General features: G+C 44.4%; 58 protein-coding genes and 6 pseudogenes (1 of these 64 cut by a window edge). 34 read left to right on the top strand and 30 right to left on the bottom strand.

Going from position 1 to position 57115, the window contains the following annotated elements:
• The 11 genes from B5P39_RS21750 to B5P39_RS21700 all read left to right on the top strand — a co-directional run.
• A protein-coding gene (locus B5P39_RS21750) for an amidohydrolase family protein (protein ID WP_086904465.1) crosses the window boundary here: on the top strand, positions 1-2903 show its 3' portion. Its footprint begins 172 nt before the window's first position; the window shows 2903 of its 3075 coding nt (coding positions 173-3075); the start codon falls outside the window, past its left edge; its stop codon occupies positions 2901-2903.
• Positions 2903-4192: an amidohydrolase gene (locus B5P39_RS21745; protein ID WP_086904466.1), complete on the top strand. Its 1290-nt coding sequence runs from the start codon at positions 2903-2905 to the stop codon at positions 4190-4192. The genes B5P39_RS21750 and B5P39_RS21745 overlap by 1 nt, the downstream gene beginning before the upstream one ends.
• A gap of 77 nt (positions 4193-4269) precedes the next feature.
• Positions 4270-4650, top strand: a complete 381-nt coding sequence (gene rcsF / locus B5P39_RS21740) for an Rcs stress response system protein RcsF (protein ID WP_037420516.1) — start codon at positions 4270-4272, stop codon at positions 4648-4650.
• A gap of 98 nt (positions 4651-4748) precedes the next feature.
• Positions 4749-5483, top strand: a complete 735-nt coding sequence (gene tsaA / locus B5P39_RS21735; RefSeq protein WP_086904467.1) for a tRNA (N6-threonylcarbamoyladenosine(37)-N6)-methyltransferase TrmO — start codon at positions 4749-4751, stop codon at positions 5481-5483.
• On the top strand, positions 5484-6113 hold the full coding sequence (locus B5P39_RS21730) for an acyltransferase (protein ID WP_088212889.1): 630 nt from the start codon (positions 5484-5486) through the stop codon (positions 6111-6113).
• A gap of 170 nt (positions 6114-6283) precedes the next feature.
• Positions 6284-7996 carry a proline--tRNA ligase gene (locus B5P39_RS21725; RefSeq protein WP_011622129.1) on the top strand — a complete coding sequence of 571 codons (1713 nt, stop codon included), beginning with the start codon at positions 6284-6286 and terminating at the stop codon, positions 7994-7996.
• Between the two features lie 264 nt (positions 7997-8260).
• Positions 8261-9385 (top strand): patatin-like phospholipase family protein, encoded by a 1125-nt coding sequence (locus tag B5P39_RS21720; RefSeq protein WP_086904469.1) that lies wholly within the window; start codon positions 8261-8263, stop codon positions 9383-9385.
• A 271-nt stretch (positions 9386-9656) separates the two neighbouring features.
• A complete protein-coding gene (locus B5P39_RS21715) occupies positions 9657-9893 on the top strand; it encodes a hypothetical protein (RefSeq protein WP_086904470.1) in 237 nt (78 codons plus the stop codon).
• Between the two features lie 147 nt (positions 9894-10040).
• Entirely contained in the window at positions 10041-10751 is a 711-nt protein-coding gene (locus tag B5P39_RS21710) for a YjbF family lipoprotein (RefSeq protein ID WP_086904471.1), read from the top strand.
• A gap of 10 nt (positions 10752-10761) precedes the next feature.
• A complete protein-coding gene (locus B5P39_RS21705) occupies positions 10762-11547 on the top strand; it encodes a capsule biosynthesis GfcC family protein (protein WP_086904472.1) in 786 nt (261 codons plus the stop codon).
• Positions 11547-13916: a YjbH domain-containing protein gene (locus B5P39_RS21700; RefSeq protein WP_086904473.1), complete on the top strand. Its 2370-nt coding sequence runs from the start codon at positions 11547-11549 to the stop codon at positions 13914-13916. The genes B5P39_RS21705 and B5P39_RS21700 overlap by 1 nt, the downstream gene beginning before the upstream one ends.
• 118 nt (positions 13917-14034) lie before the next feature.
• Here B5P39_RS21700 and B5P39_RS21695 read toward each other — a convergent pair whose 3' ends face one another.
• From B5P39_RS21695 to B5P39_RS21680, 4 genes are all read right to left on the bottom strand, one after another.
• Positions 14035-15129 carry an NADH:flavin oxidoreductase/NADH oxidase gene (locus B5P39_RS21695; RefSeq protein ID WP_086904474.1) on the bottom strand — a complete coding sequence of 365 codons (1095 nt, stop codon included), beginning with the start codon at positions 15127-15129 and terminating at the stop codon, positions 14035-14037.
• Between the two features lie 11 nt (positions 15130-15140).
• Positions 15141-15704, bottom strand: coding sequence for a dTDP-4-dehydrorhamnose 3,5-epimerase (gene rfbC / locus B5P39_RS21690; RefSeq protein WP_086904475.1), 564 nt, complete (start codon positions 15702-15704; stop codon positions 15141-15143).
• Entirely contained in the window at positions 15691-16581 is an 891-nt protein-coding gene (gene rfbA / locus B5P39_RS21685; protein ID WP_086904476.1) for a glucose-1-phosphate thymidylyltransferase RfbA, read from the bottom strand. Before rfbA ends, rfbC begins: the two co-directional genes overlap by 14 nt.
• 323 nt (positions 16582-16904) lie before the next feature.
• Positions 16905-18266 (bottom strand): sensor histidine kinase, encoded by a 1362-nt coding sequence (locus tag B5P39_RS21680; protein ID WP_086904477.1) that lies wholly within the window; start codon positions 18264-18266, stop codon positions 16905-16907.
• A 417-nt stretch (positions 18267-18683) separates the two neighbouring features.
• On the opposite strand from B5P39_RS21680, the gene B5P39_RS21675 reads away from it, so the two are divergent.
• The 4 genes from B5P39_RS21675 to B5P39_RS21660 all read left to right on the top strand — a co-directional run bounded on the left by B5P39_RS21675 (position 18684) and on the right by B5P39_RS21660 (position 21093).
• Entirely contained in the window at positions 18684-19127 is a 444-nt protein-coding gene (locus B5P39_RS21675; RefSeq protein ID WP_086904478.1) for a copper resistance protein NlpE, read from the top strand.
• Between the two features lie 275 nt (positions 19128-19402).
• Entirely contained in the window at positions 19403-20170 is a 768-nt protein-coding gene (locus B5P39_RS21670) for a HutD/Ves family protein (protein WP_086904479.1), read from the top strand.
• 106 nt (positions 20171-20276) lie between these two features.
• The gene (locus B5P39_RS21665) at positions 20277-20699 is read left to right on the top strand and encodes a type II toxin-antitoxin system antitoxin (protein ID WP_069455294.1); all 423 of its coding nucleotides are present in this window, start codon (positions 20277-20279) and stop codon (positions 20697-20699) included.
• Entirely contained in the window at positions 20692-21093 is a 402-nt protein-coding gene (locus tag B5P39_RS21660; RefSeq protein WP_069455295.1) for a type II toxin-antitoxin system toxin, read from the top strand. Before B5P39_RS21665 ends, B5P39_RS21660 begins: the two co-directional genes overlap by 8 nt.
• 193 nt (positions 21094-21286) lie before the next feature.
• Here the strand turns inward: B5P39_RS21660 and rfbB are convergent, their stop codons facing one another.
• Entirely contained in the window at positions 21287-22318 is a 1032-nt protein-coding gene (gene rfbB, locus B5P39_RS21655; protein WP_088212888.1) for a dTDP-glucose 4,6-dehydratase, read from the bottom strand.
• A 557-nt stretch (positions 22319-22875) separates the two neighbouring features.
• Here rfbB and B5P39_RS21650 point away from each other — a divergent pair.
• A pseudogene (locus B5P39_RS21650) lies at positions 22876-24437 on the top strand (IS3 family transposase).
• A gap of 312 nt (positions 24438-24749) precedes the next feature.
• On the opposite strand, the gene B5P39_RS21640 reads toward B5P39_RS21650, so the two are convergent.
• The 3 genes from B5P39_RS21640 to B5P39_RS25065 all read right to left on the bottom strand — a co-directional run bounded on the left by B5P39_RS21640 (position 24750) and on the right by B5P39_RS25065 (position 27657).
• Entirely contained in the window at positions 24750-26159 is a 1410-nt protein-coding gene (locus B5P39_RS21640) for an ammonia-forming cytochrome c nitrite reductase subunit c552 (protein WP_086904809.1), read from the bottom strand.
• On the bottom strand, positions 26143-27354 hold the full coding sequence (locus tag B5P39_RS21635; protein ID WP_086904808.1) for an NnrS family protein: 1212 nt from the start codon (positions 27352-27354) through the stop codon (positions 26143-26145). The genes B5P39_RS21640 and B5P39_RS21635 overlap by 17 nt, the downstream gene beginning before the upstream one ends.
• 168 nt (positions 27355-27522) lie before the next feature.
• The gene (locus B5P39_RS25065; protein WP_014610879.1) at positions 27523-27657 is read right to left on the bottom strand and encodes a hypothetical protein; all 135 of its coding nucleotides are present in this window, start codon (positions 27655-27657) and stop codon (positions 27523-27525) included.
• Positions 27658-28456: 799 nt separating this feature from the next.
• Between B5P39_RS25065 and B5P39_RS21625 the strand changes: the two are divergent.
• From B5P39_RS21625 to B5P39_RS24785, 10 genes and pseudogenes are all read left to right on the top strand, one after another.
• Positions 28457-29373: pseudogene (locus tag B5P39_RS21625) on the top strand (IS5 family transposase).
• A gap of 62 nt (positions 29374-29435) precedes the next feature.
• Positions 29436-30068, top strand: a complete 633-nt coding sequence (locus B5P39_RS21620; RefSeq protein WP_086904934.1) for a hypothetical protein — start codon at positions 29436-29438, stop codon at positions 30066-30068.
• Between the two features lie 327 nt (positions 30069-30395).
• Entirely contained in the window at positions 30396-30770 is a 375-nt protein-coding gene (locus B5P39_RS21615) for a hypothetical protein (protein WP_086904933.1), read from the top strand.
• Positions 30771-31439: 669 nt separating this feature from the next.
• Complete coding sequence (locus B5P39_RS21610; protein ID WP_086904845.1) at positions 31440-31811, top strand: hypothetical protein; 372 nt, start codon at positions 31440-31442, stop codon at positions 31809-31811.
• Positions 31811-33421 (top strand): site-specific integrase, encoded by a 1611-nt coding sequence (locus tag B5P39_RS21605; RefSeq protein ID WP_086904844.1) that lies wholly within the window; start codon positions 31811-31813, stop codon positions 33419-33421. Before B5P39_RS21610 ends, B5P39_RS21605 begins: the two co-directional genes overlap by 1 nt.
• A complete protein-coding gene (locus B5P39_RS21600) occupies positions 33414-36362 on the top strand; it encodes a hypothetical protein (RefSeq protein WP_086904843.1) in 2949 nt (982 codons plus the stop codon). Before B5P39_RS21605 ends, B5P39_RS21600 begins: the two co-directional genes overlap by 8 nt.
• A 7-nt stretch (positions 36363-36369) precedes the next feature.
• A complete protein-coding gene (locus B5P39_RS21595) occupies positions 36370-37884 on the top strand; it encodes a hypothetical protein (protein WP_088212886.1) in 1515 nt (504 codons plus the stop codon).
• A gap of 403 nt (positions 37885-38287) precedes the next feature.
• The gene (locus tag B5P39_RS21590) at positions 38288-39454 is read left to right on the top strand and encodes a tyrosine-type recombinase/integrase (protein WP_069453175.1); all 1167 of its coding nucleotides are present in this window, start codon (positions 38288-38290) and stop codon (positions 39452-39454) included.
• Positions 39455-39527: 73 nt separating this feature from the next.
• Positions 39528-40259, top strand: a complete 732-nt coding sequence (locus tag B5P39_RS21585) for a zeta toxin family protein (RefSeq protein WP_088212885.1) — start codon at positions 39528-39530, stop codon at positions 40257-40259.
• 21 nt (positions 40260-40280) lie between these two features.
• Positions 40281-40445, top strand: coding sequence for a hypothetical protein (locus B5P39_RS24785; RefSeq protein WP_014610884.1), 165 nt, complete (start codon positions 40281-40283; stop codon positions 40443-40445).
• Between the two features lie 77 nt (positions 40446-40522).
• Here the strand turns inward: B5P39_RS24785 and B5P39_RS21580 are convergent, their stop codons facing one another.
• Together B5P39_RS21580 and B5P39_RS21575 are read right to left on the bottom strand one after the other, a co-directional pair.
• Positions 40523-40699, bottom strand: a complete 177-nt coding sequence (locus B5P39_RS21580) for a tyrosine-type recombinase/integrase (protein ID WP_197721152.1) — start codon at positions 40697-40699, stop codon at positions 40523-40525.
• 71 nt (positions 40700-40770) lie between these two features.
• Positions 40771-41322: pseudogene (locus tag B5P39_RS21575) on the bottom strand (dTDP-glucose 4,6-dehydratase); the annotation flags it as partial.
• A gap of 355 nt (positions 41323-41677) precedes the next feature.
• Between B5P39_RS21575 and B5P39_RS21565 the strand changes: the two are divergent.
• Together B5P39_RS21565 and B5P39_RS21560 are read left to right on the top strand one after the other, a co-directional pair.
• Positions 41678-41932, top strand: coding sequence for a type II toxin-antitoxin system HicA family toxin (locus B5P39_RS21565; RefSeq protein WP_014610888.1), 255 nt, complete (start codon positions 41678-41680; stop codon positions 41930-41932).
• Entirely contained in the window at positions 41929-42270 is a 342-nt protein-coding gene (locus B5P39_RS21560) for a type II toxin-antitoxin system HicB family antitoxin (protein ID WP_014610889.1), read from the top strand. Before B5P39_RS21565 ends, B5P39_RS21560 begins: the two co-directional genes overlap by 4 nt.
• Before the next feature lie 163 nt (positions 42271-42433).
• Here B5P39_RS21560 and B5P39_RS21555 read toward each other — a convergent pair whose 3' ends face one another.
• The 5 genes from B5P39_RS21555 to B5P39_RS25205 form a co-directional block, all read right to left on the bottom strand.
• Positions 42434-42814 (bottom strand): helix-turn-helix transcriptional regulator, encoded by a 381-nt coding sequence (locus B5P39_RS21555; protein ID WP_086904820.1) that lies wholly within the window; start codon positions 42812-42814, stop codon positions 42434-42436.
• Complete coding sequence (locus tag B5P39_RS21550) at positions 42811-44178, bottom strand: type II toxin-antitoxin system HipA family toxin (RefSeq protein WP_088212883.1); 1368 nt, start codon at positions 44176-44178, stop codon at positions 42811-42813. The genes B5P39_RS21555 and B5P39_RS21550 overlap by 4 nt, the downstream gene beginning before the upstream one ends.
• A 354-nt stretch (positions 44179-44532) precedes the next feature.
• Positions 44533-44850, bottom strand: coding sequence for a CcdB family protein (locus B5P39_RS21545; protein ID WP_014610892.1), 318 nt, complete (start codon positions 44848-44850; stop codon positions 44533-44535).
• A complete protein-coding gene (locus B5P39_RS21540; RefSeq protein WP_014610893.1) occupies positions 44850-45095 on the bottom strand; it encodes a type II toxin-antitoxin system CcdA family antitoxin in 246 nt (81 codons plus the stop codon). The genes B5P39_RS21545 and B5P39_RS21540 overlap by 1 nt, the downstream gene beginning before the upstream one ends.
• A 580-nt stretch (positions 45096-45675) precedes the next feature.
• Positions 45676-45858: a nucleotidyl transferase AbiEii/AbiGii toxin family protein gene (locus B5P39_RS25205; protein ID WP_041412043.1), complete on the bottom strand. Its 183-nt coding sequence runs from the start codon at positions 45856-45858 to the stop codon at positions 45676-45678.
• On the opposite strand from B5P39_RS25205, the gene B5P39_RS25200 reads away from it, so the two are divergent.
• A complete protein-coding gene (locus B5P39_RS25200; RefSeq protein ID WP_205403036.1) occupies positions 45845-46066 on the top strand; it encodes an AbiEi antitoxin N-terminal domain-containing protein in 222 nt (73 codons plus the stop codon). The genes B5P39_RS25205 and B5P39_RS25200 overlap by 14 nt on opposite strands.
• 65 nt (positions 46067-46131) lie before the next feature.
• Here the strand turns inward: B5P39_RS25200 and B5P39_RS21525 are convergent, their stop codons facing one another.
• Positions 46132-47382, bottom strand: a complete 1251-nt coding sequence (locus B5P39_RS21525; RefSeq protein WP_088212882.1) for a type II toxin-antitoxin system HipA family toxin — start codon at positions 47380-47382, stop codon at positions 46132-46134.
• A complete protein-coding gene (locus B5P39_RS21520) occupies positions 47379-47684 on the bottom strand; it encodes a helix-turn-helix domain-containing protein (protein WP_004249763.1) in 306 nt (101 codons plus the stop codon). Before B5P39_RS21520 ends, B5P39_RS21525 begins: the two co-directional genes overlap by 4 nt.
• A gap of 222 nt (positions 47685-47906) precedes the next feature.
• On the opposite strand from B5P39_RS21520, the pseudogene B5P39_RS21515 reads away from it, so the two are divergent.
• Positions 47907-48134, top strand: a pseudogene (locus tag B5P39_RS21515) (transposase); the annotation flags it as partial.
• A 40-nt stretch (positions 48135-48174) separates the two neighbouring features.
• Here B5P39_RS21515 and B5P39_RS21510 read toward each other — a convergent pair.
• From B5P39_RS21510 to B5P39_RS21490, 5 genes and pseudogenes are all read right to left on the bottom strand, one after another.
• Positions 48175-48512: pseudogene (locus B5P39_RS21510) on the bottom strand (helix-turn-helix domain-containing protein); the annotation flags it as partial.
• 129 nt (positions 48513-48641) lie between these two features.
• Positions 48642-48971: a type II toxin-antitoxin system PemK/MazF family toxin gene (locus B5P39_RS21505; protein WP_014610905.1), complete on the bottom strand. Its 330-nt coding sequence runs from the start codon at positions 48969-48971 to the stop codon at positions 48642-48644.
• Positions 48971-49261, bottom strand: a complete 291-nt coding sequence (locus tag B5P39_RS21500; protein WP_232015277.1) for an AbrB/MazE/SpoVT family DNA-binding domain-containing protein — start codon at positions 49259-49261, stop codon at positions 48971-48973. The genes B5P39_RS21505 and B5P39_RS21500 overlap by 1 nt, the downstream gene beginning before the upstream one ends.
• A 235-nt stretch (positions 49262-49496) precedes the next feature.
• The gene (locus B5P39_RS21495; RefSeq protein WP_086904817.1) at positions 49497-49796 is read right to left on the bottom strand and encodes a type II toxin-antitoxin system RelE/ParE family toxin; all 300 of its coding nucleotides are present in this window, start codon (positions 49794-49796) and stop codon (positions 49497-49499) included.
• Positions 49789-50031 (bottom strand): type II toxin-antitoxin system ParD family antitoxin, encoded by a 243-nt coding sequence (locus B5P39_RS21490; RefSeq protein ID WP_014610908.1) that lies wholly within the window; start codon positions 50029-50031, stop codon positions 49789-49791. Before B5P39_RS21490 ends, B5P39_RS21495 begins: the two co-directional genes overlap by 8 nt.
• 154 nt (positions 50032-50185) lie before the next feature.
• On the opposite strand from B5P39_RS21490, the gene B5P39_RS21485 reads away from it, so the two are divergent.
• Entirely contained in the window at positions 50186-50749 is a 564-nt protein-coding gene (locus B5P39_RS21485) for a phage integrase central domain-containing protein (protein WP_254915836.1), read from the top strand.
• Here B5P39_RS21485 and B5P39_RS21480 read toward each other — a convergent pair.
• The 5 genes and pseudogenes from B5P39_RS21480 to tnpC form a co-directional block, all read right to left on the bottom strand.
• Positions 50742-51110 (bottom strand): helix-turn-helix domain-containing protein, encoded by a 369-nt coding sequence (locus B5P39_RS21480; protein ID WP_014610936.1) that lies wholly within the window; start codon positions 51108-51110, stop codon positions 50742-50744. The two genes, B5P39_RS21485 and B5P39_RS21480, sit on opposite strands and share 8 nt — an antisense overlap.
• 10 nt (positions 51111-51120) lie before the next feature.
• Positions 51121-51420 carry a type II toxin-antitoxin system HigB family toxin gene (locus B5P39_RS21475; RefSeq protein ID WP_014610937.1) on the bottom strand — a complete coding sequence of 100 codons (300 nt, stop codon included), beginning with the start codon at positions 51418-51420 and terminating at the stop codon, positions 51121-51123.
• A 313-nt stretch (positions 51421-51733) separates the two neighbouring features.
• Positions 51734-52018 (bottom strand): type II toxin-antitoxin system RelE/ParE family toxin, encoded by a 285-nt coding sequence (locus tag B5P39_RS21470; RefSeq protein WP_069453194.1) that lies wholly within the window; start codon positions 52016-52018, stop codon positions 51734-51736.
• Positions 52008-52247 (bottom strand): type II toxin-antitoxin system RelB family antitoxin, encoded by a 240-nt coding sequence (gene relB / locus B5P39_RS21465; RefSeq protein ID WP_069453195.1) that lies wholly within the window; start codon positions 52245-52247, stop codon positions 52008-52010. Before relB ends, B5P39_RS21470 begins: the two co-directional genes overlap by 11 nt.
• A gap of 115 nt (positions 52248-52362) precedes the next feature.
• Positions 52363-52983, bottom strand: a pseudogene (tnpC, locus tag B5P39_RS21460) (IS66 family transposase); the annotation flags it as partial.
• A 111-nt stretch (positions 52984-53094) separates the two neighbouring features.
• Between tnpC and B5P39_RS21455 the strand changes: the two are divergent.
• From B5P39_RS21455 to B5P39_RS21445, 3 genes are all read left to right on the top strand, one after another.
• The gene (locus B5P39_RS21455; RefSeq protein WP_086904668.1) at positions 53095-53388 is read left to right on the top strand and encodes an antitoxin of toxin-antitoxin stability system; all 294 of its coding nucleotides are present in this window, start codon (positions 53095-53097) and stop codon (positions 53386-53388) included.
• A gap of 11 nt (positions 53389-53399) precedes the next feature.
• The gene (locus B5P39_RS21450; protein WP_088212880.1) at positions 53400-53816 is read left to right on the top strand and encodes a type II toxin-antitoxin system YafO family toxin; all 417 of its coding nucleotides are present in this window, start codon (positions 53400-53402) and stop codon (positions 53814-53816) included.
• A 467-nt stretch (positions 53817-54283) separates the two neighbouring features.
• Entirely contained in the window at positions 54284-54490 is a 207-nt protein-coding gene (locus tag B5P39_RS21445; RefSeq protein WP_014610942.1) for a hypothetical protein, read from the top strand.
• A 119-nt stretch (positions 54491-54609) separates the two neighbouring features.
• On the opposite strand, the gene B5P39_RS21440 is transcribed toward B5P39_RS21445, so the two are convergent.
• The 3 genes from B5P39_RS21440 to B5P39_RS21430 all read right to left on the bottom strand — a co-directional run bounded on the left by B5P39_RS21440 (position 54610) and on the right by B5P39_RS21430 (position 56631).
• Positions 54610-55818: a J domain-containing protein gene (locus tag B5P39_RS21440; RefSeq protein ID WP_088212879.1), complete on the bottom strand. Its 1209-nt coding sequence runs from the start codon at positions 55816-55818 to the stop codon at positions 54610-54612.
• A gap of 203 nt (positions 55819-56021) precedes the next feature.
• Positions 56022-56369, bottom strand: a complete 348-nt coding sequence (locus B5P39_RS21435; RefSeq protein ID WP_055647497.1) for a type II toxin-antitoxin system RelE/ParE family toxin — start codon at positions 56367-56369, stop codon at positions 56022-56024.
• A gap of 1 nt (position 56370) precedes the next feature.
• Positions 56371-56631 (bottom strand): type II toxin-antitoxin system Phd/YefM family antitoxin, encoded by a 261-nt coding sequence (locus B5P39_RS21430; RefSeq protein WP_055647496.1) that lies wholly within the window; start codon positions 56629-56631, stop codon positions 56371-56373.
• Positions 56632-57115 lie beyond the last annotated feature (484 nt).

The following is a 57115-nucleotide window of genomic DNA, read 5'->3' as shown; positions in this document are numbered from 1 at the left end:
TTGAAAACAATCGGATCAAAGCCATTATTGAAAAAGGGGATATCCCAGAAGCGGCATTAAAGGTTGATCTCAGTGGTTATACTATCTATCCCGGTTTTATCGATCCCTTTACCGATTATGGTATCGAGTTTGAATATCCCAAATTGGGGCTGACTCGTCCGGTATATGATATTAAACGTATCGGCGGTAATGCAGAAAATGGCGCAATTCACGCTGAAAAAGAATGGTTTAATTACGTTTACCCAAATAAAGAACGCGCACGCGATTGGATCAATAACGGCTTTACCAGCGTACAAAGCAGTAAACTCGACGGTATTTTCCGCGGTACGGGTGTTAGCCTTTCATTAGCGAATAAAACCGCCAACGAGGTGATTTATCGTGCACGCAGTCAACCTTTTATGGCCTTCGATAAAGGCACATCTGAACAAGACTACCCCAATTCTCTGATGGGCAGTATTGCACTTATCCGACAAACCTTTGCCGATGCTAACTGGTATAACCAAAATAAGCACAAATCGGTTAATAGTTCAGCAAATGCTCAAATTGAATTTAATATCGCCTTCGAACGCTTAGATAACTTAGCCGAGAAACAAATCGTCTTTGAAACAAAAAATCTCAACGATTTGCTGCGCGCCGCGAACCTGCTCAAAGAACATCAGCAGCCCGCCAACTTACTCGCAAGTGGTCAAGAATATGCGCGCATCAATGAATTAAAGGCCCTGAATTATCCTCTGATCCTGCCGCTCAACTATCCGCAGGCACCGGATGTGGGTACCGATGATGCCGACCGTGAAGTCTCCCTTGCAGAACTCAGACAATGGGAACGCGCCCCCACAAACCCAGCTGCAGTGGCCAATGCGGGCATCCCTTTTGCCTTTACCCAATTTGGCATTAAGACCGAGGCATTTTGGCCTCGCCTACGTCAAGCCATCGCCCAGGGACTGAGTGAGGACAATGCCCTCGCCGCGCTGACAACTCAAGCCGCCGAGATGGCGGGTACGGCCGAGTTCGCCGGTAAACTTGCTGCCGGCTATATGGCTGACTTTGTGATTACTAAGGGCAATATCTTTAAAGATGGCCAGATTTACAGTGTCTGGCTGCAGGGCGAAGAACAGTCCATTCGCTCACTCCCACAGGCCAAACTCTTAGGCGATTATCAGCTCACGCTGAATAATCTCACCTTAGATCTAAGCCTTGAAGAAACGGGCAAAGCGGGCAAAACCGCCTTCAAAGGTCAACTGAGTAGTGGTGAGAAGAGCATTACACTCACCAATCTTGAGCTTGAAGACGACGGCCGCGTGAGCTTTAACGCCGATTTAAGCGATGCGGGCATACATGGCATCAGCCGTTTTACCCTCTGGCTCGCTAAAGATGGTATTCAAGGCCGCATGGTGGACGCCCATAGTCGCAGTATTAATGTGGCGGGTATTGCTATCGCGTCGAGTCCAAAGACGGAACAAGAAGGCACACCTAAAACCGATTCCGCACCAACCTTAGTCAGTCAACTCACCTACCCTAACGTCGCCTATGGTTTGAGCGAGGCGCCAAAAGCCGAAAAACTCCATATTAAAAATGCCACCCTGTGGACCTCGGATAAACAGGGCATTTTGGAACATGCGGATCTGTTAATGGCCAATGGCCGAATTGAAAAAATCGGTCAGCAACTCAGCACGCCTTCGGGTTATCAAGTTCTCGATGCCACGGGTAAACATTTAACTGCGGGTATCGTTGATGAGCATTCCCATATTGCTATCAATGGTGGCACGAATGAAGGTACAGATGCAGTCACCTCTGAGGTGCGGATTGGCGATGTGATCAATCCCGAAGATATCTCCATCTACCGAGCACTTGCGGGCGGCGTCACCAGCGCACAATTACTCCATGGCAGCGCTAACCCAATTGGTGGTCAATCCCAGTTAATCAAGATGAAATGGGGTGAGAGTGCTGAGCAGCTTAAATTTGCTAACGCCCCTGCCAGTATCAAATTCGCCCTTGGCGAAAACGTCAAACAGAGTAACTGGGGCGAGAAATTTGTTCAGCGCTTCCCGCAGACTCGCATGGGCGTAAAAGCCTTATTTGAAGAAACCTTCGATGCCGCAATCGCCTATGAGAAAGCGCTGAAGGACTACGATGACTTACGCAGCAGTGAGAAGAAGAAAACCATTGCGCCGCGCCCAAGCTATCGCCTACAGGCAGTAGCCGAAGTGTTAAAGCAGCAGCGCGATGTGCATATCCACTCCTATGTGCAGTCAGAAATCTTAATGTTCCTGCGATTAGCCGAAGCCTATCACTTTAAGGTGCAAACCTTTACCCACGTGCTCGAAGGTTACAAGGTTGCCAGTGAACTTGCCGCCCATGGCGCAAGCGCCTCGACCTTTGCCGATTGGTGGGCCTATAAGTTCGAAGTCTATGATGCAATTCCACAAAACGCCTGCCTGATGCAAAAACAGGGCGTGCTTACCAGCATCAACTCTGACGACTACGAAATGCAGCGCAGACTTAACCAAGAAGCGGCTAAGTCAATGATGTATTGCGATATGTCTAAAGAAGATGCCTGGAATATGGTGACCATCAACCCGGCGAAACAGCTCAGAGTCGATGAGTATGTTGGTTCACTCACCCCAGGCAAAATGGCTGATATCGTGCTTTGGAACGCCGAGCCGCTGTCGATTTACGCCAAAGTGACCCAGGCCTGGGTCGAAGGCAAACGCTATTTCGATCGCGACCAAGACCAGCTTGCTCAGCAGCAGGTCGTCGCAGAGCGCGCCGCCCTTATCCAAAAAATTCTCAGTAGTGATGATAGCGCCAAGGCGGGTGAGAAAGTCACTCCGCTTAAGGAACCTCAATGGCACTGCGATACCCATTATCAGGCTTGGGGCCAACATCACCAGGGAGCAAAATAATGAAGCACTTACCCACTAGCTTGCTGCTGTCGACACTGGCTATCACGCTGTCAGCGCAGGCACATAATCTCGTCCCTGCGGCCAAGCAAACCCAGAGCGTGTTGATTAAAAATGCCACCGTGCATACCGTCAGCCAAGGGACATTAACCAATACCGATGTGTTAATTGAGCAAGGTAAAATCAGCGCCATCGGGCCACAGCTAAACGTCAACGGCGCTGATGGCCAAGCGCAGGTAATCGATGCCTCGGGCAAACATTTATACCCTGGCCTTATCGCGCTCGATACCAGTCTCGGTCTAGTAGAAATCGAGATGGTGCGCCCAACCGTCGATAATGCAGAAGTCGGAGATTTTAACCCGCAAATTAGCGCAGCAACGGCTTACAACCCGGATTCAGAGCTGCTGCCAACCATTCGCTACAATGGCATCACCCATGCACAAATCGTCCCCAGTGGCGACGGACTCGCGGGCCAATCTGTTGTCGTGGATCTCGATGCTTGGACGATTGAGGACGCCCTGCAACCAAGCGAAGGCCAATTCCATGTTTACTGGCCCCAAATCAAGCGTATGCCGGAAGATGAAAAGGAAAAAGCTAAGGCCATTGAGAAAAATCAGCAGGCCATAGATACACTGACCACAGCCTTTGAGGATGGCTATCGCTACTTTTTAAGCCATAAGGCAAAGGATTCGGCCAAGACAACCAATTTACGTTGGCAGGCCATGCTGCCCCTGTACCAAGGTAAGGCCACGCTATTTGCCCATGCGGACAGTGTCAGCCAAATTGAGCAAGTCATTGCGCTGACTAAAAAATATCAATTTAAATTGGTGATTGTCGGTGGCTATGATGCATGGCGATTAGCGTCAAGCTTAAGGGAAGTGAATGCCAGTGTGATTTACCCGCACACCCTAAGCCTACCTAAACGCACAGATGAACCGGTAGATTTACCGTTTAAAATCCCTTCGTTGCTAGCAAATGCCGGCATTCCCTATGCCCTTGGTTTTTCATCGGATTGGAACAGTCGTAACCTACCCTATGCCGCAGGTTACAGCGCAGCTTATGGCGTTAGGGCAGAGCAAGCGTTGAAATCTGTCACGTTAGATGCTGCAAAGCTGTTAGGGATTAACGATTTAGGCGCTATCGAAGTAGGCTATCAGGGCAGCGTTGTGCTGAGTGACGGAGATATCCTCGACCCCATGAGTAACAAAATTGATGCGATCTGGATTGAAGGAAGACAAATAGATCTGAATAATCGCCACCAGCAGCTTTATCAAAAGTATCTTAAGCGATAGAATTTACTGAGATAAATCGCACAGCACCGCGCAGTCCATGGGACTGCGCTTCTTTACCCTTAATCTCAGGTCAAACCATGAAAATCATCCTCTCAAGTGCATTAGTGCTCCTGCTTAGCGCCTGTGCCAGCGACTACAGTTTTAATAGCAATTTAGACGGTGAGGCGATTAGTGACTACTTCAAGGCGGGCGATGTTACGCTATTTGAAGGTGATAGTTTGCCTAAAGGCCACTACGAGTTGAAAGGCTTAGTGCAAGGAGAATCTTGCCAAGCGGATGTAAATGGCGTGCCAGCATCCTTAAGCGAAGCGAGAACCGAAGCCCGCCGCGCTGCGGCTGATAAAGGTGCTAATGGTATCATCATCAAACAATGCGTGATGATGGAAGAAGCTGCGCAAGGCTGTATCAGCCGCGCGTTATGTGTCGGTCAAGCGATTAAAATGGCCACCGCCGACTAGTTCATCGCGTGTATTATACTGCACGCCATTCTTGTTGTACTTTACAACCTAAGCCATCTGAGTTTGGGTTGTTGCTCCTTCCTTTAGGTGTTTTTTGCATGACATTTACCAACCAAATTACCGCTGTGGCCACCTGCCGTACCCCCTACAAACAAAAATTTGGCATTCCAAGGCAACCTGGTTTGGTGGAAGCACGCGGTTATGTTGAGCTGGAAGGCCATATCAATCATCTCGACGCCGTGCGTGGCATCGAGCAATATTCCCACCTTTGGCTGCTGTTTTGTTTCCATGAAAATCTCGCCCAAGGGTGGAAAACGACCGTACGCCCCCCCCGCTTAGGCGGCAATGAAAAACTCGGCGTATTCGCGACTCGCTCGACTTTTCGTCCGAATGGCATAGGCCAATCCGTGGTCAAACTCCATGGGGTGGTGCAACGTAAAGGTAAAGTATGCCTTGAGATTTCGGGCATGGATCTTGTCGATGGCACGCCAATCATCGATATTAAGCCCTATATTCCGTTCTCAGATTCGATTGAAGGTGCCGTCGGCGGTATCGCGCAAGAAGCGCCAAAACTTATCAGCGTAGTGTTTTCCGAGCTCGCCGCAACCCAGATTGATGCCTACAGTAAACAGGACGCCTATACTGATTTAGCCGTGCTCATCCACGGCGTGCTGGGGCAAGACCCTCGCCCCGCCTATAAAAAAGCCAAGGATGACCCCAAATTATATCAAGTGGCTTTGTATGATTTAGACATCTTTTGGCGGATGGCGGTCGATGAGGATGAGCAGGAATACATTCAGGTACTAGAACTCAAACCGGGGAAATGTGGCTAAATGCAGACGCCAATCACAACGGCCTTGCCTGATTATCAAAGCCAACATAAAAAGCGTCTGTCTTGGATGCCCTGGCTGTATTTTTCGCTCAAAGAAAAACACTTAGTCTGGGCCAAACCTTGGCAGGATGAAGTGCAGGCCAACCTTTGCGCGCTCGAAACCGTGACCATTGGCGAAAACTGTTTTATTGCGCCCGAGGCACAGTTATTTGCCGAGCCCAATCGCGATATCACAATCGGTAATCGCTGCATGATTGCCGCTGAATGCTTTTTGCACGGCCCTATCACGCTCGGTGATGAAGTCGCTATCAATCACGGCTGCTCCTTCGATGGCGGCCGAGTGGGCATTCAAATTGGCTCCCAAACCCGCATTGCTAACCATGTCACTATTTATGCGTTTAATCATGGCATGGCGCCCGATACGCCCATTTATCAACAAGCCTCAAACTCTAAAGGCATAGTGATAGGTAAAGATGTGTGGATTGGCGCACAGGCAGGGATAGTCGATGGTGTCACCATTGGCGACCATGCCGTAATTGGCATGGGCTGTATTGTCACTAAAGATGTTCCCGCATGGGCCATCATCGCGGGCAACCCCGCCCGGGTGATTGGTGATAGGCGGGATAAATAACCCACTTAGCTTTATCTGTATGCATCGCCCGGTGTGGCGACGCGGCACACTTTGTAAAATGAAAACGGCCATTTGTCTGCAGCTGATTGAATTTAACCTCAATCCATAGGTGACATCATCGAAGCAGGTGATAAAATGGCGCCCATTCAACTCAAATTTGGACATCGGTAATGCGCGTTAGCAAATACCTACTTTCTACTCAAAAAGAAACACCTGCGAATGCAGAAGTCATCAGCCATCAATTAATGCTACGTGCGGGCATGATCCGCCGTAACGCTTCAGGTCTATACAGCTATCTGCCCACGGGCCTGCGTGTATTGCGTAAAGTCGAAGCCATTGTTCGTGAAGAAATGAACAAAGCGGGCGCGATTGAAATCCTAATGCCTATGGTGCAACCGGCTGATTTATGGGTAGAAACAGGTCGTTGGGACAAATTTGGTCCTGAGCTGCTGCGTTTTAAAGACCGCCATAACCGTGACTTCGTGCTGGGGCCAACCCACGAAGAAGTGATCACCGACTTAATCCGTAAAGAAGTTAGCTCTTACAAGCAATTACCGCTGAATCTTTACCAAATCCAGACCAAATTCCGCGACGAAGTGCGCCCACGCTTTGGCGTAATGCGTTCGCGCGAGTTCCTGATGAAAGATGCGTATTCTTTCCATCTGGACGTGGATACCATGAATGAAACCTATGAAGCCATGTATCAAGCCTATAGCAACATTCTGTCACGCATGGGCTTGGCCTTCCGCCCAGTTTTAGCGGACACAGGTTCTATCGGTGGCAGCATGTCACACGAGTTCCACGTATTGGCGCAAAGCGGTGAAGACTTAATCGCCTACTCTACTGGCAGCGACTATGCCGCTAACATCGAGAAAGCCGAATCGCCAATGCCAACCGAAGCGCGTGGCGCGGCGACTGAAGAATTACGTTTAGTCGATACCCCAAATGCGAAAACTATTGCAGAGTTAGTTGAGCAATTCGGTTTAGATATCACTAAGACAGTGAAAACCTTGATTGTGAAAGGTGCGACGGAAGAAGCGCCACTGGTAGCGCTGATTGTACGCGGCGACCACGAGCTGAACGAAATCAAGGCTGACAAGTTAGATTTAGTGGCATCACCATTAGAATTTGCCCCAGAAGCCCTGATCCGTGATGCCATTGGCGCAGGTCCTGGCTCATTAGGCCCTGTCGGCCTGAACATGCCTATCATCATCGACCACAGTGTTAGCGTGATGAGCGACTTCGCCGCTGGCGCAAACCAAGATGATAAACACTACTTTGGCATCAACTGGGAACGCGATCTACCACTGGCACAAGCAGCCGATATCCGGAACGTGGTTGAAGGCGAGCCAACACCCGATGGTTTAGGTACTTACGCTATGGCGCGTGGTATCGAAGTGGGTCATATCTTCCAACTCGGTACTAACTATTCTAAATCGATGAATGCGACTGTTCTCGATGAGAACGGTAAATCACAAGTGCTGCTGATGGGTTGTTACGGTGTTGGCGTGAGCCGTATCGTGGCGGCTGCCATTGAGCAAAACTTCGATGATCGCGGCATTGTATGGCCAGAAGCCATTGCCCCATTCAGTGTAGGCATTCTGCCAATGAATATGCACAAGTCACACCGCGTGACCGATATCGCCGAGCAGTTATACAAAGACTTAAGTGCTGCGGGTATCGATGTGCTACTGGATGACCGTAAAGAGCGCCCAGGCGTCATGTTCGCCGATATGGAACTGATTGGTATTCCACACACTGTGGTGATCGGCGATCGCAATATCGACGCTGGCGTATTTGAATACAAAAACCGCCGCACCGGTGAAAAGCAAGATGTGCCATTCGACCAAATCGTCGATTTTTTAAAGAATCTGCAAGCTTAAGCGAAGGCTTACTGCGCCTGACTTACTGCACCGACCCAGTCCGTTTGAGCAGATGCTTAAATAAGATTCTCGCAATATAAATGCAAACGCACTTGAGTCTCCCTCAAGTGCGTTTTTTATTTCCTGCCCCAAAAACAAATTACCTTCTACGAGCCTACTCAAGACAAAATAAAGAAATGTCATTGAGATAACTGCTCAGACTTGCTTTTTTAGATAAGGCATTGCTTTAATAAAATCATAATAACAAGTCGTTGAGTCATAAGATTGCCAACATCAACAGCATTAGTTCTCGGTGGCGGTGGCGCTCGAGCCGCCTATCAAGTGGGAGTGTTAAAAGCACTGGTCCAGCTTTATCCGCGCAACCATGGCGTGCCATTCAAAATCATTTGTGGCACCTCTGCGGGCGCGATTAACGGCACCTCCATTGCCACCCACGCCTCCTGCTTTCATTTAGGTGTCAAAAAACTCGAATGGGTTTGGCGCCATTTTGAAACCAGAAAGGTATATCGCGCCTCCATCCCCGGCGTGTTAAGTCATTTAGCCAAGATGGCACTCAAAGGCCTGCAGGATGATAAGGTGAATACCGACGCGGGTAGCCTGCTCGATAACGAGCCTTTACGGCATTTACTGAATGAACTCATCGATTTTAAGAGAATCGATCGCAATATCCGCAACGGCGCATTAACAGCGCTCAGTGTCGATACCTCTTGCTATAACAACTCGCGCTCGGTGACGTTTTTTCAAGCCTCGCGGGATATTGAAAACTGGACTCGCGCCAGACGCAGCGGTGAGCGGCGGATGTTAAATACCGAACATCTTTTGGCAAGCTCGGCGATTCCCATGGTGTTTCCGTCAATTAAACTTAACCAAGCTTATTATGGTGACGGCTCAGTCCACCAACTCGCGCCACTTTCAAGCCCAATCCATTTAGGCGCCAATAAGCTATTAGTAATCAACCTAGACAGTCCCCATAAGCATTTTCCGATGGAGCTAGAATATCATCCGAAGACAGCGACCATTGCGGGTCATCTGCTGGATACTATCTTTTCCGATACCTTAAATAGCGATCTTGAGCGCTTGGAGCGGATTAACCATACACTGTCGCTTATTCCCGAAGAGAGCCGTACTCAACTGTCATTACATCCCATACAAACCTTAGTGATAAAACCCAGTGAAGACTTAAGTAAAATCGCCGCCCGTTTCTATGATGATATGCCTTGGGCAATTAAGACCTTACTGGGATTTATTGGTATCGACAGGCAGTCTGACTCGAGTATTGTGTCCTATCTCTTGTTCGAAAAGTCCTACACCAGTGCCTTGATCGAATTAGGCTATAAAGATGGCATGGCTCAAATGGACGAGATAATAGCGTTTTTTAATCTGACATGAGGATAGCTTAAGACTTGTTACAAACGGCCAAATAAATCGATTTGAAGCACCACCTTCTGCGTGGTATAAAATAGGAGTCGCCAAAGAGTTATCCCGTGAATGTGGCAAACCCATTCTAAATTAAGGATTATTTGAAGGCGAACCGGCAGCAAATCAGTCTAAAGTTTGAATAGCGAAACAGATTTAACATTGATCATTTATGTTGAATCACCTATCATGCTGTACTAGATTAGCTAAAAATTAGGTTAATTTTTTCTAAAAGGGAATCACGATGAAAAAAACTTCATTAGCACTTATTGCTGCTATTTCAATGTTAGGTTCAGTTGCTCACGCAGAAGAGACTGGCAAAGCTTCTGGCGGTAGTACCGCTGGTGCTACTGGTAGTATCACTGCTGGCGCAATTGCTGCTGGTGCTGTTATCACTGGCGTAGTTGTAGCTTCTAATGGCTCAGACGGTAATCCAATCACTAGCACTGGTACTAACACTACCACAGGTACTGGTAACTAAGCCTTTAATCGGATATTTAAACAACCGCCTAATGGCGGTTGTTTTTTTTCATGTATTGAAAGGCAATTGCCAACTCCTAATGACTTGAAATCACCTCTACATGTCTTTACATTGACAACCAATTATTATTTAAAGTAAGCAATCCGGATGCGTATATACACAAAATTATTTCCGCTAATAGCGCTATCAGCTTTTCTTATAGGTGTTTCAGGCTGCAGCCAACGAATTAGTGCGCTAAACGATACGATTAAGCTCGCCTTTATTGGTGATGATGATGTCACTCTCAATGCTGAACAAATAAAAGCCAACCCCTATGCTAGTGTCTATGTAAAAATAGAAGATACCCCTCAGGCATTTGTGGTATTAGCCTTTGCAGAACCTAAAACTAGTCTATCTCCAGTAAAAATGGAACCTGAAGCACTAGAGCTCAAATGGTTATCTGCGGATAAAGGCATGTTAGTCACAGTAAATGGCCGCTTAGTAAAAACTCATAACCTTATTGCTGGTAACTTAGCTGCAGTTGAAAGTCTCGAACCGGATCCTCTGCTATTGGGGTTACATCTTAGTTCGACGCCAAAAACTTGGACTCGAACGATAGACTGGCAACCCGGTTATCATTATGGCTATGAAGTGACATCAACATTTAATCTAGTCGCTCAAGAAAGTATTCTAATCAACGAAACTCCTACTCAAGCTTTACACTTTAATGAAAGAGTATCTGTAGAAGCACTCAATATTGAATACCAAAATGAATTTTGGCTAAATCCTCAAACTGGCAAAGTCATTAAAAGTCATCAGAAAATAGCACCGAATCTGCCATTTATTGATATCACCTTATTGAAGCCTTTCGCAATATAGTGGAGCCAGCATGAAATCCTATATATCCTCTTTAGCTCTACTGCTTAGTGCATTCTCTTTACCTACAGTCCAAGCTAACACCCAACTTTATGTCAGCACATCAGCTGCTAATGTACCGCAGCTACAAATAACCTATCCTGCAGCAATCCGCGTTGGACAAGCTGTGCAAGATGGTTTGACCCAGCTCCCCTTGTATAACCAAACTACAAGAAACGAAGCGATACCGATTTACTGGTTAGGGGCGGCTTTACTCGATATACAAAGTACCGCGGCATTAGAAACCACTCGTCAGCAAATATTGCAACAGTTGGCCAATATGGGGCAGCAAGCAGATAATAGCCAGTATATTGCTAAGCTTTCCAAATTTGCGCAGTTTCTCAGAAATTTAAAGCTTGGACAAAGAGTTAATCAGCCATTAGATCTCGATTTAATTCGCATTACCGATACCTATAACCCCATTATCGACGGTCAATTCTTATTGGTACTCCCCCCACGTCCAACAACCATTACAGTGGTTGGAGCCGTGGCACAAACAGGAGAGCAAAAATGGGTATCTCGCACAAGTAGTAAAGATTACCTGAAACAAGCAGGCTTATTGGAGAATGCTGAAAATAGCTTTGTATGGATAATTCAGCCAGACGGTAAGGCCATTCGCCAACCTATTGCCTATTGGAATCATCAGTCTATGGACATCGCACCTGGTGCCATACTCTTCGTTGAGTTTTCAGGCCTTTTTGATGACTATTCCACATTAAACAACAACCTTATTGAATTACTCAAAAATCGGGCTCTGTAATGAAAAACTCGACTCCCACTTTTCCCTCTTTCGGGCGTTTATCAGCGCTATCTTTAGCACTGCTACCATTATTACACGTTAGCGCCGATGAATTTTCTTACCCAACATTGTTGCCTTCACAATCTGACTTTGGTGGTGTAGGCCTAATGCAGATGCCGACTGGTCGCATGGCACCTGAAGGTGAGTTTAACTTTGCCACAAGTTATAACGACGAATACCAACACTTCACTGCATCAGTACAATTATTCCCTTGGTTTGAAACCACTGTTCGTTATACCCAAGTACAGGATTTACTCTACAGTAATGATCCCAACTTTAGTGGTAATACTAAATACACGGATAAAGGGATTGATTTTAAGGTTCGTCTAATTGAAGAAAGCAACTGGCTGCCCGAAACGTCCATTGGAGTACGGGACTTTGGTGGTACTGGTTTATTTGATGGTGAGTTTATTGCCGCGACCAAACGCGTCGGTCCACTCGATTTTACCTTAGGCATAGGTTGGGGCTATATCGGCAATAGCGGTAATCTCACTTCCGATAAAAAAGATCTTAATTACAACTGTGATAGAGATACTTCTTATGGTGGTAAAGGTGGCACTGTTGATTATCAACGTTGGTTTAAGGGCTGTGCCGCGCTTTTTGGTGGCGTTGAATACCAAACCCCCTGGGACCCCCTACGGTTAAAAGTGGAATACGACGGCAACGACTATCAATCCGACTTCCCCGTTGTACGTGGTGGTATCCCTATGCCACAGGACAGCAAGTTTAACTATGGCATGCTATACCGCTTTGGTGATTGGGGTGATTTGCACTTAAGCTATGAGCGCGGTAATACTTGGACCTTAGGCTTTAGTTTACAAACCAATTTTAATACCTTGTCGCAAATTAAACGCGACCCTGCGGCGGCTAAGTATCAACCCCTGCCTGCAGCGCCTTTAACACAAGTCTCAACCGAACCAGAGCCTATCAGCGCTACGCCTTCTTCGGCCAGTGTAGTGACGAGCACGAAAGTAGAATCAACGGCTGAAATTGCCACTGAAGTGACTACGGAAATTACCACTGCTGAGATCTCAATACAGCCTCAAATCGTCGCAAACACAGTCGATTGGACAAAAGTGGCGCAGCAACTGGGAGAGATTGCAGGTTACTACAATGCCAAAATTTACCTCGATACTGACAGTATTACCGTAATTGGTGAGCTGACGCGATTTAGAGATAGAAATGAAGCCCATCATAGGGCGGCGACAATCCTAGCAAACAATACCGATATCACTCGCATTAAAGAATATCGTTTAATCGAGACCCACTATAATCAGCCGATGACTGAAACACGCATCGATGCACAAAAATTTGCCAGCGTCGCAAGCTATGGTTATCTCAATGCCAAAATGACGGATGCGAGCGAAGTGAGTGTACCAAGCTTGCCGCAAGGGCAACTGGTGACCAGCACAGATAAAGATTGGTTAGATAACTTAGGTTTTGATGTTTCCCCAACTATGGTGCAATCCTTTGGCGGCTCCGAAGGCTTCTACATGTTTAATATTGGGGTGACAGGCACGGCAAGTTATCGATTTACCGATAACTTTGAGTTTGCAGGCTCAATTTATCTTAACCTCTATGACAACTACGATAAGTTTCTCTATGACGTACCACCCGACGGCACAGACTTAAAACGCGTCCGCACCTTGATCCGCCAATATGTTCATGACAATCCACTGCGGATCAATAACCTGCAAATGACTTGGATGGATAATCTTAGCGAAAATATCTCCTACCAGGCCTATGGTGGATATTTAGAAATGATGTTTGGCGGTGTGGGAACTGAGTTTATGTATCGCCCACTCAATAGCCAATGGGCCTTCGGACTGGATGTTAACTATGCTAAACAGCGTGATCCCGATAGTATGCTTGGCTTCTTCGAGGATGAGCATCAATTTGACCCACTCACAGGGCGAGCATATCGAGTGCAAACGGGTGTTGTTACAGGGCATGTAACGGCCTACTACCAACCAGAATGGTTCCCAAGTACCTTGCTAAGGGTGAGTGCGGGCCAATATCTCGCCGAAGATAAAGGTGTGACTGTCGATTTTTCTAAGCAGTTTGATAGCGGTGTGATTGTCGGCGCATTTGCGACTAAGACTGACCTGTCGGCGGAAGAATATGGTGAAGGCAGCTTTACTAAGGGCTTCTATATTTCGGTGCCATTCGATCTAATGACCATCAAGTCCACCCACAGCCGCGCCTTCCTATCATGGATGCCGCTGACCCGCGACGGTGGTCAAATGCTCGGCCGTAAGTACAACTTATTTGATGTCACTGACGCTCGCGCCCCCTGGTATACCCGACCCAGTGTTGAACCAGCGAAATAGTGAGTAACCGGCTAAAACGAAAAACGGGCAAGATAATTCTTGCCCGTTTTGTTTTTGCCCCTAACAGAGATTAAAAATCACAAACCCAATGCCAGCGATGAATAACAAGTTAAGCGCTCTACTCTATTGGTGATTTAATCCCATGGGGCGATGAGCGTAAATACTGTGGCGGCGCTTTGACCGTTGCACCTAATGTTGCCGCCGCATGCCAAGGCCAATGTGGGTCATAGAGCATAGTGCGAGCGAGCGCGATAGCATCGGCTTGCCCCTGTGCCAGAATCGTTTCCGCTTTATTAGCATCCGTGATTAACCCCACGGCAATCACAGGCATATTGACCTTAGCTTTAATGGCCTCGGCAAAAGGCACTTGAAAGTGTTCTGCCACAGGGATTTGCTGCAGTGGACTTAACCCGCCGGTACTCACATGGATAAAATCACAGCCTCGGGCCTCTAATGCTTTTGCCAAGACTAGGCTTTGGGCTAAATCCCAACCACCATCGACCCAATCGGTTGCCGAAATCCGCACACCGAGCACCATTTTAGGTGATATAACGGCCTTAATGGCATCAAACACGGCTAACAATAAGCGCAGACGGTTCTCTAAGCTACCACCATATTTATCGGTGCGTTGGTTCGATAATGGTGATAAAAACTGATGCAGCAAATAACCATGGGCAGCATGAATTTCAATTCCATCGAGCCCTAATCGTTCGGCTCTTTGCGCAGAACTAACAAATGCCGCGATAAGCTCATCAATGTCATCGAACGTCATCGCCTGGGGTAATGCGGCGTCTTGATAAAATGCCTGCGCTGAAGGGGCTATCGTTTCCCAACCATTAAGTTCATCGGGGGCAATAGTGCCGCCACCTTCCCAAGGTTTTCGAGTTGATGCTTTACGTCCCGCATGGGCAAGTTGTATCGCCATCGGCATATTTGAATACTTGCGGATAGATTTGAGTGTTTTATCTAAGGCCGCTTCCGTTTTGTCATCCCACAGGCCTAAATCTGCATAGGAGATCCGGCCATTGGGCAAAACAGCAGTCGCCTCTAAAATGAGCATTCCCGCTCCCGATAACGCCATGCTGCCTAAGTGAATCGTATGCCAATCGGTTGCTTGACCGTTTTCCGCCGAATACTGGCACATAGGCGCAATAATAATCCGGTTTGCTAACTCGAGTTGACCTAAGGTCAAAGGCGAAAATAATAAGCTCATTGTCATTCCTTCTAATACAAAGCCTGATTGGTTTTATGATGCGGCGCTGGGGCGTCGCTATCCCGCGTCGATAAAATAGGTGCAGCTAGCAAGGGCCAATCGATGGCAAAGTCGGCATGGTCCCAAGCAAGCACATATTCATCCTGCGGCGCGTAATAATCGGTGCAACGGTAAATCACATCGGCATAATCACTCAGCACGTAAAAACCGTGGGCAAAACCAGGTGGGATCCACATCTGTAAATGATTATCGGCCGATAATATTCGACCGACCCATTTCCCATAGGTCGATGAATTTTCACGAATATCCACGGCAACATCGAAAATACTTCCCGCACACACTCGCACAAGTTTCCCTTGGGGTTGCAGCAATTGATAATGTAATCCCCGTAGAACATTTTGCTGTGATCGGCTGTGATTATCTTGAACAAAAACAGCGGCTGGGAGTCCTCGATTGGCAAGGCAATCGTCAAAATAAGATTGCCTAAAGGTTTCCATAAAAAAGCCGCGTTCATCGCCAAATACCTGGGGCTCAAATACCAGCACCTCAGCTAGCTCAGTTTCAATACACTTCATTAAATACCTGTTTATTAAGCAGTCCTAACAAATACTCACCATAACCACTTTTCAATAAAGGGTGCGCCAAGGCTTGTAGCTGTACAGCATCAATCCAGCCTAGATAAAATGCTGTTTCTTCAGGGCAATTGATTTTCAGCCCTTGCCGTTTTTCAATCGCGGCAATAAATTGTGTTGCCTCAGCCATAGCGTCGGGTGTCCCAGTATCAAGCCAGGCGGTTCCTCGACCCATAATCTCTACTTGTAGTTCACCTAAACTCAAATATCGGCTGATCACATCGACAATTTCCAACTCTCCCCGCGCCGAAGGATGCACACTCTTAGCAAAATCACAGGCTCGACTATCAAAAAAATACAATCCGGGAATCGCGTAGGAAGACCGCGCCGCTAAGGGTTTCTCTTCAATTGAAATGGCCGTTCCTGAATCATCAAATTCAACCACGCCATAGGCATTAGGATTCGCCACATGATAGCCAAAGATAGTCGCACCCGATTGCATTTGTAATGCTTTTTGTAGGTTAGCGCTAAGATGCTGACCGTAAAATAAGTTATCACCTAAGATAAGCGCACATGCATCACCCGCTAAAAAAGACTCGGCAATGATTAATGCCTCAGCCAAACCCTTTGGTGACGACTGCTCGGCATACTCGAGCCGAATCCCCCAACGGGTACCATCCCCTAACAGGGCACGAAAAAGCGGCAAATCATGGGGAGTGCAAATGATCAATATCTCCCGAATGTCAGCCTGCATTAGGGTGACAAGGGGATAATAAATCATAGGTTTATCATAGATTGGCAGCAGTTGCTTACACACAACCTGCGTCATAGGATAGAGCCGAGAGCCAGTGCCCCCCGCCAGTAAAATGCCTTTTCTCATTGATATATCTAGGATTAGTGAATCAACTAAAGTGCAAAGAGTGTAGCATACAAACGCAGGGAAAAGCAGACCGGCCAAAGGCTTGCTAGGTGCTAGAAATTGCGAAGCAGTGTCCTGGATTACAGAACACTTCGTTTACGATTGACGGATTACCGAACGCTCGCAAGCTCACTCTCCGTCAGGGCGAAGCCCGTTCTGTAAACAGTCAGTCACGCAGTGACATTCCGTAGCCGCACAGCGGCGTTCGTAGAAACTAGAGCGCTTCGCTGCTAGAGTCTATAGCCACACAGCGGTGTTCTAGAGCGAGCCAGCGAGTGTCCTCTTTACCGCTCGGGGATCTGAATTTCGACTTTTACGCCTTGATTGGGAGAGGAAGTCAGCAAAATACTGCCATTTAATTTCTGCGTCACCAGATTATAAATAATGGACATACCCAGCCCAGTGCCGCCTTCTTTACGCGCGGTAGTGAAAAAGGGCTCAAACGCCTTCGCCTTAACCTCATCGGACATACCCACACCGTTATCCTGATACATCATTCGAATTTGTTCATTGAGCTTGTCAACCCGAATAGTGATTGCTTTATCTCCAGTAAAATCATCAGGAAAACCATGGCGAAAACTATTAGCCACTAAGTTAGTAAATATTTGCGCAATTGCACCAGGATAAGAGTCGATAAAAATATTATCATCTAACTCAACGGTTAAGGTAATGTTTTTCTTACGCATTAAAGGTCTTAACGAGCTAAAAATTTGGAATATATAGGTCTTTAGATTAAAGCGTTCACGCTCCAGAACGGACTGATCGGCCGCCGTACGTTTAAAGTTATGCACTAACTCAGCCGCCCGTGAAAGATTGCGTTCAATTAACCCTAATCCATCTTGCATAGTATTAATAAAACTTAAAAACTTATCTTCATCCAGTTCATTACGCTCAAAAAATCCCTTCAATAACGCCAGTTCATCTAAACAATGGGTTACCGACGTCACCGCTATCCCCAATGGTGTATTGACCTCATGGGCGACCCCAGCGACTAAGCTTCCCAGTGCCGCCATTTTTTCATTCTCGACGAGGTGGTTTTGGGTCGCACTCAGGTTAGCTAATGCCGCCTCTAATTCTTTTGTTCTATGTTCAACTTGGCTTTCAAGATCCGCATTGATGGCCTTTAGTTGTTGTTGATAATCAAAAATTTCCTTCGCACTCATTGCACGTGCAAACAAATCGGCTAGCGCGGAAGCAAATGCTTTTTCATCCCGAGTCCATTCACGGGGTGTGCCTTGATGTTCAGAGCAAATAATCCCAACCATCTTGCCACTGCGTCGTATTGGGCTATCGAGCATTGAGGTGATGTGATTTGGCTGCAAATACCCAGCCAAAAACTCATGGGTAGCAAGATCCGTTTGCGCGTGATTAGCAACGATAGTGCGTTCGTTATCTAGCAAGCTGAAATAATGAGGATATTGGCTGCGGGTTATGACTAATGGCTCCTGCACGCGCGCATTATCGAGCAGGAAAAAACACTGAATACTTTGGTGATCTTCACTCCACAGCCAGATCCCGGCGCGGGAAATATTAAGTCCCTTGCAGACGGATGACACAATCAACTGCGATGCCTGTGTTAAATCCCCCTGATCGATCACCTGGGACTTACTCACATCGAATAGAATTCTGTCTAACATGCGCGTCATAATGATATTGATCCACCTAAAGATTCTGTATTGTTTTTGGATAACGCCACAAGCCCACCTCCCAAGCGCTAAGAGATAGATTTTAGTATAGATTCAATCTAGGAAGTGACGAGGCCATGTTGACATTTCGAGATTAAATTTTGTTCTCTATTGCCAATTCATAAACACGAAACGAGGAGTGAAGTGCCATTATTCAACTCAAATGATGAGTCGTTAGAGTGAAAAATCAGAGCGAGAGCATGCAATCACTTCAACAATTTATCTTCACCAAGGGCAAGTTCCATCAGCTAAATAAACAATCGAGGTGCAAATAACACATTGTTATAACATGATAATAAGAGAAATTTTGCTCAATACACCTTGCCGAGTATGATAACAACTGACATGCTAAATTTTACTCAACAAATGGGATCGAGTATGAACAAATCACTCTTAACAATCACCTTTTTAGCCCTGTTCACCACCGCCTGCTCAGAGCCCGCACAACCAAGTGCAAATACGGCGGCACAAACCGAGGCAACGGCCAGCATTTCCCTTGGCGATACCAGCCAAAATGCACTCGATTGGCCAGGCACGTATGAAGGTGTTTTACCCTGTGCGAGTTGCGAAGGTATTCAAACCACGCTAACGCTACTGGCAGATAACCGCTTTGAATTAAAAAGTATTTATTTGGGCAAAGATGAGAGCATCTTCAAGGTGGCAGGAAAATTTGACTGGGATGGCAAGGGCTCAAAAATTACTTTATCCGATGGCAGTAAATACCTCGTCGGTGAAAACCAGCTATTTATGCTAGATAACGAAGGCAACAGGCTCAGCGGCGAACTGGCTGAGCACTATATGTTGAAAAAGAAAGGGATGTAAAAAGAACATTGCAGCGTGACAGTGAGAAGTTAAGCGATTCGCTCACAGTAAAATCGTTGACAGAACGTTCTGCTTACCGATAACGGTAAAAGAAAAATGATTCGCTTACCGTCGGTGATAAGCAATTTCGTAAACCTTGAGCCACGCAGTGACGTTCCATTGCTGCTAGCGGCGTCCGTAGAGTTAGAGCGCTGCGATTCTCGATCTAGAGCAAGCTTGTCAGCGTCCTATCTTCTCGCGTCGGCGCCACCCAAATTGAAAAGAGTAACCAACACGTGAACTCTAATATCCAAATTATCCGTTATGAAGAATGCGAATCGAGCCTATGGAAAAATGGCGGTGGCAGTACTAAACAACTGTTAATATCGCCAAAGGATGCTGACCTCAGTAATTTTGATTTTAGGATCAGCATTGCCACCATTTCGAGTGATGGACCCTTCTCACAATTTCCCAGCATAGATAGACAGCTGTGTATATTAGAAGGTGCAGGCGTAAAACTTAAGATGATGTCTAATGATGCGGCTGAGGCAAATGAATTAATCCTTCGCCCCAATGAGCCCGCATTTTGTTTTAGCGGCGAAACTCAGATCGAAAGCCAACTCTTAGATAAGCAAATTATCGACTTTAATGTAATGACTAAACGCGGCAAGTATCGCGCGTATATTGAATGGCCGGAGTCGTATGGCTCGTTAAGCCCAGAGTCTATAGAAACCAGCAATATTGATGATGCTCATCAAACATCGAATGTACACAATAACGAGTTGCAACAGTGGTTATTGTGCCTTGAACCGCTGAACTTAGTTTACCAAGGCCAAATTATTCAACTTAAGCGTTATGATATGGTGCAATGCCTACGAGGCCAGAATTTAAAAGCGCAGCCGTCAAAAATGCAGCGATTAGAAGAAATTGAAACTTCCGATGCAACCTCTTCAGACGCTGAACGACCAATACTTAAGCACACACATATAGAAAACCCGTCCCTACTAAACCATAAACAATGTCAGGTACTGCGTATCGTTATAGAATGCACTAAAAAGTTCTAGATTATAGATCCACACAGTCGCGTCTTCAAAACCTGAGTCCGTCCTTTTGGCTCCGCCTTATATGCTATATACTCACCCCGAATTCATCAAATCGAGCAATGGACCTATGCAACAACTAAATGAAAAGAAAATCATAAAGTTACTGCGAGACAACATCCCAAAGTTGCAATTAATCTACCTGTTTGGCTCTTATTCGCAGGGAACACAACACCGCAACAGCGATATCGATATCGCGGTACTCGCCGCTGACACTTTAGACAATATTGCACGCTGGGAACTTGCCCAAAAACTCGCTTCGGCGTTGGACTCAGATGTTGATCTGGTTGATTTACGCTCAGCATCCACAGTGTTATGCCAACAGGTAGTCACTCAAGGGAAGCAACTTTGGGGAACACAACAAGATGATGAACTTTTTGCCGTAAAGACCATCTCAATGTACCAACATCTACAAGCCGAAAGACAGGCAATTATTGATGATGTAATGGCCAACACCGCAGCCAAAGACCATAGGGGGAGTCACTTTGAATGACATTATTATCAATAAAATAGCCACCATCAAACGCTGTATAAAGCGCATCCAACAAGTCTATGGTGATGGAAGCCAGTTCAAACAAGACTTCACCTTGCAAGATAGCGTTATCCTCAATTTACAACGCTGCTGCGAAGCCTGTATCGACATAGCCAATCATATTAACCGCCAACAACAACTAGGCATCCCCCAAAGTAGCCGTGATAGCTTTACATTACTCGCACAAAATAACCTTATTACTCAGCCACTCGCAGATAACTTAAAGAAAATGGTCGGCCTGCGAAACATCGCAGTACATGACTACCAAGAACTCAACCTTGATATCGTTGTCCATGTTGTACAGCATCATCTTGAGGATTTTGAGCAATTTATTGATGTGATAAAAGCAGAGTGAAGATGTTGACAGAACAAGAAACGTTGAAGGTTGACGGAACGTTCGCAAGCTCACTCACAGAACGCTTCGCTTACCGTGAGAGCGAAGCCCGTTCCGTTATCCGTAAGTCACGTAGTGACATTCTGTAGCTGCTTGCGGCGTACCTAGATTCTAGAGCCACATAGTGATGTTCTAGGGTGAGCTTGCGCGAGTACTAGTCGCTCGTTATAGGATATTGCTGGTTAATAATCCACTCCACCGTCTTTCTGAGACCTGACTCAAAAGACTCTTGCGCTCTCCAACCTAATTCACGTTGAATTTTACTGGCATCAATAGCATAGCGTACATCATGGCCAGGCCGGTCAACAACATACTGAATTAAATCAGCAAAACCCGCACTACCCATTGCAAGAGATTGCGGATGAGTAGGCACTAACTCCTCTAATAAGGCGCAAATTTGCCGCACAACCGTCAAATTAGTTTGCTCACAGGAACCACCAATATTATAGGTTTGCCCAAGCTCCCCCTGAGTCGCAACTAAATAGAGCGCCTTAACGTGATCATCCACATACAACCAATCACGCACTTGCTGACCATTACCATAAATTGGCAACGGTTTACCCTGTAACGCATTGGTGACCATTAGGGGAATGAGCTTTTCAGGGTATTGAAAAGGGCCATAGTTATTGGAGCAGTTGGTCATCACTATCGGTAAAGCATAAGTTCGATGCCAAGCACGAACCAAATGATCCGCTGAAGCTTTACTTGCTGAATAAGGCGAGCTCGGATCATAAGCTGAGGTTTCACTAAACAATCCAGTTTCGGTCAGTGAACCAAAAACCTCATCGGTAGAAACATGATGAAATCTAAATAACCCTTTTCGCGTATCCGCTAATTGCTGCCAATATCGGCGCGAAGCATCTAACAACGTATAGGTGCCCACAATGTTGGTTTGGATAAATGCAGCGGGTCCTTCAATTGAGCGATCAACATGGCTTTCGGCCGCTAAATGCATCACAAGATCGGGTTGGAATTGCTGCAACACCAGGTCTAACCTTGCCCTATCGCAAATATCTGCCTGCACAAAATGATAGCGCTCACTATCAGCAACACCCGCCAGAGATTCAGGATGGCTCGCATAGGTCAGCTTATCGAAATTGAGCACCACTGACTCCGTTTGCTCAATCAGCATTCGCACTAATGCCGATCCAATAAACCCTGCACCACCGGTAATGAGTATTCGCATATCGCCTATCCCATAGTAGAAAGGTTAGAAAAATAAAAGGCCCGAAAGTATACAACTTTACCTGTAGAGCAACGTGACCTTTTTAAGTATGAGGAGCAAGAGAAATACAAGCTGTGCAGGGCGAAGCGAACACTGAGGCGAATGCGCACAATAGCTTGTGCCATTGATTGACGATAAACATCACGCTTAGATTACCCTAAGGAGTTAACGATTCAGGCATTGTTCTGAAGCAGGTCTGGGCTAGTACATTTACGTTAGTCGATAATTCACCTTTCACAACGGGGTATCAGTTGTTAATGGTTCACACTCTTACGACATATATCCGGCGTCTGTTGCGCCCTAATGAGATCCAAATTGACATCTTACCCTCCTTGGCATCCACATGACCTCGAAGGCCACTTACACCGAAAATTTTATAGTCTCGCTTGAGCATACCCTTCCCGTTAGCAAAACTGCTTGGCTATGAACAATAGAAATAGACAAACGACATTACCCCGCTCTGGCAGGATAGTTGTCACTACTTAAAATTTAACCAGTTGGGGCGTTAAGGCTTAATTGTGCCGAGTTACAGTGAAGAACGTAAGCAGCAGATTTTAAATAAGTTACTGCCTCCTTCGAATATGACCGTAGCAGAAGTATCAAGAAACGAAGGGATTGGCGTGCAAACTTTGTATAATTGGCGGGATAAAGCCAAACAACAAGGTCGTCCTGTGCCCGGAAGTAAACCAACCTCAGAACATTGGTCAGCAGAAGCTAAGTTTGCCACTGTGCTTGAAACTGCCAGTTTAAATGAAGCTGAATTGAGCGAGTATTGTCGCGCAAAAGGCTTGTATGTTGAACAGGTAAAAGCATGGAAAGCCGATGCTTTGCGCGGGTTTATAAGCTCCCGCGAGCAGGAATTGGAAGCTAAACGCCAGCGCCAAGCCGACCATAAGGAAATCAAGCAGTTAAAAAGTGAGTTGAGACGCAAAGAAAAAGCTTTAGCTGAAACCGCAGCGTTGTTGGTGCTTAGAAAAAAGTTAAATGCGCTTTGGGAGAACGACAACGAGGACGATTAACCTTGGTCTCAGAGCGCACTGAATGTGTGAACTTGATACAGGAAGCGAACCAGGCTGGCGCCAGGCTTCATCTGGCCTGTGAAGAGGCTAGCATTACATTGCGCACCTATCGGCGCTGGTATCGGGATGGCAAGATCACCGCAGATAAGCGGCCGGATGCGGTTCGACCACCGCCATCGAATAAGCTGACGGAAGCAGAGCAGGCGTTGATCATCGCGGTGTGCAATTGGCCAAAGTTTGCCAGCTTACCGCCATCGCAAATCGTCCCAACACTGTTGGATGAAGATGAATATTATGGTTCTGAATCAACATTTTATCGGGTTCTAAAAGCTTCTGGTCAGCTGCATCATCGGGGTCGGAGCTTAGCGCCGAAGAACTCAGCGTTGCCAACGACCTTTACGGCAACAGGGCCTGGTCAGGTGTTCTGCTGGGATATCACCTACTTACCAAGCACGGTACGCGGACAGTTTTACTACCTGTATATGCTGGAAGATTTATTCAGCAGGAAAATCGTTGGTTGTGAAGTGTTTGAAGAGGAAAGTGGAGAAAACGCAGCAAAGTTGCTGGAGCAAACGTTGATCCGGGAGAAGTGTTTACACAGTGGCGTGGTACTGCATTCGGATAATGGGGCGCCGATGAAATCGCAGACCATGCGAATGAAAGCGTATGAGCTTGGTGTAACGACATCGTACAGCAGGCCAAGGGTCAGCAACGACAATCCGTTTGCAGAGTCACTGTTCCGAACCTGTAAATACCGGCCGGACTGGCCATCGGCAGGCTTTAAAAGCCTTGATGAAGCAAGAGCTTGGGTACTGAAATTTACGCGTTGGTACAACTACGAACACAAGCACAGCAAACTACGGTTCGTGACCCCGCACTAACGTCATACCGGTCAGTATCAACTCCTGCTGGCAAAGCGCAAAGAACGGATTGAAGCGGCGAAAGCAGAAAATCCAAGTCGTTGGGGAAAACGAGAAGTACGGAACTGCGAACCTGTGGGACCGACAACACTGAATCCGGAAAAAGAGTCAGTTAAAGAAGTGGAAAAAAAGGCCGCTTAAAACGGTCGATGGTGACAACTAGCTTGAAAAACGCCGAAGTTGCTGTATCTGGCTTTACACCAGATTGCTAAAAAGTGGACAATGCCACTACGAGATTGGAAGCCTGCCATGAGGCAGTTTATGCTCATGTACAGCAACCGTGTGTCGTTATAATAAATAGCCTTTTATAGTCTCCAACTCTCATATTTTGAAGACGATGTGTCAGATCTAGTCTGAACTAATACATTAAAGGGCGTTTAGACAGCATGCTTAGACATTTAATTTTAGCCTGATGCTGAATTCCGAACGCCCTACTAGCAATACTAAATCTCACTAATAACCATATTGACTAACTGGTTGCCAGTGTTTCTTAACATCATTCTCAATAAACTTTTGTTTTTCTTTAATTAAATCAGTCTCAACTAACCCTATTGCTTGATGGGCCTTTTCCTTAGTACTGATATCTGGATAGCTAACTTGAGTAACGTTAAGTTGCTTCAATATTCCAGCGAGCAGATGACGTGCTTCGTTCGCTTGTTCAATGGCTTTATCTAAAAGCTGCTTACCTTCTTGTGGATTATGTGCATACAAACCATGTGAAGACATGGCAAAGTCCCAGCGCCACTGACTGTGTCGTATCGCCATAATGGGCTCATTCATATTATCCCATTTAGCACCGGCATCCCATGCTGCTTTGGCTTCGTAATGAGCCTTGACGAGTAAAGCTTCCACTTCGCGGGCTTTTGTTTCAATAGTTAACTTATTCGCCGCGAGTTTAGTTTCGATTTTGGTTTTGCTGCTATGGCAGCCGCTGCAGCTACTATCAAAGTGCGGTAAGGCCTTATCAACTTTATGGCTCGTAAATTCAACACCTTTTGCATCCTGCTGGGTAGGCATATGACAGGTAATGCAAGTGACACCGACTTCGGCATGTTTACTGCGACTCCAGTGTTCAAACTCAGGATGACGTGCTTTGAGTATGGGCGTTTTCGAAAGAGGATGGATCCATTCGAAGAAGCGGCGAGTGTCATAGTATTTTTCAATATCATCAGCGGTATTGCCAAATATCCAGGGAATGTTGACAACATTACTTTTTTCCGGACGGAAATAGTAAGTGACATGACATTGACCACAAACCTGCGCACCTTGCATATTAATATCTTGTTTATCGAATGGCAGATGAATTTTAGCCATCGCATCTTGCGCATGAGGGCGAGGTAAGGCTAATTGATGAGTGCCAGATTCATGGCAGTCACTGCAATACACTACGCTTTGGATCTCTTTGCCCAGATCGGTAAAGTTTTTAGCGGAGTATCCTTCAAATCCCAGTTGTTCAATCAATCTAGGGGCATCCGGTGTCTTGCAGGTCCAACAACTGGCGGATAACCCATTCTCTCCTGCTTTAGGTGGCGTACCCGTACGTAAAGTATGCGTCACATCGGCAACGGCAAAATGGTGTCCACGTGGGCTATGGTACTCTTTGGCATAGGAAGATCCTGCCCAGAGTATGATGCTGGCGGGATAATTGGCGAGCATATCCTCGCGTTCAACTTGTTCAGAGGTGGCTTGCCAAGATTGATATTGGTTAGGATATTTTTGTTGATTGCTAGTATCGGAAGCCGCTACAGATGTACATGTAGTGATGACGAACAAGCAAATCAATTTTAGCAATGTAACTGTTTTAAAATAAGTTTTCACTTTGTAACCTTTTGTCCTAACATCAATATTAACCTGGGCGCCCATCAATACGAGGGCGAGAGAGTATTGGCAAATAGTGCCATACAAACAGTGCAAATGCGATAAACCAGCAAGTGCCAGCCAACCATAACCATACTTGGGAGTGGGCCGGAAACCAGATGGGCATCAATGCCCTGAGCATTGCCGCTAATGGTAGGCAGATAAATGCTAAGATCATTTTCGGGCCTTCATAAATATTTCGACTTGTGTGCCCGAGTGACACTCTGGAGATCATCGAAAGACACAGGGTAGCCATACAACCAATAGCAAATAGGTGAAGCAGGCTGCGATAGGCATATTCATTATCGAGATACCAACTCATGGCTAACAGGCTAAGTGGCAACATTAAATAGGCAAGATGCAAGGACCACAGCATAGGTTCCGTCAGTGTTTTATGGGGTAACCAGCGTACAAATCGGACTAGATGCAAGAGCCCTGTAATGAGTAGTAAGCCTCGCTCGACTTCCTGAGGTATAAGGTGGATGAGTGATTGAATGACGAGCAAGATCATCGTCAGGATCAGCGGGTATTCAACCCAAGTTAAGGGATCTGCTTTAGTGGCCTTAATGCGCATCGCGGTAAAGAATGGAATGACACGCCCACCGACTATGGTGATAAGTAAGGCTAACCACCATAACATGGCCTGCCAAATTTGATTGGCAAGGATGAAGTCGCGTTCAAATAAAGCGTAATAGCTGACATTGTTAATCACGAGTGCGGCAAACAACATAATCGGAAAACCAATATTGCGCCATTGCTTCACCTTATAAATGCAGCGCCATAGGGTAAGGCTTGCCATACCAAGGAACAATGAATCAAATAATGCCGGCAAAATTAGTGGAATTTGAATAGGGAGTAACAGTAATAATCGTGCCAGCAACCAGCAACTAAAGGTCAACGCAAGTGGCCATCCCTTTAATGTGGGTTGATTTGTCCAATTTTGAACAGCAGTAAGTAAAAAACCACAGACAATTGCGATTGCAAAACCGAACAACATTTCATGTGGATGCCACCATAGGGGCAATACTTTACTCCAAAAAGATGAAGGAAAAAAACTATATTGAGGAGTAAACCAAGTTAGTAACCACAAAGGGATATATAACGCAGCTAATATTGCTCCCCCAAGAAAAAAAGGTCTAAAGCCTAGTCGCCATAACGCATGAGTTCGTTCGGTTTGTGTAGGATCATCAATATTTAGCATAGTTTTCACCCTAGTTGCAGACGACAGATAAGACGCATTGGGAAGTTCTGGAGATATTGAACTAATGCCATGTGGCCAAGCATCATTGTTCGTGTGTTTCTCTCTAAATTTAGAGGAACACACGCCCTTGAGGGAGTGTCCCTCAAGGGTAAGTTGTTTATAACTGTGTTATTTATTAGGTTGTTTGTTTTTATCTTGCCTGATGGCGAAACAACCTACTGCTACGAGCATTAAAGTCGCAACAGAAAAACCAGCTAATGAATACAAAATAAACGTTTCAGGTGACACTATGTAGTTACTCATAAGGATGTCCTTACCTTAGATTTTAGCATTTGATTCAATTTCGAGCAATTAACAGTGTTCAAGGCGACCTACCGTTATACTTATTCAGTAACCAAATCAGACCAAAATGCAAAACAATAAGGTTTCCCTCTAATACCACCATGATTGCACTTACCATTAGTGAAAAGCCTTGGTAAACACCGAGCAACGCCACTCCAATATCTAGTAAATATGTTACCAAAATTGAAGATATCGAGTTACGGATGCCCCCTAACTTCCAACCATCAATAAGCGTTAATGCAAAATGACTAAACATTAGCGACAATCTAAGTACAACCATCGAACAGGGCAGAAGCGTCTACTACATCACTACTTTTTAAAGACAGATGAAATAAATGTTGATTCACAATGTCAAACAAGTATGGGTTACTCTTTAGCCAGGGCCGGATTATACATTGTTAAATTGGTTAACAAACCTATCCAGTCAAACGAATTTCATTCGATTATGGATGATTTATATCAATCAATAATCTCGCATTAAGTCGACTTAAGAACAAAATAGCTAAATGTTAACAGAATTTACAAAGCATAATCTCACCCTGCCTCACTGAGGGGAGTTTTTTCCCTAATTGTCCCTGATTTACACCGTATTCATTGCTCTTTGATAGAGTATTAATCACTGATATACTTTATCTGTGCATTACGTGCGACACTTCTAATCTGGAATATAAGAGAAAATGGGCGTTGTTGCCTAAATGAATGAACCTTCCGTCTCAGATGCGATCAGATCCTGTGAATACCACGCAGGAACCACTATCAGATGGGCAAATCCAAGCATCGCATCACCAATTGGCCTGAATATAACAAGGCGTTGATCAACCGGGGCTCATTGACTTTTTGGATAGACGAGCGGGCGATAAACCGCTGGTGCAGCACTGAACACCATGGTGGTCGAGGTCGGGGATTTCAATACAGTGACACGGCGATAGAAACCGCCTTAATGCTCAAAGGGTTGTTTAACCTTCCCTTGCGAGCACTCGAAGGTTTTCTCAACTCAGTGTTTAGTTTGATGAACGTGCAGTTAACTTCACCGGGTTACAGCTGCATCAGCAAGCGGGCAAAGACCGTCAAGGTTAACTATCGCAATCCTAGCCGAGGCGCGATTGCTCACTTGGTAGTCGATGCCACAGGGCTGAAAGTGTATGGCGAAGGTGAATGGAAAATGCGTAAACATGGTAAGGAAAAACGCCGCACTTGGCGTAAATTGCATCTAGCGATAGATGCGGCCACACATGAAGTCATCGCCGCCGAAGTCAGTTTAGAAAGTGTAGCAGACAGTGAGGTTCTCCCCACGTTATTAAACCGCTGAGGCGCAAGGTAAAACAAGTGTCAGCCGATGGCGCTTATGACACCCAAAACTGTCATAAGCTGCTCAGACGTAGAGGGTGTAAGCCTACGATACCACCGCGAAAAAATGCCGGATATTGGGAAGACGGGCACCCCAGAAACGAGGCCGTCAGCGCGTTGAAAAGTGATGAACTCAAGCGATGGAAACAAGAAAATGACTATCACCAACGCTCTGTGTCAGAAACAGCCATGTATCGTTACAAGCAGTTGATTAGCCCGAAATTGAGCCTGCGCGACTACAACGGCCAAGTCGGCGAGGCATTTGCAGGAGTGAAAGTGATGAACAAAGTCATAGGACTCGGTATGCCTATTCGCCAGAGGGTCAATTAATACCTGGAACCCTGTTAGGAAAAGGCATACCTAAAATTGATTTAGGCAACAACGCCGAGAAAATGCCAAAAATCTTTAGTGATGACTTCGAGCACAAACTCAGAAGGTTACCGACTAACATAGCGGAAACCGAAGCGTTCTTGCACGATCAGCCTACCCCCTTAGCATTGCCCAACTTTGTCGTGCAACACGGGTATCGGCTGCTTCAATCAAAGATTCGCGGTACCCATGAGGGCAATGAGCGCACAATTTGCTTGATTGCTGACACCGCAACTTATAGCGAAACCGTCTACAAAGTTAAAGTGCTGGTTCGCGAAACGCCTAACGCATATTTGAACGTTACCAATGCGACTCAGTTGCTTGTATGGAGAACTGCTGCTCCGAATCATGAAAATGCTTTAAATGGTTTTGCTTCAAAGGTGTTTGCTTATCTTTTACAGACACACAATATTATGGTGACTGATAAAGACCAAACACCTGACGGCCGTAGATTTTGGGAAAGACGCATTCTTGAAGCTATTTCAATGAATAATCGCCATGTTTATTACATCGTTCTAAGCGAACTTGATGATGAACTGGTGCCCGTTATTTTCGAAATTTCTGACTCGGATGTCTTCTATGAGCATTACGACCCCATAGCTTGGGGCAATGGCGACAGGGTATTTGTTATCTCCTGTATGAACCTCAATGCCTAGTTAATTAAACGCAGCAAGATATCAACCAAGCTGCGTTTTTTATGCCCGCAAATAAACCCCAGGTTGCGTCTTTCCTTTTTACTGCTAAAATCACTGTATATTTCAACAGTGATTTTAATTATGTGCGTTATACCCATCTATGCCAGAGCAGGGCTTACAGGCTTCGAACACATTCTTGCGGTCGGACTAGACCGTCTTACAGAAGAAAAGGTAGCAGCTTAACACTGCCCTCGTCTTTGAGCTGTAATGGCTCTCAGAATTCCCTTGCTTTAGCTGGGGGAGAAGTCAAAACGTAACAAGCTACTAGATAAATGCAGAGGAAAGAATATGCAAAAAATAAATTGTAACGAATCAACCGCAGCAAGGATTGGCATGAGAGCTGCCTTGCTAATATTGAAAAAATGGAACTGCAACCAACAGCAAATTCAGGCTTTGCTAAAGTTGCCAGAAAAGTATAACAACCTTGATATTGAAAAGGTGAACTTCAGTCAAGACCAAGTCGAAAGGATCAGCTATATACTGAATATTCACGCTGATTTAAGTGTGCTTTTTAGTAACCCTGAAAATATTTATGGGTTTATGAACATGGTTAATCATAATGAACCTTTTAATGGCACAAGGCCAATAGATGTTATTTGCAACGAAAAAATCAATCATTTAAAAATGGTTATGGTCCATATAGATCAGTTAGTTATACTCTAAATTTGCCCTTTCTTCTTTAGCGTTTCCACAACAATCTGGTCCATCTTACACTATTAGGTATTTTACATTTAATGTTCTTTAAAATTGAGAGCGATACTTTACATTCTGTAACCTTAAGAAACTTTATTTTGTGACCTTGCAAAACTTTATTTAACAAAAACTCTCCTAACAAATTAGATAACAGTCCATTTTAATGATCGCTAGAAGTAGAAGTCAATGTGAGTAAATTGCCTCAGTACTTCTAGCCAATAACAGCACCCTAGCCTATCCCCAAGCAAGAACAGATGATTCAAGATGTACAAATACACTCACTAAAGCCGTGCTTATTACCTTATTCCTCTGACGGGCAGGATTTTATAAAATAAAGGGGTAAATAGCCTCCCTTAAAACCAGAATATAACTAATGAATAGTGTCAACAACTGGAAACAACATATTTATATCTACGTAAACATTAAAAAACTGTAGCGCAACAACGCAATCTCATATTAATATTTAGTAGCCATAATTAATGCAACGGTTTAAATGCACTCAATAGACCAATTAAAAACATAAACTTGAAAACAGAGACATAAATAAAAATTATTCCGGCGACGAAATTAGTTCATGAATTGACGATATTTACCATTTTTTGTGATTTAATCTAAAGGCTTGAATGTTGGAGCTTGGTTATGAGTATCGAGAAATCTAAAAAAGTACTGCCCAATTTATTTTCACAGCACCAACACCCAGCACTTGTGAGACTGCTGGCAAATGAAAAGGTTAAACAGTGTGTCCCGCAGAACCGCACCTCCGCCTCTTTTGTTGCACTTCAAGTAGCGTTAAATGAAAGCACTATTCCACATGTCATCAGCACATTAAACACGCTTACACCTTCATTATCTTACCCAAAGTCTGCACGATGCCGTATTACGCAGGCTCATCAAATTCAAGCTGCAAAACAAGCAGAATCCCCAGTTGTATCTAAAATGCAACTAGCTCACTTAACGCAACTCTCTCCCAGTGCGATTCATACCTCAGATATCGGAAAAGGATATGAGTAATGGGAAAGCTACAAGCTAATGCTAAAAGTCATAGACTAAAAAATTCCGGCGGTGTCATGCCCGATAGACTCGGTACTAACACAGCGTTAATGAAGATGTTTTACCAAGCCGAAAAACAGAGTCATGAAACCAACTCAGGCAAATTATTAGTTGTTTTGTTGTATTTGTGGCTTACTCAGCAGTTAGATGACTTTCTCCTGCACGCCAATGAAAAGCCTCTCACAGTAGATGATATTCCCGACTGCCACAAAGTGAAAAACAGTGATACATGCGAAGCACATCGATTCAAAAATCATAAGTTTGAGGATGGCAAGTCCTGGACCTATTACGCGCGTGCAACCATTACTCAAAACGGCGAGAAAAAATTCGAATGGCAACCCATCCCTAATAGCTTAATCCACATTTTCAAACCCTTCGTTAGCAATCACAGCTATAACGTTTCATGGCTAACGGCAGCGGAAAAACAACAATTGCTTAATCTGCTCATGGCAAAATGGCGAAAACCTGCCGAGATCGAACACTTTCCAGCGATAAGAAAGCAATTGTTTTTTAAGTACATAACACGCTGTATTCGCACAGATAATCAACTATCCAGTTTAACTAAATCATTATTATTACCTGCTGATATACGGCACCATCGACATGCAGCGGTTTATCAGCAAAAAAACAGTGAACAAGTTCGCGCTGAGCTATTTCACGCGCAAGATCGGTATCTCAGTCGATTATTCACTCATGCAAACTCTCTAGGTGTGAGCAAGTTGCTGACACTCACATTCTCGTCGAGTTCAGCAGTAAGTAATGCCACACTTCCCAGCATTTCACTATTAAATGACAACGCCAAAAGAAACATTCCCGCTAATATTACAAGTTCAAAAGTGGGTGTGAGTTTTCATAGTAAATGGGTTGGTGAAGACCTAGAAAAATACGCAGACGAGTCCGTGGTTTTCGGTAGTAAGCGACTTATACCCGAGAGTGAGGTTGTTGCGATTTTTCGCCATCTTCATGACGAGATAACTTCATCTAAGCCTGAAAACAAAGCCGCTCAAGCCGATTTAATTCATTATCACAATCTCTGCGCTAACCATATTGCACTGCTATTTATAGTGCTTACGGGCATGCGCCCTACCCATGCTATCTCTATCAATAAACAATCACACTATGATTACCGCCGCACGACAGTATCTGATAAAGGATTTCAACGCGAAATTAGGATTTGTGACTATCTGAGACAACAAATTCTGCATTACATCTCGTTGCAACAACAACTCAGTTCCAAGTTGAATGTGATCAATGATCTTCCCTGGGCATGGAGTTTATATGATGCAAATAATCAAGCGACTGCAATATCAGCAAAATCGCTGCGACAATTTTTACATCAAAGAGCCAATGGCATTGTCCCCTATGTGTTGCGTCATCAATTTGCGCAAAGTGCCGCTACCAGCATTATACATAAACTGACAACACACCAAATTGATCGCTTAATGGGACACGCGGAGTACGGTGAACATCTGGGCAGTGACCATACATTTCCAGCAAGCATAAAACAACAAGACTTATTTCTTGATAGTCTGCCGGCTCGATACGGGTTAAAGGAGTTGAAATATGTCTAGTTTATTCAACAAATTAAACCCTGTTGAGATTTACAATTATCACCAACGTCAGGGCTTGTCAAACGCTGGCATAGATGCCATTAGCTGGGTGATCAGCCAGTGGCCGAACCCAACACTCAAAGCCTCAAACCTTTCAGCTCAAAAGCCGACTCACATATTAATCAGCCAACCCAATAGTCGTGAAATCACTCTTCAAGATTTACAAGTCATCAATAAAATCATCAGATCTGTACCTACAGGCAAGCAACGTCACTATAAACGTGCGCTAGAAGCCATTATTGTCTACCTCAAAGAAGCACTGAAGTGGCAAACTCCTGAGATTGAAAAGCTGCCTTGGCCAGATCCTGATTTAAGATGGTATGAATGCATCACAGCTCAAGCGAACGATGCATTTAAACTGCAAACAGAGTATGAAAACGTCAAAGCTCAGTTCTTGAAACAAAGATCTGAACTGTCAGCTGAGTTTATGGCATTGATTATCGCACTTGAAATTGCGCCACTAACCATTGCACATCTCGTCAACATCATTAACGACAAAGAAAGCATTCAGCGTATTGAAAGACAAACATATCTTAATATCAAACACTTAGATAAGTCATCTAATCAAGACGATCTACCGAAATCAAGCCGGTATCACCTGCCCTTATTTGTCTATCAATCATTGACGGAATATCAGGCATATTCGCATAGCAAGCTAACTGAAAAGCAGTTGCTAAAAAGATTAGAAACCTTATTAACGTCATTCTCCATATCAACTCAGGTCTCTCGTCATTACCAGCACCTTTTTCAAGCCGTTTGGCACTATCGCGATCATGTCGTTCCTACATTCTTAAAAGATATTAGTTACCCAGAACGTCATGTCGCAACCCCTTTAGTCTCGGTTGACAAGAAGGACCAACAACGACAATTAGTGAGAATTTATGGCATCGATTATGACGAAATGGCAGTTACCGCAATACCTAAAGCCAATCAAGCCTCGAAGAAATGGCCGCACCTCGAACTGCAAAATAATCGCAATAAGATTACAGAATGTGTCCATGACCTTAGTCATTGGCCTGTAGACAATATCCTGCCAACAATGCTCTATCGATACACGTTAGAACTCATCAATTTCGGTGGGGTAAAAAAGCAAAAACTCGCAGACAGCACCATCAAAAAATACTGCAATATTCAATTAAAACTCACGAGCCCGCTCAGTTATGACCAAGCAATAGACCAAGAACTACTACAACAATGGAGCCACAACATTTATGACAATTTAGCGACTGAAACAGAGCAACTGATCATGCTGTATTTTTTTCGCTTTATGCGTCACCAATCACTCACAGACCATTTAGACATTAGCCAGTTCGAACCACCACTCAGCCCTCCAGGTGTTGATCCATTTCGGATCTCAATAGAACAGTTGCATGAAATCGTCGCAAAGCTCATCGCGCCGCCCTACGGGGGGTTATTGCAGAGGTTATTTTGCGCAGTCACTGTCATTATCAGCTATTTCGCAATGTTGCGCCGAGGAGAGTTACTGCGTCTTCGTTTAAAGGATGTATTTGTTGATCCAGCGAATAAACAATTGTTTCGTTTCAATATCACAAATACTAAGGAGGGGACGACCAAAAGCAGACATTCACGCGTTGTCTATACCGTCATACCGGAAGAATTCGCGATTCTAGTCAGAATTGTGATAAAAAACAGTGAACTTTGTGAACCTCACCAGCATTTGATCGGCTTCACAGAAGAGCCATACCATTCACGGCAGTTGCAATACTTATTACCTGCCACTAAATGCATCAAAGCAATATGCGGCCAGCAAGCGCGGTTTCATCACCTGCGTCATAGCGGTGTACATTTATTTATGCTGCAAGCACTGCACCTTGCATACAATCTGCCGCCACAGCAAACCACGAATACAGAGCAAATGAAACGCTTACTCCATGATGACGTGCTTGCTGCGCGATTTGACTATTGGCTTGAAGGGCAACCATTTTCACTGTGCAATGATGGGATTTTGTTAGATGAAATGACTCGTCAAATCGGACACGAGTACTATGCAACAACTCGATGGTCCTATCTGCACGATATAGACTGGCTTTACCCATTCTATCGGCCAGGCTTTGGTGAATCACAGCCTCGAGAATTCTCGCATAGTGAATTGCGATATTTGCTGGGGTTAAAAAACGACTCAAATGATCTATCACGTCAACTCGCTTTAATCAGCCCTGATTACCAAGCAAAAGACATTAACCAGAAGCGTCAAAACCACGTCTTACTCACAGAGACAGCACTGAGACAACATCTATTTAAGACGAATAAAAATAGTGTCGCCCAAAAGCCGCTCAGCGATTTTCATACAGTCTCGATTGCACAAGACACCGTCAAGTATCATCAAAAATGGCTTGGTAACGCCAACAAAATTTCTCATGACTTTCTTCAATATCTATTTCTTGAAATGCGAAAAGTAAAAGAGGTTAACTGGCCGTTATTAAGCCAAATCTCGCAATCTCCAGGCAAATATCAATTCTTGCCAATGACCAAAGCGCAAATCACAGCACTCAGTAATTTGCCAGCAATCGTGCTAAGCAACGGCATACATCCAGCATTAACATTAACCTTGGCGTGTAATGTCAAAAATGCACGACATTTTGCAGCAGTATTTCGTCAGCCACTGTGGCGCTGGTTAGCGCCCAGCTTTGTGTTAACCGTGAATAGAAAAACAAAAATCGACATTCTATTAAACAGGTTAAAAGACCATTTTGCTCAATCGGGTGAAACAATAACGCTTCAAAAACAACCTGTTGGTCAAAGCGAACTGACCATCACTCTGACGCCCAAATTGAGTGAAACCAAACTAAACCCTCATAAGCAGCACGCTAAGTTAGTGGATCTGCAATTTGTCGTTCAACAAACACAGCTATATCTCTCACACTTTCAACAGAACAACTAGGTGTATTATGTCAAAGATATTAATCCCGAAAATAAAATCTCCCTTGTTTATCAATATGATAAATGCACTAGACAAACATCATTCGGATGCATGTATCAGTGTGTTTATCGACAGCGATAACAGCCGTATGCTCCTTATTGGTGGTGCCCCTGGTCAATATGGACAAATTGAAATACCTCTCGAAAAAGGCCATGGTTTGAAGAATGCTGAATTCTCAATCCCTTTCGATTTTTTCATGTGCATGAAAGAGCAACAGCAAGAGTTTAATACCCTAGCCAATCAGTATATTTTTGAGCTCAGGTACAAAAATGGCAAATACATCAATATCGAGTATTGTTTATTACTCAGAGACGACAAAAAGATTGATGATTCAATACATTTCCCAATGTCCCGTTTTGAATTAGACGCTGCTCATGAAAATCATATTCAATATCAGGTGGCCAATACTCAACGTGCTTATCATGAGCTGAACAGACGCTCGATTGTTGACATTATCAATTCAACCAATTCACTCATACCTTTTGATTTTGTTGAATTTAGAAAAAATGAAAAAGAGATCCGCTTCCAGAAAAATGGTGAAGTCACGACCAAACGATTACAAGACAATATCGACTTACCTCATACCCTCCCCTTGACTGAAGCCGCAAGCCAAACGCTTAAAACGCTGTACATGAACTCTGAAACAGGCAGCATAGCGTTTAGCTTAGAAGGAGAACTACTCACGTTTAAAACTGACCAGCACACGCAAAGTATCTCTCTGGAAGGCATAGAGCAATTTCATCGAAAAATAGCTCAGGAAAGCAGGTTACTCCTTGAATTTGCATCTAATTTATACGATTTCAAACAGTTAAATAACATGATCTTAAAAGAAACCAGCGTTAGATCGCTCAATACTGCGATGCTACTGTTTGACAGCAACAGGTTATTCTCATGCATGTTGCCCGGACGTCGGGAGTTCATTCGCGAAGTCAGCGTTAAACACCTTCATAATCACAACGCATTATTATTTTCCTATTCGCCTCGCACTCTCAAAGACATGAAATTAAAAATTTTTGCTAAAGGAGGCGAGATCCGCATTACGTTAACTCAAAATCAAAATGGTGAACTGAAACTCAATTTCTTTGATAAACCAGAAGATATGTCACCGTTTGATAGCCTTAACTTAGTATCAGAACAATCACAGTTAGCTGCATATCAAAAATTGAAAAACGAGTACCTGAACACTTACGATGACCGCTACATTTTGCCGCCATCGCGCCAAGGAGAACTCGATTTGTTTGCCGAACAACCAAGCGATGTGCCAGACGAAATTGATACTCCAGTTAATGACATAGAGTCGCATGCGCAATACACCGACACGACAGAAAACCAAACAGAAGATAAACTCAAGAACGCTCGTGTTTATTCGCCAACGACTCATCCTGATTTAGCACCTAAACCGAATAATAAGCATTCCGAAAACATCACAGAAAACAGTGGCGATTTAGCCAATATCGATGAATATGGGTTTGCCGATGATTAAGTCAGCCCCCAAACTTAAACTGAATACGGTTATGTGTGGTTGTGAGGTAAATGACAGCAACAAACTTCCGCTAAATTGCACAACAATTTTCATTGGTAAATGGTCAATTTAAAAAGCGCAGCAATTTAAAACAAAATACTGGACAAATAAACAGTATTAGTTATATTGATAGGTGTGTTTTTAACCAATAGTTGGCAAACTGCAACTATTGGAAAGGGACATTTCAGGTTGAGTTGCGCGATGTAAAAGTGCGGTTAACCTAATAAATAAGCAGTTGGGAGAGAGTGGCGGCAACCACTCTCCCCCGTATCGGCTGCACTAGCTATTAACAGAGACCCAGCCGATGGCGAAATTCTAACGAATTCCATCGGATAGGGACAGTGCTATTTGATGGAGGCCACCTATGGCTCATATTCGTGTGCGCCCCAATGGGCGTATTCAGTTCGACATGCATCTTTATGGCTGCCGTTTTCGTGAAGGCACAAAAATGCTGGCCACACCTAAAAACCTTGCAACTGCCAAGACGACACTCAAAAAAATGAACGCTGAAATAGACTTAGGCAGCTTTCAATACCGTGACTATTTCCCCAAAAGTAAAAAAGTTGCTCAATTTGAGCAGTTGCAGCGTGAGAAACATCCTGATCGTGAATATCCATTTTTCAATGACTTTGCCTATCAGTGGTTTGAACGCAAAAAGGCGACGTGGAAAAATAGCTATAGAAACACCATGCAAAACGTTTTAGATAAGTATCTGATCCCACAATTTGGCAATACATTGATGAATGAGATCACCCTATCGCAGATCGATTTTTATCGTCAGCAGTTAATGCAAATGGTAAAGGCAGATAATACCCGGCAATTATCTAATCGGCGCATTAATAACTTACTGTGGCCCATCGTCTCCATGGTAAGCCTCGCGGCAGAAGAATATAAATTTGAATACCCATTGAGGCGCTATCGCTCACTTAAAGAAGAAAAGGCTGAGTCTCATCCGATGACGATAAAGGAGGTTAAACTTTTCCTATCCCACGTCCCTCCCGAATGGAAAGATTACTTCATCATTCGGTTTTGGACTGGCATGCGCAGCTGTGAAATACATGGATTAGAGTGGCAACATGTTGATTTTAATCACCGCTTAATTCGCATACGGCAAAACTGGGTGAATGGTGAAGTATGTGATGTGAAAACACCAAAATCTAGGCGTGATCTTAAGATGTGTGACACGGTATACGATGCCTTTAAACGCATTAAAAATTTGGCATTGTCAGAGTCAGGCTTTGTGTTTACTGGCAAATCAGATGCGCCACTGGATACCCATTTTGTTAGCAAAAAATTATGGTACCCGACACTCATTAAAGCGGGACTGAAACGTCGACGAGCTTATGAAACTCGTCACACCGCGGCAGTGCTGCATATCGCAGCCCTAGAAAATCCACTGTATATCTCACAAATGCTTGGCCACAGTGATACTCGGTTATTATTTGATGTCTATGCACCTTATGTTGCAAACGCATCTCGAAGCGATGGCAACGCATTTGATAAACTCATGCGCAACGAAAACATGCTGTAAAACCCCGTAAGTTATACTCAACTTGAGTTGGCTGATATCATGTTGTTTAAATCTGGTAACGTTATCACTGACTATGACAGAGCAAGAAACAGAAACAGAAATTGAAACTCAAGCGGTCACCTATGCGAAAGCAAATCGTACTCGGATAGCTCGAGAACTGACCGATTTAGACAAGTTTCCAGCTGATCAACAACCTGTGTCTATTTTTATGTGCGGCTCTCCTGGCGCAGGAAAAACCGAAGCTTCAAAAGCGTTTCTTGAAATGTTTGATGAAACGGGAATTATTAGGCTTGCCCCTGATGAGCTAAGAGTCTTCTTCCAAGAGTACACTGGTGAAAATTCATTCCTCTTTCAGAAAGCTGTCAGCCTTATTGTTGAACGAACCCTAGACAGAATTTTTAACAACAACCAAAGTTTCATCTTAGATGGTACTTTTTCAAACTTTGATATCGCTTGTAAAAATATCGATCGCTCACTAAAGCGAAATCGAGCCGTGCTCATCATCTTTGTTTATCAAGAACCTACACTAGCCTGGGAGTTTGTCCAAGCAAGAGAAAAGCTTGAAGGCAGACGCATTTTACCTACTACATTTATCGATCAATTCTTAAATTCGCAAGAGGTAATCCGGCAAGTCAAAGCCAAATATGACGCGGCAATCAAGATAGATTTACTGATAAAGAACAATTATGGTAGCACTCGTATTTACCATGATAACATTACGGATGTTGAGCATCACATAAAGAAAAAATACTCTCGCACAGAATTAATAAGACTGCTAATCTTGCCACCTGAGCCTATTTTTTAGGCTGTTTTATGTGAGAAATCTATGTCGACCAATACAGCTAAAATTAACGTTACTACATCCAAGCTTTCAGCCTTTGTTATGAACGCAAGTTCAGCAGAGAAAAAACGTGTGTATACTCAAGTTATCAAGAAAGCGACTGAGTCACAGAATAAAATGATTATTGAAGCCAAATCCATGGCAGTGTAATTCATTGGTTTTGTGAATAAAGCCCCGTTAGGGGCTTTTCCTATTTCCTCTGCATCATCACCAACACTCTTCAAGATTCATTCCCCTTCTCGTGCTGCAGGGTGCGTATGATGATAAACCTCCTTTAGCTTACCAATCGTCACCTGGGTATAGACTTGTGTTGTCGAAATATCTGCATGGCCTACCTGCTCTTGGATATAGCGAATGTCGGCACCATTTTTTGACATTACGGTAGCGGTGGTGTGTCGATACAAATTACATGCACCAGGTTTATCAAATTAAATTAGATCCTAAAAGTACTCTGACATCAATTACGCGGTGGTTTTTAGACCGCTTGCACTATCCACTCGACAGTTTTCCTAAGGCCTGAATCAAAGGATTCGAGTGGTTGCCAACCTAATTCACGTTGAATTTTACTCGCGTCAATGGCGTAGCGCACATCATGGCCAGGACGATCAGCAACATGTTGTATTAAATCACGAAACCCCATGCCACTCATTGTCAGAGACTGCGGATGAGTGGGCACTAACTCTTCTAAGAGATCGCAAATTCGCTGCACCACAGCAAGATTAGTGTATTCATTTGAGCCTCCAATATTATAGGTTTCCCCTAGTTGCCCTTCAGTGGCGACTAAAAATAACGCCTTAACATGATCATCCACATACAACCAATCCCGCACCTGCTGGCCATTGCCGTAAACGGGCAGTGGTTTTCCCAATAACGCATTATTCACCATTAAAGGGATCAGCTTTTCAGGGTATTGAAAAGGGCCATAGTTATTAGAGCAGTTAGTAATAACTATCGGTAAACCATAGGTACGATGCCAGGCGCGAACAAGATGGTCCGCCGATGCCTTGCTGGCAGAATAAGGAGAACTTGATCTACTCACACATATGGACGCTTACATCCCCGCAATAAAAGTACGGGGTTTTACGCTTAATGAGATAGAGACGTTACTAAAAAATGCGGGGATTGAGCAGCCAAGTGTGCTATCTGGACGTAGAGCATTCGCAGTAGAGCTTCACCGCCTCGGCTACGATGTTGCTCACATACTTCATATGCTTGGCAATCGCACTTTGGAGACAACTCAAAAATTACTAACTACAGACCCCGTATCAATGTGGGCAATTGCCGCTAATGCATTTTGATTGGTGGTACTAAAAAATAGTACCAAATTCGCTTGAAATGATACTAAAAAGTAGTACTATCGATTTAACGGATTATGAGACTTTATGAACAAAAAACATTTAAGAACGTTGACGGCTATCTTTGCTAGGCCTGTCAGCGGAGCTATCAAGTGGTCTGATATTGAAGCGCTGTTTATTGCTCTAGGGGCTGACATTGAAGAGCGTGAGGGGTCTCGAATTGGTGTGGTGCTGTTTGGTGAAGTTCAGGTATATCACCGCCCACATCCTCAGAAAGAAACTGACAAAGACGCAGTGATAAGCATCAAAAAATGGTTAGAAAGGAACGGGGTGAAAGCATGAAAAATCTTATGATGATCAACGGGGTAAAAGCCTTTATTGATTATGATCCAGACGCTGAAACATTCCGTGGTGAGTTCGTAGGCTTAAACGGCGGCGCGGATTTCTATGGTGAAAGCGTCGCTCAATTGGAAGCCGAGGGCACGAAGTCATTAAGCGTTTTTTTAGAGATGTGTCAGGAGCGTGGCATTGAGCCTTACAAAAACTTCTCTGGCAAATTCAACGTTCGGATCTCGCCAGAGGTTCACGCTCGACTTAATGAAATTGCGCTATCGCAAAGCATTAGTTTGAATGCAGCGGTAGAAAATGCAGTCAATGACTACATTGCACATTCAGCGTAGGACGGAAAATTGTTCCTCGTTTTGCGGGGATGCAAGTGTTGGCATATAGCTAATGTTAAACGGGGTTCACCATGTCAATTAAAGCATGGGCTTGGCAATCTAATTCCTGACTTGCATCTGCACCCAGGCAGTCGTCGCTTTGCGGCGTTCTAGATCTTAGCTTCTAAATCGCCTCTACCGCCATTTTCAGCACGACACTATCCTTTGGCATTAATGCTATACGAAACCCGACTCCGCTAAAAACTCGATTAATCAACTCAACACCGTTTTTACCTTTATCACTTTCGATATCAGACAATGCTTTACGGCTAACGCCAACCATTTTGGCATATTGGTCCTGGCTCAGTGATAACAACTCAACTCTCAGCCATTTAAGTACTTGACCTTGAGTCTTTTTCCCCGAAAAGAGATCCAATGTAGCGGCTAATAATAAATCTTCCCTATCTTTAAGGGTCAAAGGCTTTCGATTAACCGAAATTTTTTTTCGACCACCTCTGCCTTTTGTTTCAATCGAATCCGTTGCAACATTAGATGAAACCGTCATAATAGCCCCCATTGCTGCATTCTCGCTTCTAACGTGGCAAAACCAATTCCCGAATGCGCAAGAATCGATTCTGGCACACCCCGCTGACGTAAACGTTGCTCAAGACCAAGCAAACGAGCAGCGGTTTCATTCAAAGCGCTCATTAACTCATTAGGCGACAGTAAATCAGATAAATGTTCTGCAATTGCAGGAAAGTTATACACGCCACCTAACTCCATTCCCTCACCCCAGGTAAAGGTACGAGTGATCATCTCATAATCTGCTTTCATTGGCGCAAAATCATAAATGGGTGCCAGCTGGACGCGGTTTCCATACTTGATAAAAGAGGTATTTCGGCCATGATTATCTGAATTTCCAAAGGCAATATTTAATAAATCTCTACGTACCCATTCAATCACAAACGCCTCAATGCCACTCTTGCCTTCAAGCTCAGCCTCAACGTCGAGTAGCGTCCTGGTATTACCATAATTTTCTTTTTTATTAAACACGGCCAAAAGCCGTCTAATCACATCGACATGTAGCAAAGGCTTTGCTGTCGGCTCACCTAAAATGGCATAAACCGACTCCATGCCATAACTCACCATTGCTCCCGCCTCAACACCGTAATCAAAGCGTGGCAACCATAAAGAAGGGCCACGTTCAGCTTCAATAAGCTTCATCGACTCAACGGAAATAGTCTCAAAGCCCAATTGTGTAAGCTCATGATAAAAATGATACTCTGCTCGCAAAATATCGCCATCCAGAGTGGTTTTACCCCTTGGAAACTTAACTAAATAAGGCTGATCGAGATTACGCGGATCATCTTGAAAGGTATCAATCCAAACATCTTGCTGCGCATTTAATCGCACTAATAACTTAGGTGCGGCCCCGCCTGCGCCGGAAGCGCCACCTGCTGCTGCACCGCGAGACTGGGCATACTCAATAAAATCAATCTGCAACTCACTGACATCAGCGATACTAAAGGTAACAGGTAATGATCTTTTAGCCTTTTCAGGCACCGATTCTTTTATACGTAAGTTGCCAATTGGCGCGATAGTTCCATATTTCAACAATTGGAAATCACGTTCCAAATTAGGCAAATCCTGCAATCCAAGCCGCTTAACCCAATAATCCCGGCTGGAACCTGCTGGCATAATATCTTCTAAAAAACGATGCCAGTGAGGGCTTCGCAACGGGATATTATCAACGGGTAACGATACACTCACTGCAGTTTGCGCAAATTGATGGAAGTAAGACGTGACATGTTCGATCTCATAATTTAATACACATGGCCCGCCAGTGCCCTTATCTGGCGCATAAAACTCCACCAAAGCAACATCACGCCATTCTCCGGCAATGTTCATCTGCACCGTTAAAATTTGCATTACCTAACCCCTAAAAGCAGACGACAATTAATGAACACTATAGCACTCAAAAATAGATAAAACAGCTAATTAATGCAACCTACAGCACTCAGCAATTAAGAAAAATACTAATTAATGACACCTAAAAAACGCAAAAACAGTCAGAGAAAATAAGATGGGAGGAAAAGCAAAGACGTTGACGGTTGACTGAACGCTCGCAAGCTCACCGTCCGGGCGGAGCCCGTTCAGTAACCTGCAGCGGTAAAACGGCGTTCCTAGATGTATGGACTCCCTCCCACTAAGAGGATACGGTCTTAATCGATTCAAAGATTAGCCAAAGGAGTCCATACATCTCGAGCAACGCTCCAGCTTCTGTTATATGCCAGTAATCAAAAAATCGATAGCCGCTACGATCTCATCCCTGAAACTACTCAACTCATTGACAGGCTCACGTAAAATCTTCGTTGGTACACTTGCCATTTGGTGAGTTAACATCACGAAGTCACCCTCATCGATATGGATCACAGGGCATAAATGCCTAGGGGCTTTTTTCTCCAATAGTTCGACAGGTGTTAGCGGAATAACTAACCGAGTATTCAAGATATTAAGCAATTCACTTTGAACATCAACAAAGTAAGGATATGCAATTGCAGTGCTCTTATCGTGGTTTTGGTATAAGGCAAACTGTGACATTAGAATACTCGGTAAGAATCAGAAAATAAGCCTTGTTTTTCAACCAATTCATTGCAAGCGTTAATCGCTTGGGCATTTTGTTCTAACCATTCGGCTTTTAGGCGATGCTTTACTTCTTTCTCAAGAGCCTTTTCCATTGTCGCTGAAAGATTTATGTTCAGGCGTTTAGCTTCCGCTAATAACTCACTGTTTAAGCTTAAATTTGTAGCTTTTTTGTGTACTTGATTGCTATATTTGTTTCTCATAACAATAACCCATGCGCGTTGTTTGTGCGCATAAATTATAAGTATGGATAGGATATATAACAAGCCATCAAAGATGGCGCTGAGTGTATCTATAAACTGCAGCAGTAAAACAGCATTCGTAGAATGCTTAAGCGCATCGCTACTAGAGTCTAAACCCTAGAGCCACGTAGTGGCGTTCTAGCAGTTGCGTCGCAACGCCAAAGCGTCTCCCAGCCGAAGGCCGTCTTTTTTGCTGCGCCTTATATGCTATATACTCTCCCTGTATTCATTAAATCGTGCAATGGGCCTATGCAACAACTAAATGAAAGCATTATTTGATGCTCAGTTTGGTGCACTCAGTGCCGTCATTGCAGGGGCTCGTGGTTGGACGGACATTCGTGAATACGTTCTGGGTCACCATGAATAGTTTCGCCGTCAACAGTTAGATGTAATATTTGGCGAGGATGCCTGCCAAATTTACCGGGAGAATGCGGCATAAAATGTCGCTAATTTGCATCATATGTCACTGAACATGCTACGAGCTACAACTCAAGCCCATACCGATTACCGATATACTTTTCAATGACCTGCTTCATTGCAATTAACATCTTACTATTGAAGTCCCTACCTCCTGCAAATCAAGATATTCACTATATCGATTTGATTCTCGGCACAAACGCAGTGAAGTTCCGCCCTGAAAAACCAAGTTATCGAGTACCCAAGCTTCATCCAGTGCATACAAGATGTCGTAATGAAGAAGTTCTTTCTCAATGACAGGGCGCATATCCTTTGCGCCTCCTTGTTCCACAGCTTTAAGTTACTTTTATCCTACGAGTTTAGAAAATCAAAGCAAAATAAACCAACTACTTTTTATAGCACTTAAAGGTGTTGTACTGAACTCTTCATGGCTACTAGAAAAAGGGTATAGTTTACAATTACAAGATCGATACAAAAAAGTCAGTGGTTCAAATCAGTTGGCAGAGGCGCTTTGATACGTAAAAAGGATCTGTTGATTATTAATTGAAATAAGTTGAGCTACGCTGCCGTAAGCTCACCATTAAACGTTAAACGCTGATTGTTTCATGGTTTGCTCGGCTCGGCTGACCCCTAGCCGCTTAGCAACGGTTTGCCATTGCTTAACCGCCATTAATACTTCATCGTAAATTTGCGTGGCTTGGGTTTGCGAAAGTCGGAAGAAGTCTTTTACGTCAAAGGCTAATTGGTAGTCTAGAGCGTTGTCTGTATCGGTAATATTCAGATGCAGGCCATGCTTACCCACTATCGGGTTTAAATCATAAGCGGGTGATAACTTCCAACCATTCTTTGTTAATAAAAACCCATGGTTACGCAGGTGATCATCCGTGTTGGACACCGCAATATTAAACACGATACGTCGCCATAACTGTGCTAAATCAGCTTCGGTTTGCGCACCACAATTGGAAATAAATTCAGCAATCTCTAAGTAGCTGGCACCTTGAAATTGTTCACCATCATAGTATTGAAGCTGTGTCATGGCCGATGAAAAATGCAGTCGCTTTTCGCCATCGCGGTCAAACCGTTTTGTTAAAAAGGTATGGTGCTGTGACGAAAACTGCTTGATCTCACTTGGAAACATGTCAACACCTGCCGCCAAAGCCAATTCATAACAGACCATCTCCCATGCGCCCACGTCATGGGTATCATTTAGATTGGGAAACTTTGCAATCCACAAGTGGCCTTGTTCATCTGTGACACAAGCCTTGGGCCTTGCACCACCTAATGATGAGCCTGGAGAAATCAGCATTTTCAACCAGCGATAATACTCGTCACTGTCGATGTCATCGTCTTTTTCAATCTGCATGGCTGCGTGCTCTAGCTCTCGCAAAGAAGCCATTGGCGGCGCAGCAAATTCAGAATTGTCGTCCAAAAAAGCATTCGAGCCTGCTCGCTTAAATCGAATACCACCCATCCGGTAAGAGTCGTGCACGCCCAACAGGTAATCCAATTCGTTTAATCGACTTGTTGCTCGAATGCCTTTGCGCGCATCAATCGCCGCACGCCGTTGCATTAAAATACGTCCCCATCTATCAGGCGATGAATCAAGAAATGCGCGAAAGTTTTTATCGGCTTCATCGTTGTAGAGTTCACCGGAGTGAAGCGTCAAGATTGGATCAATTTGCAAGCGACAGGCTGAGGTTAAAAATGCTTTATCGTAGGCAAAACTAAACACGCCACCTCGGCTTGAATCGCTATAAGTAAGCCGCCCTATTAGCAGTGGCGCTTCGATTGGCTGCCAGTCGGCATAGACTTCGACGATTTCACGGCTCATCTTGAACCTTCCAGCAATTTTATGTTTTGCAGCTTGATACCCACTTCATCATGAGCGGCCATTTCCGCAAAGTTGCTTTCCATGCCAAGTACGGCCATTACTTTTAAGTAAGTGCCTATGGCAACGCCCGGATCACCTGCGAAGACTTTGTTCACGGTTTTATGATCAAAACCAGTACGTTCACACAGCAGCTTTTTTGTAAAACCACGTCGTTTCATCGCCAACAACAAGTCCTCACCAAAATGAGTCAGGATTTTGCGTTGCTTTGGAAACAGTACATTGTGTAAATCACGCTTAGCCACATCACCAACCAAAGGGACTATATTCCCACTATTCAGCCATTAATGGGAATATAGTCCAACTTTGAAATCAAAGCAACTCTAACATGTGAAAGGCAGGACTATATTCCCACTTTACTGAATATTATAGGATTTATATCCAACTTTTAGGTTTAGATTGCGCGTTGGCCAAAGCGATGATGTGAATCCCTGAATGTCAAAGGCAACCAAATCACACTTTTCTGAGTGGAAGTACCAACTATACTTCACACTGCAAGCAAGGTCACAGGTGTTGATCTGGGGCTGTTTCATTTCGCCATCGAATCGAATGGCAAAAAGATAGCCAACCGAAGATTTGTAAAGCGTGCTGAGAAAAACCTCAGACGTAAGCAGCGCCAGCTATCAAGAAAAGCAAAAACTAGATTGATGGTCGCCAAATGCCATGAAAAAGCAGCGAATGCTCGCGCTAATTTAGTAAATCAGACTATGTTGATTAAGTTCAGCTATGCTGCCGTAAGCTTACAATCAGTTTACGCCGCCTACGACTGCCGTTGGTTTCTTTGGCTTTGTCCTGCCCTGTACATATCCAGCCGTGTGAGATTTTGGTTGCCTGAGTCTGAGTTAAATGGGCAATTAACTCTGCGGTTTGCTCAACAGATTACAGGCTTTGTGAACCGCGACATTTTCAGACTTGAGCTTCTCTGACAAGGTGTAATCGGCAAGGTGACGGCGGACCGTTGATTCATTTATCCGTAATGCTTGAGAAATCATTGCCGCGGTCCAGCCTTCGGATGCAAGAAGTACTGCTTTAATGCGGTCACAAACAAGCCCGTCACGCGTTTGAGCATGCAGGGTCTCTAGGACTTGTTTTTGGTCAGGAGTAGTCTCGTGACAGCGACCTTAATCCTCATGTCACTGAAAATCAAGCATCTTCATTGTTCACGAGTATAGGAGGGTTGAGCCATATCTGATTTCCTCTTCTTAACTGACCAATACTCGCACTTTTGCGAGCACTTCATTTAGCACTGCAACGGGAGCTTTTTCGATATACTTGACGTCCCTTGCTGCGTAGTCAATCGTCTTGACTTGTTGACACAAAACAACACCTTTGGTTTTGTCGGTATCAACAGCAACCTCGAAACCATGACCTCTAACCCTAGATGTTATTGGCGCGACTAAAGCAAGTTGAATTTGCTTGTTGAACGGCTCAGGCGAAAGTACCAGCGCAGGACGATGATGAGCCTGCTCGTGTCCCGCAGATGGGTCAAAATCAATCCACACTATGTCACCTCGTTTTGGGGTGTAACTCATTAGATTTCTTCCTTGCCTACAGGTGACGAACTCAGCCATTGAGTATCTTCTGAATCAAGTTCAAAAGACCCTTTTGGACTGGCACTTAGCAACTCATCAAGTGTGAATATTGGGGTTGCTGGGCTCATCACAATACGCCCCTGAACAACCTCTATTTCAACTTGATCCCCCATACCGAACCCTGCCTTCTTCAGCACGGCAGCAGGGATAATTGCTCCAGCAGAGTTCCCCCATTTTTTGATACTGGTCTGCATATTAACCTCACCAACTATGATACATTGTTTAAACATGCTACCACCAAATATGGGGTTATACAATGTATAACTTCATGTTAAGGTGCAATATCGAGTGCTTGGCTGATAGCTCGCGGATCAACATCAAGATACGGCCAACCCAGCAATTCAAGAGTTCTAGAATTAAAGGCGGCTGGACGGTCATTTCTGCTTATGGAAGCTGCGTAAGTTTCGATACTATCGAGCAGCGGCTAACGAAATAAAAAGCATCACACGATAGGGCGGTGAGAAGTCACTCAGTATCTGGATAAAAATACCGTAATGGTTCCATTTGTTGATGAAGGATGCGGAGGATGTAGATCCCATAAGTCTGTTTTTTATAGAAAATCGCATGTTTATGATGATTATGACGTCGAAGTTCTTTAGCAATTTCTGGACACTCATGCCCCATTAGAGGCTGCTCAGTGATTGCCAACAAAGCATTATGCATACTTACCGTATAGTCATCCGCTTGCTTAACACCAAAGTTCAATAGGGTGTATTCAAAAATTCGCTCAAAGTCTTCGGCAGCAAGGTTGGAAAGTTTATACATTGTGCTTTTGTTTCACCATTGCAGCGATGTCATGAAGTGATAATGCGCATTCACCACTTTGCTCACCAGCTTCAATCGCCATTTTCAAAGCTATCGTCTGGTTTTCTTGTCTTTCTAATAGTCGTAAGGCAGAACGAACAACTTCGCTTGTCGAGCCATAGCGACCTGACGAAATAAGCTGACTGACAAATTCATCTAACTGTGATCCGATAGTAACACTGGTTGTCCGTGACATGTTTCCACCTATTTGTGTGAATAGTTAACACAGCAATAATATATGATGTTAGATACCAAATCAAAGTAATGTTAATGAGTAAGCGTCTAGGCAAAGGCACAAAAATGCTGGCCACACCTAAAAACCTTGCTACTGCCAAGACAACACTCAAAAAATGAATGCAGAGATAGACTTAGGCTGCTTCCAATACCGTGATTATTTCCCCAAAAGTAAAAAAGTCGCTCAATTTGAGCTGTTGCAGCGTGAGAAACATCCTGATCGTGAATATCCATTTTTCAATGATTTTGCCTATCAGTGGTTTGAACGCAAAAAGGCGACGTGGAAAAATAGCTATAGAAACACCATACAAAACGTTTTAGATAAGTATCTGATCCCACAATTTGGCAATACATTGATGAATGAGATCACCCTATCGCAGGTCGATTTTTATCGTCAGCAGTTAATGCAAATGGTGAGAGCAGATAATACCCGTCAATTATCTAACCGTCGCATTAATAACTTACTGTGGCTCATCGTCTCCATGGTAAGCCTCGCGGCAGAAGAATATAAATTTGAATACCCATTGAGACGCTATCGCTCACTTAAAGAAGAAAAGGCTGAGTCTCATCCGATGACGATAAAGGAGGTGGAGGATGTCAAATTGGCCTTGGGTACTTTCTACCCTCTGATATCTCGATTCGCCATGCTTGTGAGTAGTCATAGACATTCCGTTATTTAGCTAATTGGTATTCTTTGACCAAGCAAGGCAGCGGGATTTTAAGCCCCTCATTCAGCTTGCGGATCATGTTCAGACTAAGCCGACGTTGGCGGTTTAGCACTTCTGATACTCGGCTACGTTGCCCAAGGAACGGCACCATATCGGCATCAACAAGCCCTTGCTGTTCCATGCGAAACTGAATGGCCGCGATTGGATCTGGCGTTTCAATTGGAAAATGAGCGTCCTCAAACGCGCTCACCAGCGTGATCAACACTTCCAGCTCATCACCCTCTGGCGTGTTAGGTTCAGCATCAAAAAGCTGTTCAATACGCTTTAAGGCTGCTTCATTATCAGCCACGGTTCTGATCGGTTTAATTTGCATTGCAAACCTCCTAAATTGTGGTTGCATCAACTTTGTCATACTCAGCATGAGAACCAACAAAGCGAACATAGACCATTGCAAACTTGTAATTCACGGCCACAATAAGACGGTACTTATTGCCGTGGATGTTGAATACCACCCTGTTATTGCCAACAAAACTCGCGTTGCGGTACAACGCTTTTATGTCTTGCGGATTTTGCCAGTTAGCGTTTTTAGCTTCCTCGTACCATGACTTGAGAGGTTGCTCACTATCTTGATAAATGGGCTGCTCCCAAAACTCCCGCAATGCGACTCTTGAAACAACTCTCATGCAATCCCCTTTTCTATATTTCCCATTATGGGAAACGCATAAACGATAGTCAATAATTAATTTCCCTTTTTGGGAAAGTATATTAATTTTTTGATTTTTACCATATTGCTGCGAGCAAGCGTGTACTCTCCTTCATGCTCGGGTATTTGTGGGATTTTGGGATTGTGGGATTGTGTAGCTAAGAAGGTTCTGCTGGAATTGACATCCTCCCCCCCCTAAAGGAGGTGGAGGATGTCAATGAATCACTCTTGCCTAAAGCCGCTTAAAAAATTCTGAGGAGCTCGTAGCACTTTTTGCAATTAAATCAATTTTTTTACCACTGACTAGGTAAGCGTAATCGCGTGTGGAATATCCGTAGAATATGGATTTCATCTTGCTTAACCCTGTACGGGATGATGAACGGGTAATCCTGTATAACCTGTTCCCGTGTACCAACTACGCGCCCAGCCCGTCCCATGGCGGGTTGCACCGGCAATAAGTTCACTAAGCGGTAAACGTCTTGCACGAATGCTTGAGCGACCTTGGGGTTGTCTTTGGCTAAATAATCATACGCATCTTCAAGATTTTGCGCGGCCTTGCGCAACCATTTAACCCGCATTGTTCCCCCAACGCTGGAACTTGGCATTCATCTCGTTCTCTGGCACAAAATCACCGGCATCGGCTTCACGTAATGCGGCTTGGATTTCAGCAATTTGCCAAGCTTCCCGGTCTAAATAATCCTGAATCGCTTGGCTGGCCAACCACGATTTAGTTCTGCCAGTTGACTGGGCAAGCTGTACCAGCTTTTGCTCGATTTCATCGGATAAGCGCACTGACATGACACTCATGGTAAACCTCATCATACAATGTATACATCAAACTACATTACACTGATTGAGGATAAATTGCCATGTTTGGCTTATCAGCCAAACTGAATGTTAGTATCCGTCCGGTGATCTGCACCTAGCCTAGTTTTGCATTCCAAGGTAACAAATGATCCAGGCTTTCTGGCTTGAGTGACAGCTGATCTAGGCAGTACATGAGATAGTCAAAAGGCATCAGCCCATTAGCCTTGGCAGTTTCTATCATGCTGTACAGTATGGCACTGGCTTTTGCTCCATTGGCCGTATTGGCAAATAGCCAATTTTTACGGCCAATGACGAACGGCTTTATGGCTCGCTCTGCGCGATTATTGTCGATATTCAGTCGCCCATCCTCAAGATAGCGGTTCAGATTGGGCCATTGATTTAGGCAGTAGGTTATTGTCTTCCCTAAGCTGCTTTTAGGTGGCACATGGCGTTGTGATTTCTCCAGCCAACGATGCAACTCATCCTGTAAGGGTTGGCTGTGCAGCTGCCTTTGTTGGCGGCGAACCTCGGGGCTTGAATCTTTATTCAAGGTTTCGATTCGGTAGATTTTCTGGATATGGTTCAGAGCCCAGTTTGCCTTGCCCGTTTTGCCTTTAGGCTGAGCGATTTCAGCCTCTGTGAACTTACGACGAGCATGGGCCCTGCAGCCCACGAGTTCGGCATCGGTTTTAGCATAACCGGCGTAACCATCGACTTGCAGGTAACCACTAAATCCGTCGTTTATTTGAACTTGATGGATGAATAATCCGATACTGGTATAGGTCTAAATTTAGGTCTATACTTAGGTCTTGGTATAACTGTCGCAACAGTAGAAAATGGAGCTATGATGTTACAGAAAATTTTATGTGGCTATACCACACCGATCAGCAAGTTCAAATCAAACCCCAGTGCTGCATTAGCCGAAGCCCAAGGAGATGCAATTGCGGTGTCATCTAATAACCAAATCCAGTTTTATGCGGTACCGGCGTCACTGTTTGAAGAAATGACGGCGTTTTGTGAGTTTGCCCAACGTGGCACCACCACATTGGAAAGCATCCCTGCCCAGTTTACTGCTGCCAATCTGAACATGGATAAGGTTTCGACTCAGATGGCTAACAAACTGAAGCAAGGTGCCAAGTGACAATTTGAGGAATGGAAGTAAAGGCGGTACGCATATTTACGCATCCCTATTTAAAAGAGGCCCTAGGTGAGCTGGCTACCAAAGCATTAGTAGATGATTTTCGGGTGTATAAGGAAGGTAAAGGCCTGCCTACCACCTTTGGCCGCGACGTTCCTTACCTGTTTACCCATAACCGCTCGTATCTTGAATTACAACATCTGCATTTCAAAGCTGCAGGTTTTCCGCTCAAGCTAGTGCAATTCAAACGGACCAGCGGTTATGTTCTGGTGTATTGTCCAGGCTTCTTCAACAGCCATTGTTACCTACTGATAGCCATCATTAAACATTGGGATAAGAACAAGCCGAATGATGTCAATAATACCGATCGTGATAGCGGCTTAATGAACCAACTGGAGAAAATAGCCGAAGGCTTCAGGGAGCAGTTTTAATCATACCGAATTTACCCAACGCGCCAAAAATGTAAAGTTAGCCTACATTAAGGCCTTGTTGCTTGTCCGCTGATACAGCATATCTCGACTCTCTACGAGCTTGTTGGATCATGGCTGTTTATTGGCAATTAATGTGAGTCCGCCAAGATAAATGTAAGCCCGTTGTTAATTAATCTGCGTCCATTGGCAGTTAATGTGAGTCGGTGGTCCCGCTTATTATCAGCTAATGTGAGCCCAGTTTGGCGGATGTAATCGCGCCGAAGGGATTATGTGTGCAAGCCACTACAGTTACCAAACATATCGTTCTCCTATGATTCAGAAGAACAAGGATGGCGACATATGGTCAAGTTATGAAGGTGTGCTTCGGCGGACGCTTACGTTATTCTCGATAATTGCTCCTGCATTATTCTACCTTCGCCCGTCCCTGGGCTCGTACCTCCTGCATCTAACTACCATGGAGGGTGGAAATGTCATATTTTGTATGGAACAAAATTGACCATGCAGTCGTTCGCGGGAATGACAGAAAAGAGAAGGATTACGGAACGCTCGCGCGCTCACTCACCGTCAGGGCACAGCCCGCTCCGTTATCCGTAAGTCACGCAGTGACGTTCCGTAGCCGCAAAGCGGCGTTCGTAGAAGCTATCGCTTCGCTGCCAGAGTCTAAAGCGACGTAGTGGCGTTCTAAAGCGAGCTGGCGAGCGTCCTAGGGCCGAAGGCATCCTAGCAGCAGTGCTTTTTGCTGCGTACTTGCGGCCGAAGGCCGTCCTAGCCGTTACGAAGCATCATCATTGCGCTATTTGTATTGCCAAAATTCATCAAAAGTTTCGTCATTAAACATCGCAAGATCAAAAATGTCGTTAAAACTCCCCCGTCGGCTACGTTGGTTTAATTCCTTTTGTATCGCTTGTACTGTTTTGATCTTAGTCACTTTTGCGAGTAACTCTTCAGTTTCAATCGTGAGATGATCACCATATTGGGCCAACTCCCTAGCGCGTGATGCTTTTGAACCACCCCCAAAACGTTGCCAAATCATACTTTTAATATCATCGCCATTCTGCATTGATTGATAATCTTGATTTAATAAACTAATTTTAACCTGCAACGCAGCCTCAATACGTTTAATCATATCTGCATCGGCCTCAAGCTTATACTCTGGCAGATATTCAAGAGCCAACATCAGCAAGGCGACAGCATCCTTGCTTTTCTTGGCTTGAGATAGTTGCTGCATCAACTCTTTTTTTAGCGCCTTTTTAGCAGCTTCAGGCTCTTTATCGGGATGAAATTGATTCGCCAATTGTCGATACAATTTGGTCATGGTTTTATCGCTAAATAACTCAACGCTTAATGCTTGCTCTGGTTGACTCGATTCAAAGAAAAAATCATCCTCTTGGGCATCATACTCAGCCTCATCTTGCTCAAACGCATTTTCAGCGTCGCCGTCATCAAAAGCCTTATTGTGCTGCTCAGCCAATTTTTGATCAAAAAATGCCTGGAACTTCGCCGGTTCATCAATGAGTTCAGACAGTTGCGCATCGTCTATATCCAACTCAAAGCCAAACATAGATTCTAACTCTTCACGAAAAGCATCAAGCTCGTGCTGACCAATGTCTTGCTTAGGCAAGGTTGCTTGATAAGCCATAAGCAAGCTAGTGAAGCTATCGCGTATTTCGTGAGTATTGATAGGATTAAACGGGTTCGATTCAATAATACTTATTTCTTCGTCAATCCATTCTAGCAGCGCCTCCCGTTGGCGACCTTTAATGGATTTACGCGGCACAAAAGTCAATAAATGACGCACCCATTGGGCTGAGGCTTCACATACGGCCTGCTCTTTTTCAAGTAATTGTGAGGTGAACTCGCGATAAAAACCCTCTAATTTTGTTTGATAACGTTTATTTCTTAATTGTTTTTTTTCGTAGTCTTGCCACAATTTTTCGAGTGTTTGCGAGCGGTTACGTGATTGACTTGAAGCCGAAGTATTGATGATGTTCATTAATGACATAAATATTTTCTTTTGATGAAATGTTTACAAACCCGAGTGACCCAAAGTACAAAACTCGCATACCAAAATAGCGAAAAACGTGCCGACGTCCTTAGCAAAGCGACGTTCGAAGAACGCTAGAGCGCTAGAGTCTAAAGCCAGCTTGTGAGTATCCTAGATTCTCGCGACTAAAGGCCGTCCTCGATTCTCACTGCCACAAGCAATTACTTATAAACCAAGCAATGATTGATCAGTTGATTCTGTATGCTTTGTCGTTGGTTCAAAAAAAGTAGCACAGTAACAAGAGACTCATCATTAATGTAGCTAACCTCGTACAGTATTCTAAAATCCTCTTTTATCGCGTGCCTTACTTGAGTAATGCCAAGTTCAACTAACTCTTGACATAATGCATGGCTCAAAGGATTTTGCGTCACAGATGCTTCAAATGCCTCAATAACTGCCTCAACTCTCTCAATAATAGTGATCTCGTCATGCCATTGGGAATAGTGAGATATAGCACTATCTACGGTATCTTCAAATGTCTTGGTATATTCAAGTTTTACCACAGACATACTACTTATTATCCTTTAAAGCCATTTTACGACCCGCCAAGCGTTCCTTGAATGCACTTGATGACATAGTGCGGCCATTTTGTTGATCGCTTTTTGCAAAACTGACTAGCTTGAGTAAAGCTATCGCCTCATCACGTCGATTTCTATCCGCTACCGACTCGATAACGTAAGCAGGTACACCATTTTGAGTAATAATCATCGGTTCATCGAGGGTTAAGCTCGCGGCATTTTTCTTCAAAAAACTGATTGTTTCTATGTTCATAGGTTGATGCCTAGTTGATTAATTGAAAATAAGAAAACCCATTCACTAAGCCAAAATCATATCATGCGATAGATTAAAGACCAAAAAAAGACTAAAAAAAGACTAAAAAAAGACTAAAGACATCAAAACGCTTAACGCCGTGCTGACGGTTGACAGATTACGAATTACGGAACGCTCCAAGCTCAACTCACCGTCAGGGCACAGCCCGTTCCGTAACCTGTAATCGCAAAAAGCGGCATTCCTAGCCCCTAGCAGCGAGCTTGCGAGCGTCCTAGCAGTTGCGCAGCAACGTCCTAAATTCTCGCGCCACGCAGTGACGTTCCGTAGCCGCAAAGCGGCGTAGAAGCTAGAGCGAGCCCCCCTGTGTCAGGATTGTTGTCACCCCTAAATAATCATTATTTTTAAAGACAGGGTGCGGCAAAAGAGAACAAAATGGCTCGGTATTCACCAGAACGTAAAGAGGCGATCCTTAAAAAATTATTAC

The sequence above is a fragment of the Shewanella sp. Shew256 genome (genome assembly GCF_002196695.1).
GTDB lineage: Bacteria > Pseudomonadota > Gammaproteobacteria > Enterobacterales > Shewanellaceae > Shewanella > Shewanella mangrovisoli.
This window is presented reverse-complemented; position numbering and strand designations above follow the sequence as displayed.

Bases quoted from the DNA above. Each gene is read 5' to 3' on its own strand.
- B5P39_RS21745 (WP_086904466.1), top strand. From the start codon at position 2,903: ATGAAGCACTTACCCACTAGCTTGCTGCTGTCGACACTGGCTATCACG.
- rcsF (WP_037420516.1), top strand. From the start codon at position 4,270: ATGAAAATCATCCTCTCAAGTGCATTAGTGCTCCTGCTTAGCGCCTGT.
- tsaA (WP_086904467.1), top strand. From the start codon at position 4,749: ATGACATTTACCAACCAAATTACCGCTGTGGCCACCTGCCGTACCCCC.
- B5P39_RS21730 (WP_088212889.1), top strand. From the start codon at position 5,484: ATGCAGACGCCAATCACAACGGCCTTGCCTGATTATCAAAGCCAACAT.
- B5P39_RS21725 (WP_011622129.1), top strand. From the start codon at position 6,284: ATGCGCGTTAGCAAATACCTACTTTCTACTCAAAAAGAAACACCTGCG.
- B5P39_RS21715 (WP_086904470.1), top strand. From the start codon at position 9,657: ATGAAAAAAACTTCATTAGCACTTATTGCTGCTATTTCAATGTTAGGT.
- B5P39_RS21710 (WP_086904471.1), top strand. From the start codon at position 10,041: ATGCGTATATACACAAAATTATTTCCGCTAATAGCGCTATCAGCTTTT.
- B5P39_RS21705 (WP_086904472.1), top strand. From the start codon at position 10,762: ATGAAATCCTATATATCCTCTTTAGCTCTACTGCTTAGTGCATTCTCT.
- B5P39_RS21700 (WP_086904473.1), top strand. From the start codon at position 11,547: ATGAAAAACTCGACTCCCACTTTTCCCTCTTTCGGGCGTTTATCAGCG.
- B5P39_RS21695 (WP_086904474.1), bottom strand. From the start codon at position 15,129: ATGAGCTTATTATTTTCGCCTTTGACCTTAGGTCAACTCGAGTTAGCA.
- rfbC (WP_086904475.1), bottom strand. From the start codon at position 15,704: ATGAAGTGTATTGAAACTGAGCTAGCTGAGGTGCTGGTATTTGAGCCC.
- rfbA (WP_086904476.1), bottom strand. From the start codon at position 16,581: ATGAGAAAAGGCATTTTACTGGCGGGGGGCACTGGCTCTCGGCTCTAT.
- B5P39_RS21680 (WP_086904477.1), bottom strand. From the start codon at position 18,266: ATGACGCGCATGTTAGACAGAATTCTATTCGATGTGAGTAAGTCCCAG.
- B5P39_RS21675 (WP_086904478.1), top strand. From the start codon at position 18,684: ATGAACAAATCACTCTTAACAATCACCTTTTTAGCCCTGTTCACCACC.
- B5P39_RS21665 (WP_069455294.1), top strand. From the start codon at position 20,277: ATGCAACAACTAAATGAAAAGAAAATCATAAAGTTACTGCGAGACAAC.
- rfbB (WP_088212888.1), bottom strand. From the start codon at position 22,318: ATGCGAATACTCATTACCGGTGGTGCAGGGTTTATTGGATCGGCATTA.
- B5P39_RS21640 (WP_086904809.1), bottom strand. From the start codon at position 26,159: ATGGGCGCCCAGGTTAATATTGATGTTAGGACAAAAGGTTACAAAGTG.
- B5P39_RS21635 (WP_086904808.1), bottom strand. From the start codon at position 27,354: ATGCTAAATATTGATGATCCTACACAAACCGAACGAACTCATGCGTTA.
- B5P39_RS25065 (WP_014610879.1), bottom strand. From the start codon at position 27,657: ATGAGTAACTACATAGTGTCACCTGAAACGTTTATTTTGTATTCATTA.
- B5P39_RS21620 (WP_086904934.1), top strand. From the start codon at position 29,436: ATGCCAAAAATCTTTAGTGATGACTTCGAGCACAAACTCAGAAGGTTA.
- B5P39_RS21615 (WP_086904933.1), top strand. From the start codon at position 30,396: ATGCAAAAAATAAATTGTAACGAATCAACCGCAGCAAGGATTGGCATG.
- B5P39_RS21610 (WP_086904845.1), top strand. From the start codon at position 31,440: ATGAGTATCGAGAAATCTAAAAAAGTACTGCCCAATTTATTTTCACAG.
- B5P39_RS21605 (WP_086904844.1), top strand. From the start codon at position 31,811: ATGGGAAAGCTACAAGCTAATGCTAAAAGTCATAGACTAAAAAATTCC.
- B5P39_RS21600 (WP_086904843.1), top strand. From the start codon at position 33,414: ATGTCTAGTTTATTCAACAAATTAAACCCTGTTGAGATTTACAATTAT.
- B5P39_RS21595 (WP_088212886.1), top strand. From the start codon at position 36,370: ATGTCAAAGATATTAATCCCGAAAATAAAATCTCCCTTGTTTATCAAT.
- B5P39_RS21590 (WP_069453175.1), top strand. From the start codon at position 38,288: ATGGCTCATATTCGTGTGCGCCCCAATGGGCGTATTCAGTTCGACATG.
- B5P39_RS21585 (WP_088212885.1), top strand. From the start codon at position 39,528: ATGACAGAGCAAGAAACAGAAACAGAAATTGAAACTCAAGCGGTCACC.
- B5P39_RS24785 (WP_014610884.1), top strand. From the start codon at position 40,281: ATGTCGACCAATACAGCTAAAATTAACGTTACTACATCCAAGCTTTCA.
- B5P39_RS21565 (WP_014610888.1), top strand. From the start codon at position 41,678: ATGAACAAAAAACATTTAAGAACGTTGACGGCTATCTTTGCTAGGCCT.
- B5P39_RS21560 (WP_014610889.1), top strand. From the start codon at position 41,929: ATGAAAAATCTTATGATGATCAACGGGGTAAAAGCCTTTATTGATTAT.
- B5P39_RS21555 (WP_086904820.1), bottom strand. From the start codon at position 42,814: ATGACGGTTTCATCTAATGTTGCAACGGATTCGATTGAAACAAAAGGC.
- B5P39_RS21550 (WP_088212883.1), bottom strand. From the start codon at position 44,178: ATGCAAATTTTAACGGTGCAGATGAACATTGCCGGAGAATGGCGTGAT.
- B5P39_RS21545 (WP_014610892.1), bottom strand. From the start codon at position 44,850: ATGTCACAGTTTGCCTTATACCAAAACCACGATAAGAGCACTGCAATT.
- B5P39_RS21540 (WP_014610893.1), bottom strand. From the start codon at position 45,095: ATGAGAAACAAATATAGCAATCAAGTACACAAAAAAGCTACAAATTTA.
- B5P39_RS25200 (WP_205403036.1), top strand. From the start codon at position 45,845: ATGACAGGGCGCATATCCTTTGCGCCTCCTTGTTCCACAGCTTTAAGT.
- B5P39_RS25205 (WP_041412043.1), bottom strand. From the start codon at position 45,858: ATGCGCCCTGTCATTGAGAAAGAACTTCTTCATTACGACATCTTGTAT.
- B5P39_RS21525 (WP_088212882.1), bottom strand. From the start codon at position 47,382: ATGAGCCGTGAAATCGTCGAAGTCTATGCCGACTGGCAGCCAATCGAA.
- B5P39_RS21505 (WP_014610905.1), bottom strand. From the start codon at position 48,971: ATGAGTTACACCCCAAAACGAGGTGACATAGTGTGGATTGATTTTGAC.
- B5P39_RS21500 (WP_232015277.1), bottom strand. From the start codon at position 49,261: ATGTTTAAACAATGTATCATAGTTGGTGAGGTTAATATGCAGACCAGT.
- B5P39_RS21495 (WP_086904817.1), bottom strand. From the start codon at position 49,796: ATGTATAAACTTTCCAACCTTGCTGCCGAAGACTTTGAGCGAATTTTT.
- B5P39_RS21490 (WP_014610908.1), bottom strand. From the start codon at position 50,031: ATGTCACGGACAACCAGTGTTACTATCGGATCACAGTTAGATGAATTT.
- B5P39_RS21485 (WP_254915836.1), top strand. From the start codon at position 50,186: ATGAATGCAGAGATAGACTTAGGCTGCTTCCAATACCGTGATTATTTC.
- B5P39_RS21480 (WP_014610936.1), bottom strand. From the start codon at position 51,110: ATGCAAATTAAACCGATCAGAACCGTGGCTGATAATGAAGCAGCCTTA.
- B5P39_RS21475 (WP_014610937.1), bottom strand. From the start codon at position 51,420: ATGAGAGTTGTTTCAAGAGTCGCATTGCGGGAGTTTTGGGAGCAGCCC.
- B5P39_RS21470 (WP_069453194.1), bottom strand. From the start codon at position 52,018: ATGCGGGTTAAATGGTTGCGCAAGGCCGCGCAAAATCTTGAAGATGCG.
- relB (WP_069453195.1), bottom strand. From the start codon at position 52,247: ATGAGTGTCATGTCAGTGCGCTTATCCGATGAAATCGAGCAAAAGCTG.
- B5P39_RS21455 (WP_086904668.1), top strand. From the start codon at position 53,095: ATGTTACAGAAAATTTTATGTGGCTATACCACACCGATCAGCAAGTTC.
- B5P39_RS21450 (WP_088212880.1), top strand. From the start codon at position 53,400: ATGGAAGTAAAGGCGGTACGCATATTTACGCATCCCTATTTAAAAGAG.
- B5P39_RS21445 (WP_014610942.1), top strand. From the start codon at position 54,284: ATGTCATATTTTGTATGGAACAAAATTGACCATGCAGTCGTTCGCGGG.
- B5P39_RS21440 (WP_088212879.1), bottom strand. From the start codon at position 55,818: ATGTCATTAATGAACATCATCAATACTTCGGCTTCAAGTCAATCACGT.
- B5P39_RS21435 (WP_055647497.1), bottom strand. From the start codon at position 56,369: ATGTCTGTGGTAAAACTTGAATATACCAAGACATTTGAAGATACCGTA.
- B5P39_RS21430 (WP_055647496.1), bottom strand. From the start codon at position 56,631: ATGAACATAGAAACAATCAGTTTTTTGAAGAAAAATGCCGCGAGCTTA.